The organism is Paenibacillus sp. MDV22-iso6 (assembly GCF_058408365.1).
On record NZ_JBZVDZ010000001.1, the window covers coordinates 55,773 to 113,443 of the forward strand.

General features: G+C 48.0%; 48 protein-coding genes (1 of these 48 only partly in view). 32 read left to right on the forward strand and 16 right to left on the reverse strand.

The window, feature by feature from the left end; genetic code table 11:
* Positions 1-483, forward strand: coding sequence for a tetratricopeptide repeat protein (locus AC4PM4_RS00380; RefSeq protein ID WP_063563313.1), 483 nt, complete (start codon positions 1-3; stop codon positions 481-483).
* A gap of 21 nt (positions 484-504) precedes the next feature.
* Here AC4PM4_RS00380 and AC4PM4_RS00385 read toward each other — a convergent pair whose 3' ends face one another.
* Positions 505-1,380 carry a LysR family transcriptional regulator gene (locus tag AC4PM4_RS00385; protein WP_079694924.1) on the reverse strand — a complete coding sequence of 292 codons (876 nt, stop codon included), beginning with the start codon at positions 1,378-1,380 and terminating at the stop codon, positions 505-507.
* Between the two features lie 165 nt (positions 1,381-1,545).
* Here AC4PM4_RS00385 and AC4PM4_RS00390 point away from each other — a divergent pair, with 165 nt between their 5' ends.
* The 3 genes from AC4PM4_RS00390 to AC4PM4_RS00400 all read left to right on the forward strand — a co-directional run bounded on the left by AC4PM4_RS00390 (position 1,546) and on the right by AC4PM4_RS00400 (position 6,526).
* Entirely contained in the window at positions 1,546-2,493 is a 948-nt protein-coding gene (locus tag AC4PM4_RS00390; protein WP_491612406.1) for a DMT family transporter, read from the forward strand.
* Between the two features lie 200 nt (positions 2,494-2,693).
* Positions 2,694-3,719: a LacI family DNA-binding transcriptional regulator gene (locus AC4PM4_RS00395; protein ID WP_090949305.1), complete on the forward strand. Its 1,026-nt coding sequence runs from the start codon at positions 2,694-2,696 to the stop codon at positions 3,717-3,719.
* A 257-nt stretch (positions 3,720-3,976) separates the two neighbouring features.
* Positions 3,977-6,526, forward strand: coding sequence for a beta-mannosidase (locus AC4PM4_RS00400; RefSeq protein WP_491612407.1), 2,550 nt, complete (start codon positions 3,977-3,979; stop codon positions 6,524-6,526).
* Between the two features lie 117 nt (positions 6,527-6,643).
* On the opposite strand, the gene AC4PM4_RS00405 is transcribed toward AC4PM4_RS00400, so the two are convergent.
* Entirely contained in the window at positions 6,644-8,638 is a 1,995-nt protein-coding gene (locus AC4PM4_RS00405; RefSeq protein ID WP_491612408.1) for a beta-galactosidase, read from the reverse strand.
* A 192-nt stretch (positions 8,639-8,830) separates the two neighbouring features.
* On the opposite strand from AC4PM4_RS00405, the gene AC4PM4_RS00410 reads away from it, so the two are divergent.
* Positions 8,831-9,670: a helix-turn-helix transcriptional regulator gene (locus AC4PM4_RS00410; protein WP_491612409.1), complete on the forward strand. Its 840-nt coding sequence runs from the start codon at positions 8,831-8,833 to the stop codon at positions 9,668-9,670.
* A 185-nt stretch (positions 9,671-9,855) separates the two neighbouring features.
* Here AC4PM4_RS00410 and AC4PM4_RS00415 read toward each other — a convergent pair whose 3' ends face one another.
* Together AC4PM4_RS00415 and AC4PM4_RS00420 are read right to left on the reverse strand one after the other, a co-directional pair.
* Positions 9,856-10,530: a hypothetical protein gene (locus AC4PM4_RS00415; RefSeq protein WP_491612410.1), complete on the reverse strand. Its 675-nt coding sequence runs from the start codon at positions 10,528-10,530 to the stop codon at positions 9,856-9,858.
* A gap of 43 nt (positions 10,531-10,573) precedes the next feature.
* Positions 10,574-11,095: a zinc metalloprotease gene (locus AC4PM4_RS00420; RefSeq protein WP_491612411.1), complete on the reverse strand. Its 522-nt coding sequence runs from the start codon at positions 11,093-11,095 to the stop codon at positions 10,574-10,576.
* A 231-nt stretch (positions 11,096-11,326) separates the two neighbouring features.
* On the opposite strand from AC4PM4_RS00420, the gene AC4PM4_RS00425 reads away from it, so the two are divergent.
* The 5 genes from AC4PM4_RS00425 (at position 11,327) to AC4PM4_RS00445 (ending at position 15,430) form a co-directional block, all read left to right on the forward strand.
* A complete protein-coding gene (locus tag AC4PM4_RS00425; RefSeq protein WP_063563320.1) occupies positions 11,327-12,004 on the forward strand; it encodes an SOS response-associated peptidase in 678 nt (225 codons plus the stop codon).
* Between the two features lie 250 nt (positions 12,005-12,254).
* Entirely contained in the window at positions 12,255-13,385 is a 1,131-nt protein-coding gene (locus AC4PM4_RS00430) for an NADH-dependent flavin oxidoreductase (RefSeq protein WP_090805630.1), read from the forward strand.
* A 150-nt stretch (positions 13,386-13,535) separates the two neighbouring features.
* The gene (locus AC4PM4_RS00435) at positions 13,536-14,303 is read left to right on the forward strand and encodes a DeoR/GlpR family DNA-binding transcription regulator (protein WP_090805633.1); all 768 of its coding nucleotides are present in this window, start codon (positions 13,536-13,538) and stop codon (positions 14,301-14,303) included.
* Positions 14,304-14,322: 19 nt separating this feature from the next.
* On the forward strand, positions 14,323-14,781 hold the full coding sequence (locus tag AC4PM4_RS00440; protein ID WP_079694564.1) for an OsmC family protein: 459 nt from the start codon (positions 14,323-14,325) through the stop codon (positions 14,779-14,781).
* A gap of 58 nt (positions 14,782-14,839) precedes the next feature.
* Positions 14,840-15,430, forward strand: a complete 591-nt coding sequence (locus tag AC4PM4_RS00445; RefSeq protein ID WP_063563324.1) for a DUF2062 domain-containing protein — start codon at positions 14,840-14,842, stop codon at positions 15,428-15,430.
* Here AC4PM4_RS00445 and AC4PM4_RS00450 read toward each other — a convergent pair.
* Complete coding sequence (locus AC4PM4_RS00450; RefSeq protein WP_488730925.1) at positions 15,408-16,337, reverse strand: AEC family transporter; 930 nt, start codon at positions 16,335-16,337, stop codon at positions 15,408-15,410. The two genes, AC4PM4_RS00445 and AC4PM4_RS00450, sit on opposite strands and share 23 nt — an antisense overlap.
* 215 nt (positions 16,338-16,552) lie before the next feature.
* Between AC4PM4_RS00450 and AC4PM4_RS00455 the strand changes: the two genes are divergently transcribed.
* The 13 genes from AC4PM4_RS00455 (at position 16,553) to AC4PM4_RS00515 (ending at position 32,605) form a co-directional block, all read left to right on the forward strand.
* Positions 16,553-17,635: a lactonase family protein gene (locus AC4PM4_RS00455; RefSeq protein ID WP_072732503.1), complete on the forward strand. Its 1,083-nt coding sequence runs from the start codon at positions 16,553-16,555 to the stop codon at positions 17,633-17,635.
* 406 nt (positions 17,636-18,041) lie between these two features.
* Positions 18,042-18,674 carry a 3-hexulose-6-phosphate synthase gene (hxlA, locus tag AC4PM4_RS00460; RefSeq protein WP_063563327.1) on the forward strand — a complete coding sequence of 211 codons (633 nt, stop codon included), beginning with the start codon at positions 18,042-18,044 and terminating at the stop codon, positions 18,672-18,674.
* 5 nt (positions 18,675-18,679) lie between these two features.
* Positions 18,680-19,243 (forward strand): 6-phospho-3-hexuloisomerase, encoded by a 564-nt coding sequence (gene hxlB / locus AC4PM4_RS00465; protein WP_491612415.1) that lies wholly within the window; start codon positions 18,680-18,682, stop codon positions 19,241-19,243.
* 285 nt (positions 19,244-19,528) lie between these two features.
* Positions 19,529-19,888, forward strand: coding sequence for a winged helix-turn-helix transcriptional regulator (locus tag AC4PM4_RS00470; RefSeq protein WP_063563329.1), 360 nt, complete (start codon positions 19,529-19,531; stop codon positions 19,886-19,888).
* Between the two features lie 399 nt (positions 19,889-20,287).
* On the forward strand, positions 20,288-22,090 hold the full coding sequence (pepF, locus tag AC4PM4_RS00475) for an oligoendopeptidase F (protein ID WP_491612418.1): 1,803 nt from the start codon (positions 20,288-20,290) through the stop codon (positions 22,088-22,090).
* A 117-nt stretch (positions 22,091-22,207) separates the two neighbouring features.
* The gene (locus AC4PM4_RS00480) at positions 22,208-22,714 is read left to right on the forward strand and encodes a DUF2500 domain-containing protein (RefSeq protein WP_256336127.1); all 507 of its coding nucleotides are present in this window, start codon (positions 22,208-22,210) and stop codon (positions 22,712-22,714) included.
* A gap of 241 nt (positions 22,715-22,955) precedes the next feature.
* Positions 22,956-24,449: a rhamnulokinase gene (locus AC4PM4_RS00485; protein WP_491612421.1), complete on the forward strand. Its 1,494-nt coding sequence runs from the start codon at positions 22,956-22,958 to the stop codon at positions 24,447-24,449.
* 1 nt (position 24,450) lies between these two features.
* Positions 24,451-25,212 (forward strand): DeoR/GlpR family DNA-binding transcription regulator, encoded by a 762-nt coding sequence (locus tag AC4PM4_RS00490; RefSeq protein WP_079694552.1) that lies wholly within the window; start codon positions 24,451-24,453, stop codon positions 25,210-25,212.
* Between the two features lie 67 nt (positions 25,213-25,279).
* Complete coding sequence (locus AC4PM4_RS00495; protein WP_063563333.1) at positions 25,280-26,008, forward strand: (Fe-S)-binding protein; 729 nt, start codon at positions 25,280-25,282, stop codon at positions 26,006-26,008.
* Complete coding sequence (locus AC4PM4_RS00500) at positions 26,005-27,522, forward strand: LutB/LldF family L-lactate oxidation iron-sulfur protein (protein ID WP_274566519.1); 1,518 nt, start codon at positions 26,005-26,007, stop codon at positions 27,520-27,522. The genes AC4PM4_RS00495 and AC4PM4_RS00500 overlap by 4 nt, the downstream gene beginning before the upstream one ends.
* The gene (locus AC4PM4_RS00505) at positions 27,512-28,237 is read left to right on the forward strand and encodes a LutC/YkgG family protein (RefSeq protein ID WP_072732509.1); all 726 of its coding nucleotides are present in this window, start codon (positions 27,512-27,514) and stop codon (positions 28,235-28,237) included. Before AC4PM4_RS00500 ends, AC4PM4_RS00505 begins: the two co-directional genes overlap by 11 nt.
* Positions 28,238-28,497: 260 nt before the next feature.
* Positions 28,498-29,052, forward strand: coding sequence for a glutathione peroxidase (locus AC4PM4_RS00510; RefSeq protein ID WP_491612423.1), 555 nt, complete (start codon positions 28,498-28,500; stop codon positions 29,050-29,052).
* A gap of 379 nt (positions 29,053-29,431) precedes the next feature.
* Entirely contained in the window at positions 29,432-32,605 is a 3,174-nt protein-coding gene (locus AC4PM4_RS00515; RefSeq protein WP_491612424.1) for a bifunctional cytochrome P450/NADPH--P450 reductase, read from the forward strand.
* A 237-nt stretch (positions 32,606-32,842) separates the two neighbouring features.
* Here AC4PM4_RS00515 and AC4PM4_RS00520 read toward each other — a convergent pair whose 3' ends face one another.
* Positions 32,843-33,241, reverse strand: coding sequence for a hypothetical protein (locus AC4PM4_RS00520; RefSeq protein WP_269056821.1), 399 nt, complete (start codon positions 33,239-33,241; stop codon positions 32,843-32,845).
* Between the two features lie 120 nt (positions 33,242-33,361).
* Between AC4PM4_RS00520 and AC4PM4_RS00525 the strand changes: the two genes are divergently transcribed.
* Positions 33,362-33,706 carry a hypothetical protein gene (locus AC4PM4_RS00525; RefSeq protein WP_063563339.1) on the forward strand — a complete coding sequence of 115 codons (345 nt, stop codon included), beginning with the start codon at positions 33,362-33,364 and terminating at the stop codon, positions 33,704-33,706.
* Between the two features lie 119 nt (positions 33,707-33,825).
* Here the strand turns inward: AC4PM4_RS00525 and AC4PM4_RS00530 are convergent, their stop codons facing one another.
* From AC4PM4_RS00530 to AC4PM4_RS00560, 7 genes are all read right to left on the reverse strand, one after another.
* A complete protein-coding gene (locus tag AC4PM4_RS00530; protein WP_491612427.1) occupies positions 33,826-35,472 on the reverse strand; it encodes an MGH1-like glycoside hydrolase domain-containing protein in 1,647 nt (548 codons plus the stop codon).
* A 27-nt stretch (positions 35,473-35,499) separates the two neighbouring features.
* Positions 35,500-36,816, reverse strand: coding sequence for an ABC transporter substrate-binding protein (locus tag AC4PM4_RS00535; RefSeq protein ID WP_072732513.1), 1,317 nt, complete (start codon positions 36,814-36,816; stop codon positions 35,500-35,502).
* An 88-nt stretch (positions 36,817-36,904) separates the two neighbouring features.
* On the reverse strand, positions 36,905-37,744 hold the full coding sequence (locus AC4PM4_RS00540; protein WP_072732514.1) for a carbohydrate ABC transporter permease: 840 nt from the start codon (positions 37,742-37,744) through the stop codon (positions 36,905-36,907).
* 5 nt (positions 37,745-37,749) lie between these two features.
* Entirely contained in the window at positions 37,750-38,664 is a 915-nt protein-coding gene (locus AC4PM4_RS00545) for a carbohydrate ABC transporter permease (protein ID WP_063563343.1), read from the reverse strand.
* Positions 38,665-38,787: 123 nt separating this feature from the next.
* Positions 38,788-40,350 carry a response regulator gene (locus AC4PM4_RS00550; RefSeq protein ID WP_491612429.1) on the reverse strand — a complete coding sequence of 521 codons (1,563 nt, stop codon included), beginning with the start codon at positions 40,348-40,350 and terminating at the stop codon, positions 38,788-38,790.
* Positions 40,325-42,142, reverse strand: coding sequence for a cache domain-containing sensor histidine kinase (locus AC4PM4_RS00555; protein ID WP_491612430.1), 1,818 nt, complete (start codon positions 42,140-42,142; stop codon positions 40,325-40,327). The genes AC4PM4_RS00550 and AC4PM4_RS00555 overlap by 26 nt, the downstream gene beginning before the upstream one ends.
* Positions 42,143-42,250: 108 nt before the next feature.
* The gene (locus AC4PM4_RS00560; protein ID WP_491612431.1) at positions 42,251-43,540 is read right to left on the reverse strand and encodes a Gfo/Idh/MocA family oxidoreductase; all 1,290 of its coding nucleotides are present in this window, start codon (positions 43,538-43,540) and stop codon (positions 42,251-42,253) included.
* 125 nt (positions 43,541-43,665) lie between these two features.
* Here AC4PM4_RS00560 and AC4PM4_RS00565 point away from each other — a divergent pair, with 125 nt between their 5' ends.
* A complete protein-coding gene (locus tag AC4PM4_RS00565; protein WP_491612432.1) occupies positions 43,666-44,550 on the forward strand; it encodes a helix-turn-helix domain-containing protein in 885 nt (294 codons plus the stop codon).
* Between the two features lie 168 nt (positions 44,551-44,718).
* Here the strand turns inward: AC4PM4_RS00565 and AC4PM4_RS00570 are convergent, their stop codons facing one another.
* Positions 44,719-45,663, reverse strand: coding sequence for a glycosyl hydrolase (locus AC4PM4_RS00570; RefSeq protein ID WP_491612434.1), 945 nt, complete (start codon positions 45,661-45,663; stop codon positions 44,719-44,721).
* 367 nt (positions 45,664-46,030) lie between these two features.
* On the opposite strand from AC4PM4_RS00570, the gene AC4PM4_RS00575 reads away from it, so the two are divergent.
* Both AC4PM4_RS00575 and AC4PM4_RS00580 read left to right on the forward strand, forming a co-directional pair.
* Positions 46,031-46,477 (forward strand): RidA family protein, encoded by a 447-nt coding sequence (locus tag AC4PM4_RS00575; RefSeq protein WP_063563350.1) that lies wholly within the window; start codon positions 46,031-46,033, stop codon positions 46,475-46,477.
* A gap of 5 nt (positions 46,478-46,482) precedes the next feature.
* The gene (locus tag AC4PM4_RS00580) at positions 46,483-47,073 is read left to right on the forward strand and encodes a GNAT family N-acetyltransferase (RefSeq protein WP_176854284.1); all 591 of its coding nucleotides are present in this window, start codon (positions 46,483-46,485) and stop codon (positions 47,071-47,073) included.
* 213 nt (positions 47,074-47,286) lie between these two features.
* Here AC4PM4_RS00580 and AC4PM4_RS00585 read toward each other — a convergent pair whose 3' ends face one another.
* Positions 47,287-49,131: an IucA/IucC family protein gene (locus tag AC4PM4_RS00585; RefSeq protein ID WP_491612435.1), complete on the reverse strand. Its 1,845-nt coding sequence runs from the start codon at positions 49,129-49,131 to the stop codon at positions 47,287-47,289.
* Between the two features lie 24 nt (positions 49,132-49,155).
* Positions 49,156-50,445, reverse strand: coding sequence for an MFS transporter (locus AC4PM4_RS00590; protein ID WP_491612437.1), 1,290 nt, complete (start codon positions 50,443-50,445; stop codon positions 49,156-49,158).
* A gap of 244 nt (positions 50,446-50,689) precedes the next feature.
* On the opposite strand from AC4PM4_RS00590, the gene sbnA reads away from it, so the two are divergent.
* The 5 genes in view from sbnA to AC4PM4_RS00615 are tightly spaced (at most 43 nt apart) and all read left to right on the forward strand, a layout consistent with a single transcriptional unit that may run on beyond the window.
* A complete protein-coding gene (gene sbnA / locus AC4PM4_RS00595; RefSeq protein ID WP_144424424.1) occupies positions 50,690-51,697 on the forward strand; it encodes a 2,3-diaminopropionate biosynthesis protein SbnA in 1,008 nt (335 codons plus the stop codon).
* A gap of 27 nt (positions 51,698-51,724) precedes the next feature.
* The gene (gene sbnB, locus AC4PM4_RS00600) at positions 51,725-52,744 is read left to right on the forward strand and encodes a 2,3-diaminopropionate biosynthesis protein SbnB (RefSeq protein WP_063563353.1); all 1,020 of its coding nucleotides are present in this window, start codon (positions 51,725-51,727) and stop codon (positions 52,742-52,744) included.
* A complete protein-coding gene (locus AC4PM4_RS00605) occupies positions 52,735-53,958 on the forward strand; it encodes a type III PLP-dependent enzyme (RefSeq protein ID WP_491612438.1) in 1,224 nt (407 codons plus the stop codon). Before sbnB ends, AC4PM4_RS00605 begins: the two co-directional genes overlap by 10 nt.
* 43 nt (positions 53,959-54,001) lie before the next feature.
* A complete protein-coding gene (locus AC4PM4_RS00610; protein ID WP_491612439.1) occupies positions 54,002-55,876 on the forward strand; it encodes an IucA/IucC family protein in 1,875 nt (624 codons plus the stop codon).
* A gap of 24 nt (positions 55,877-55,900) precedes the next feature.
* On the forward strand, positions 55,901-57,671 hold the 5' portion of the coding sequence (locus tag AC4PM4_RS00615) for an IucA/IucC family protein (RefSeq protein WP_491612441.1). The gene runs 302 nt beyond the window's last position; 1,771 of the gene's 2,073 nt are visible here — the first part of the coding sequence; the start codon lies at positions 55,901-55,903; the stop codon falls past the right edge of the window.

Here is a 57,671-nt window from a genome sequence, read left to right on the forward strand (position 1 = left end):
ATGAAGGATTTACAGCAGGCTATCCTCTTGAGAACGGAGGGGAAAATGCAGGAGGCGATAGAGCTGCTGCAGGAACTGGCGTTACAGGAACCAGACAATGCACAGGTTTGGTACCAGCTGGCTTGGGCTCATGATTCACTTGGACTGGAGCGGGCAGCGGTACCGCATTATGAGAAGGCTCTAAGTCTAGGGCTTTCGGTTGAGGACAGGACAGGTGCCATACTCGGACTTGGCAGCACATATCGGACTCTGGGGCAGTACGAGCAGGCGAAGGCCTGGTTTGAAAAGGGATTAAGTGAATTCCCGGAAAACCGGGAATTTGAAGTTTTTCTTGCCATGGTGCTCTACAATTTGGGCGAGCATGCGGAGGCAATGAAGCGGTTGCTGGTACAACTGGCTGATACATCAAAGGATAAGGGAATAACCGACTACAGCAGAGCCATCCGTTTCTATGCAGACCAGCTGGATCGGGTATGGGATTAGGTTGAGGCAACGGAGGACCGATTATAACGATGGAGTTAGCCATTCCTGTACCGCTTCAATAAAACGACGCGAAGCGGGGGACAAATTGGTGAGAGACGGGCAAGCGATGCCAATTGTACGATAAGGATCTCCAGTGAGTGGAACAAGAGCGAGCTCGTTCGTATGGTGTTGAAGAACCATTTCAGGCAAAAGACTGATGCCAAGACCGTTTCGAACCATCGCCATGATGGCCTGATCTTCGGCGACCTCATAGACCACATTCAGCTTGGCCGCATGCTGTCGGATCAACCGTTCGATCTCGTTATCACCACCCCATTTAGGCAAAATAAAGGGCTGTTCCAGCAATACATCAAATGAGACAGACTTCTCCGTAGCGAGTGGATGTTCCAGAGGCAGGATGCACATCATCCTGTCTTTTTGTAATGGAATTGTCTCAAAAGGCGAAGAATCGCCAAGGGACAGAAAGCCAAGATCGATGGCGCCTCCAGCCAGCCAGCCTTCAATTTCTGCGTAGTCCCCTTCCCACAGCTTAATTTCGATTCCGGGATGACCGAGGCGAAATTGCTTCAGGATGCCAGGCAGCCACTGCGTGGATACACTAGCGAATGTGCCAATACGAACGGTTCCAATCTCGGCGCCGCGAATTAATGAAATTTCCTGGTTCATCAGTTCCGTCCAACGCAGAATTTCACGAGTATAGCCCAGAATCCGTTCCCCTTCAGCAGTAAGTCGTACACCGGAGCGGCCTCGATTCAGCAGCGAAAAACCACACTCGGTCTCCAGACTGGCGATCGCATGACTGACCGCTGATTGGGTAATATTCAATGCTTCTGCCGCTTTGGTGAGGCTGCCGTATTCCACTACGGCATTCAAAATCTCGTATTTGACCAATGACATGAAAGATTCCGTTCCTCTCTTCATATAATACATGAGTTTATTTCATATTAACTATTATAAATATTCATTTTTATAATGCAAAGAGATCGTTTATACTTGCCAAGGCGAGTTAGTTCGATAGAGCCTCGGTTAGATTACAATACATAGAATGAAGGTAGAAGCAAGATGAACGGAGTACGTGCACCACAAGGTCAGGCATCAAGAAGAGCAGATTTGCAGATGCTGCTCGCAACGGTAATATGGGGATCATCCTATCTGTTTATGAAATCAGGACTGGAGTCCATGCAGGAATTGAATCTGGTCGCTTTTCGGTTTGGAATTGCCTTTATCGCGGCAGCTGTCCTTTTCCATCGACGACTGTTCAGAATGGATCGGGGAACGCTTGCAGCAGGGGCTATTATGGGAACAGCGTTATTCGCGGCCTTTGTATTTATCACTTATGGAGTACAGCGCACTACGGCTTCCCAGGCAGGATTTTTGATCAGTTTGGCAGTGATCTTTGTGCCCATCCTGACGACAATTCTGCATCGCAGAATGCCAGACTTGCGGTTAACGATAAGTATTCTCGTGGCGGTAATTGGGCTCGCATTGTTGACACTTCAACATGAGCTTAGCCTGCACATGGGGGATATCCTTTGCATTCTCGCAGCATTAATGTACGCGATCTACATTATGATTGCTGGCAAGTATACGCCGAAGCATGATCCACTAACGCTGGGAACGGTTCAACTGGGCGTTGCAGCCCTGTGGGGGCTGGCTGCTACATTTGTGCTGGAGACACCACGGTTACCTGACACACCTCAATCTTGGGCAGCCATTCTGGGTCTGGGAGTACTGTGCAGCGGCATTGGCTACATTTTGCAGACTCTTGCCCAGCGGCATGCTTCACCAACAAGAACGAGTCTGATCTTTTCGCTTGAACCACTGTTTGCAGCAGCATTTGCGTTTACTTTTCAAGGGGAGTCCCTTACTCTGCAAGGGTATGCGGGTGCAGCACTGATGCTCATTGGTGTTCTGATTACAGAGATCAGAGTCCCTTATCCCGTATTCTGGCGAAGAAAGCGGACTGCATTACAGACCGAACTGGGAGATCAGGGAACACCGGGCGTATAACTTTGAAATAAAGCAAGAGTTCTTCCATCAACTTCATTGTGAAGCAGGTGGAGGAACTTTTTTGTTATTTATTCGAGAAATTTTCAGAATCTATAGCAAATCCTCAACCTAACAAAATGAAACTTTTCATAACTTGTTTTGTTGAATCCCTTTTTTTATGCTACACTAAATGAAAAATAAAGGAAAAACGGGTGAGAAAGATGGCCAAAAGAGTAACCATGCAGCAAATTGCCGATGCTGCGGGGGTATCCAAATTCGCAGTTTCTCGTGCGTTGACCGGTAAACCCGGTGTCAGTGAACATACCCGGGAGATGATTGTCAGAACGGCAGGACAGCTCGGATATTTCAAAGCTGAACCGAAACGTTTCCTAGTGGAAACCCCTGCTGAACAGGAGATGAAGATAGACAGACAGGGGACTATTCTGATCTTGTTTCCTAACATTCGTTCGCAGAATCGATCCTCCCTGTACTGGGGTCCCATCTTTGACGGAATATCTGCACGCCTGAATGAGAAGGGCATGGATATCCTTACCTTGACGGAACCTTCCTCAGATCGCATGTTTTCGGTGCTGAATCCTGAAGCCATCAGCGGTATTATAACTGTCGGTTCCATTTCCACATCCGTATTGCTCGAGATTTATCGACTGCATATTCCACTTGTGATGGTTGATCATGAAGACCCGGCAATTCATGGAGATACGGTGTTTACAGATAACATGAAATGTATGCAGGAACTGGTGTTGATGCTCGTTGGAAAGGGCTACAGACGGCTACAGTTTGCTGGCGAATTGCCTGATGCAGCCAGTTTCAGAGAACGATGGCTCGGCTATCGTTCGGTACTGGAAGAGATGCAGCTGCAAGTTTCGCAGCAAGCAGATTTGCTGGGACCTGATCTGGATCACATTCGGGAATCGATTATCGCCATGAAGATGGAGGATATCCCCGAAGTGATGGTATGTGCCAACGACCACATGGCCGCTGTTGTGATTGGTGCACTCCAAAGCAGGGGCATTGAGGTGCCAGAGCGCTGTGCAGTAACCGGGTTTGATAATACCCGTGCAGATGAGCCTATTCTTGCTACGGTGCATATCGATAAGGAGAATCTGGGCAGACGTGCGGTGGACCAGTTATTATGGCGGTTGGAGCATCCGGACGGGCCTTTTGAAAGAAAGCTGATCTATTCGGAACTAATCATTCGTGATGAGTACAATGCTAGTTTAACGTGAAGCTAACGAACGTAAATTTAGAAATGTAATATTAACACACGCCAGGACCCTATAAACTTGGGGTGAAAAGACATGGAGAGATTGTGCTTCATGTCTTTTTTTTGTTATCGGATATGTTTTTTTGAAATAATCCACAAAACAGATTGACTGAATTGAGCATATCATGTTAATTTTGTTTTGTAAGTTATTTGTTTTTATAATAACAAAACATAACAAAGTGTTTTTTTTAAAATACTTCAATGATAACGGAGGCTGTCATGAGCAAAATACAATCGCAGACTTTTCAGAATTGGACGTTCAAGGCTTGTGAGGATCAGGAATGGATGCCGGCTCACGTACCCGGCTGTGTGCATACGGATTTGCTGAAACTGGGTAAAATACCGGACCCTTTCTATGGAACTAACGAAAAAGAAATTCAATGGGTCGATAAGAAAGACTGGGAATATCGCACGGAATTTGATGTGAATGAAGCACTGCTGTCGCAGCAGCATCTGGAGCTTGTCTTTGATGGTCTGGATACATATGCAGATGTGTATGTGAATGAACAACATCTGTTGTCGGCAGACAATATGTTCCGGGTGTGGACAGTCGACGTGAAATCTGTTGTAAAGGCAAGTGGCAACGTACTCCGAATACGTTTTCGTTCTCCGATCAATGAAGATCTGCCGAAGCTTGAGAAACTAGGATATGCCCTGCCTGCATCGAATGATCAATCTGACGTGGGGGGATTAGGCGATAAAAGAGTGAGTATTTTTGCACGGAAAGCCCCGTACCACTATGGTTGGGACTGGGGTCCACGTTTTGTAACCAGCGGAATCTGGCGTGAAGTACGCCTTGAAGGCTGGACAGACATACGAATTAATGATGTATTCATTCAGCAAAATGAAGTAACTGCTGCTTCCGCTTCGCTCACTGCCGTCGTGGAAGTGGAGTCTGAGCAATCCATAGAAGCGATCATTCGAGTAGAAACGGATGAACAGAGTTGGGAGCAGGCTGTAACCCTGAAACCGGGCGTCCAAACTGTGGAGGTTCCAATCTCTATTGTTGAGCCGAAGTTGTGGTGGAGCCGCGGATTGGGTGACGCGCATATTTATTCTTTCCATACGGAAGTGATTCAGGGCGAACAGGCTGTGGCTGAGTCTACAGTCAAAACGGGTATTCGGTCCATTCGTCTGGTTCGTGACAGTGATAAAGCGGGAGCATCCTTTTATTTTGAGTTAAACGGAGTTGCTGTGTTTGCCAAAGGTGCGAACCACATTCCCAATGACAGCTTCATAACAGAAGTGACACGTGAGCGCTATCTGCATGAGATTGTATCTGCTGCCGAGTCGAACATGAATATGCTCCGTGTATGGGGTGGTGGCTTCTATGAAGAAGACGTATTCTACGAGTTGTGTGACGAATATGGTTTGCTCGTATGGCAGGACTTTATGTTTGCATGCAGCATGTATCCTGGAGACGAGGCTTTCCTAAATAGTGTGAAGCATGAGGCGATTGATAATGTGAAACGTCTGCGTAATCATCCAAGCATTGTGCTGTGGTGTGGTAATAACGAGATTGATTCAGCGTGGGCACATTACATTGAGGATGGCGGCTGGGGTTGGAAAAAAGATTACAACGCGGAGCAAAGAGAGCGCATTTGGGCGGATTACGAAGCTATTTTCCATGATCTTTTGCCTGAAGTGGTGGAAGCCTATGCTCCTGGTGTGGATTATTGGCCTTCTTCACCACTGGTATCACTGTCGGGAGACGAGAAACAGCATGCTCACCCATCCACATCAGAAGGGGATATCCACTATTGGGGTGTGTGGCATAATGTGGAGCCCTTTGAGAACTACAACGTTCATGTTGGTCGCTTCATGAGTGAGTATGGCTTCCAATCCTTCCCTGAATACGATTCGGTTCGCAAGTATGCGGAGGAAGAGGATCTGGCATTGGAGTCTGAAGTCATGCTGGCGCATCAGAAGAACGGGGCAGGTAATCGTCTGATCAAACAATACATGGATATGTACATGCATGAACCGAAAGATTTCCCATCCTTCCTCTATATGAGCCAAGTGCTTCAGGCTGAGGCGATGAAAACAGCCATTGAGGCTCACCGTCGTCGCAAACCGTTTTGTATGGGAACGCTCTACTGGCAGATGAATGATTGCTGGCCGGTGGCTTCCTGGGCGGGTATGGATTACTTCGGACGTTGGAAAGCATTGCAATATTACGCGAAACGCAGCTTCAGTGATATCTTGGTATCGGTAGATGGTACGAAGGAAGATGTGACAGATATTTACCTCATCTCGGATCAGCTTGAACCTGTGAAAGGCAAACTCCAGATACGCCTGATTGGCTTTGATGGCACAGTATATCGTGAGGAAGAGCATGAAGTCGCTCTGGCATCCAACTCTGGTCAACAGGTGCTGTCATTGAGCCAGGCGGAATGGCTGGAAGGTCGCGATGCTGCAACAACATTGCTGCGTATTGATCTGAAGCAGGATGGGGCATCCGACATCACACAGGAACATTATTTTGCACCTTCAAAGGATATTGCATTGCAACCAGCGCAAATTAAGGTAACCGAAGTTACCGAGAATGATGGCGTGCATCTGGTCCTGGAAAGTGATGTACTTGCAAAACAAGTATGGATTTCTACTGAGGCAGAAGGGGTGTTCTCGGACAATTTCTTCGACCTCATTCCGGGTATTCCTGTGAAGGTCAAGTTCACCGCCAGAGGGGAATTGCAAGGATCTGATGGTGCTGTCTCCAAGGCGGGGGCCATCCAGGTTCGTTCCATGGCTGACTTTATCAAATTGTAATCAAGTAAGATTGGTTTATGTTGTTAACGCCCAATTCTTTAAGGCCCGGATGCACTTGATGTGCATACCCGGGCCTTTTCATGGTTCATTTTGTTTTAAGCGCAGAGATGTTACATATTATTGAATCTCCAAGATTTCGATATCATACGGCTCCAGTTCCAATCGAGGTCCTTTCATAGTTCCATTCAATGCACTTTTGTATGATGCTTGCAACGGAATGGAGACAGATTCAGGACTTAAATTCAGGATGAAACGAAACGTTCCATTCGGTCCTGAGCGGGTTGTCACCTGGACACCGTCTGGCAGGGTTTGAATCCCGGATAGGCCACATTGTTCAGCGATGTTTTGCAGTAACTGGCTCAGATAAGCTTCATCCGGCTGGGTCGCTACATAATAGACAGCACCTTTACCCCAGTTGTTTTGGGTGACAGCCGCACTTTCGGCATAAAATTGATCCGCATAAACCGCAATCGCCTGTGCCGTGTCCAGTTCCAACACATCAGCCCATTGTGAAGCAGCATATGTATTGCCCTTCTCATCCCGAATCTGAATTTGGTCACCACCGACGGGATCATATTCGGTAACACGCACGCCCGAGCAAGAAGATAACATACCTGGAAGTGGCTCCATGACACAGACGTTGTTATCGTTTTTGACACCGGTGCGATGCGTTAAGACCAATATGCCACCATCCGCTGCAAAAGCTTGCAGACGTTCCGCGGTGTTCTCATCCAGCAAATACAAGTGCGGAGCGATGATGATTTTGTAGCAATCCAGCGCTTCCGAGGAATGGATGACATCTGTACTGATTCCCCATTTGGTCAGGGCACGATGCCATACTTTTATATTTTCGTAGTACTCCAGTCCATCCGCCTGTGGCTGAATTCGTAGAGCGTTTAACTGATCATGCGAATGCAGGATGGCGACTTCGTTCTGCAATGTAGAGCCTTGCAGGCGTTCACCCAGACTGTTCACTTCGGTACACAGTTGCTGAAACTCCTTGAACCGTCGCCCTGGAACATTGCTGTGATCAATCAGTCCGTGCCAGAACTGTTCTGCTCCTATAGTGGCACTGCGCCAGCGGAAATGCACGACCGCATCCGCTCCACGGGCAATAGTCTGCCATGAGTAAGCACGCAAGAAGCCGGGCTGAGGTGTACGCCACATCGGAAACCAGCATCCTGGAGGTCCGCTAAGCTGCTCCATAATCCAGAAATTGCGGCGTTTGATGCCACGTGTCAGATCTAGCGACAAAGCGCCACTGTAAGGTGCGGTGTCCGTTTTGTTAGGTGAAGGGTTGGGATAGTAATCAAAAGAAGCGAAATCCAGATCCTGACCGATTTTATATTGATCTGCCTTTTGCGGATAGCTATGAAAATTATGAGTGACAAAATGATCGGGACAGTTATGCCGAATGATCTCGATTTGGATGCTTTGAAAAGCCACAATGGAATCCGACTGAAAACGGGAGTAGTCCAGCAGGAACGAAGGATTCTGAAACGGAGAGCCGCCATATGGTGGCGTCACCTGTTCCCAATCGCTGTATTCTCCACTCCAGACAACAGTACCCCAAGCCTGGTTGAGCTGCCCTAGTGAAATGTAACGGGCTCGAACCCACTCGCGAAAAGCCTCTGAACAAGCAGTACACTGACAATCCGTGAAACTGAATTCATTATCAGTCTGCCAGCCAATCAAAGCCGGATGTGCTGCATATCGCTCGCTCAGCTTCTGGACAATTCGTGCACTGTACGTCCGCATACTCGGACTGTTATAACAGCGGTGGCCGCGCACTCCTTCATGGTACAACTGTCCACTTGGCAGCACCGGCAGAATATCGGGACACTTTTCGGTGAGCCAGCGTGGTGGTGTCATCGTTGGTGTACCGATCACCACCTGAAGCCCATTGCGATGAAGGGTATCGAGCGCCTCATCAAGCCATGTCCAATCGAATTGTCCATCGGCAGGCTCCATTCGGCTCCAGGCAAATTCACCCACACGTACAATACGTACACCACTATCGGCCATTAATCGGGCATCCTGCTCCCACAGATTGGGGTCCCAATGTTCAGGATAATAATCAACACCGATTTGAATAGGTCGGTTTTGGTTCATGTATGTTACTCTCCTTTGGTCTGGAACATAATGATTTTCATGCACGCTCAAGCCAGTGCTTAATGACTCCACTATCATCATCTTGTGGAAGAGTGTCGAGTCTATTTCATTTTATAATGGATAATGAGAGGGGAATATAATAACATGTTGCGATAGGGTATCATGATCTTGCTATTTTTGGGGGAAGAACATATGCGAAACCATTGGTTTATGCCGGAGCCCGGGCATGCAGGGTATGCATGTTATCCAGTAGCCTACGGAAGATATCTCGATCCAGAGCACAAGGAACATCGTCCGCACGGAATACGAGAGTATAATTTGCATCTGGTTTTCAACGGACAGGGTGAAGTGAGAACCGAGCAGGGTAGCGTTCGATTAACGGCTGGACAAGGTTTTCTATATGCGCCGGGACAGGCGCAACAGTATTATGCCGATCCATCTGATCCCTGGGATATCAGATGGATTCATCTGCAAGCCCACGATCTGGAGCGGCTGCTAGGCTTGCGGAATCCGGATAAAGTGTGGCTCTTTTCATTCTCTGGCGAGGAACGTTTCGAGGAGTTGCATGAACAATTATGCCAGCTCGGTGAAGGTTATGAGAGTGTGCATGAACCGAAGTTGTCGGCGGTACTGTATGAGTTGCTAGTTGAATTGGCACGAAATTCGGAGTCAATCGAAGGGACGTCATTACTGAACCATCAGGATACAATCCGCTCAACAGCCGATTATATTCGTCGTCACTGCACACAACCGCTAAGTCTTGCTGAAATGGCGGATATAGCGGGATACAGCGTGTATTATTTTAATCGCATGTTCAAGAGTATCATGGGTGTTCCGCCCGGCAGGTATCTGCTGGACTGCCGCATTCTGGCCGCGAAGAAAATGCTCGTAGACTCGGAACTATCCGTGAAACAAATTGCTTCTCAGTGTGGATTTACATACAGCAGTTATTTTATTCGCATGTTTCGGACCTATATCGGGATGACCCCGCAGCAATTCAGATCATTGTACAGTTCGGGAAGCGGGGGATAAGAGGGATAAGTGGGGCATAAATAAATATGATCTCAATAAATATGTGAATAAGTTATCACGAACCAAACAGGCATAGTCTAAATTAATAATCAAAAAAAACGTACTGCCCAGTTGCTACTGAGCGGCACGTTTTTGCTATATGACTGAACAGTAGGAGGGGGTGGATAGATGCATGTCCAACGAGGTTATTTGTTCTGATCTTCGCTTTGGATTTCCTGCAGCTCATCAATGCTTAACTTGAGATCATTCTCGGGGTTCGCGTTCACAATAACGTCGGACTTCGATTGCTGCTCACCTGGTTGAGTGGATTTAGCTGCGGGTTTGATCACATACAAGCTTTGCACGGAATTCAGCAGGCTGGCGGGGGTGTCCTCATAGGTTTCCAGGAAGAGTACATAATCTTTGGTGGGAATGAATTTGATATTGTCATCGTTAATAATCTCGGTATTGCCCAGCTGTCCGCCAAGCTGTTTCACTTCAATGGTGTCCCCGGCAGCATGAATTCCCTTGAAGGATTCAGTAACCTTAATGGTATAAATCGTATAGATTTTATCAAAAGGAACAATATCCTCACCGCCCGGGTTCGTTTGCTCATCCAGAGCACTTTCATTTACAGCAGGGGCTTGTACCATATCATTCAATGCTTCAACGCGTGTTTGGATTACACTGCCTCTAACGATGGTGTTTGCTCGCTCGGAGAGATCACCGATACTTGAGTAACTCGGGAAGTCCTCGGAAGCAATCATCGTGATTGGTTCATTATTGGTGGCAGCCGTATTTGTCGTTGCTGAAGAGCAGCCTAGGGCAGATAAAATGAAAATGGAAGAGGCAAGCATCGTCAATACTCGAATTTTTTTCATGGGCAGGAATCCTCCTTGGATTTAGGGATTTGAGAATAGTGGATTAGTACTTGGATCTGACGTTGTTGATATCGAAGGTTTGAGGTTGTGTCATTGTGTTCCGGTTACGGGAGTAGAGCATGATGGAAGGGCTGGTGGTGGATGGGTTGTCCCCGAGCCAAACGGAGTGTCCGAGCTCATGAACGAATACGCTTTGAATAAAGTTGGACAAGTTGGTTGCATCAGCCGTAATGGTGGTTGCATTCAATTCAATGCGGAAGCTCACGACCTGACTGCCAGATACCGAGGCGTAGTTGACACCATAGGCCGTGTTATTGAAGTTTCCGGCCGTAATGGTGTTGGGGGAACTGCTCGTTTTGGTGAACTGTACTTTGGCACCGGCATTGTTCCAGTTGCTGAGGGAGGCATCCATTGGGGTTTGCCACGCGGAGGCGTAGTTGTAAGTTCGAATCGGGATGGTGGAGCTCGGGTAGCCGTAGGTTAGAAAAGTTGCCGCATAGATGGTACCGCCGAACATCGCGATGGCTGAAAACAACATGATGCTCATTAAAAACTTCCTTTCCATACTTAAAACCTCCAATAATTGTATTTTTTCTCTATTATAGTAACAAGGAATAGAGCGATTGAAATGAGTCTTAAGTCTTTTTTTCGTGTTAAAAACAAAGGATTTTGCTGGATAAGACCTTCTTTTCGTCTGAAAAAGTCGATTGCTGTCCATACAAGCATGCATAATTTCCCTGCTATTACAAACAATACAATCAAATTCAATTCAAGCAGGGAAAGGAAGTGCCTGAGCATGTGTAACCGTTTTTCATTGGCAGCCGATTTGGATGAGGTCAGGGATCATTTTAAGATTCAACGGGTGATGTATTATTACAAAAACCGTTACAATATCAGCCCAACCCAGCATACACCGATTATTTTGCATCAGGATGGTGAGCGGGTATTGGACGAGTTCCGATGGGGATTCATTCCGTTCTGGGGACGCGATGCAGTCAACGCCAATCTCATGACAGTGCATGAGAATCCAGCCTACTACAAGCTGGTAGAGACGAAGCGTTGTGTTATCCCATGCAATGGTTTGTATTACTGGCGTCAAGAAGGCAAGAAAAGCTATGCGGTGCGAGTGGTTATGCCGGATCGCGGATTGTTTGGTATTGCGGGATTATACGAGGTATGGAAAGATACGCGCAAACAGCCACTGCGTACCTGCACGATGCTGATGGCGGGAGCGAACATGGTTACACGGGAGTTTGGAAGCAAAATGCCGGCGATTCTGTCTGAAGAAGAAATCAATACCTGGCTGGATCCGGCGAACACACGCGTGACACAGCTGCTGCCGTTGTTGAAATCCTACAACAGTACAGAGATGAATCTGTATCCGGTTACTCCGATGGTAGCCAATGATGAGCATGACTGCTATGAATGTGTGGAAGAAATGGACCAGAAGCTGGCATACGTACGCAGTTTCTAAGCTAACCAAGCAGTTTTATGAGGCGGAGAGTTGTAAGACACTCCGTCTTTTTGGGTTGAGAAAGAAGAAAAAAGTGTAATGGACAAAAGGCGGAGAGTGAATGGAGCAGTGAGCTTTAAGCATCGAATGGATAAGGGGTGAAAATGAAAAGTTGCAATGTGAGTGAAACGTAACTATAATCATTACAGTAAGCGAACGCATATATTCATATATCTATTAAAAGAGATATTAAATCAGGAGGGAACCACGAATGAATCCAAAGTATAGCCCAATGTTTGAACAAGTTTCACTGCCAAGCGGCATTACGCTGAAAAACCGGATCGTGCTCGCTCCAATGACTCATATGTCCTCAAATCAAGATGGTACTGTATCAGACGCTGAACTTGCTTATTATGCACGTCGTACTGGCGGTGCTGGTATGTCTGTTACAGCGGTAACCCATGTAACTGCGAATGGAATTGGTTTTCCGGCTCAATTTGGAAGTTATGACGATAGCTTTATTCCCGGTCTGAAACGTCTGGCCGATACGATTAAGCAGCAAGGTTCCAAAGCCGTACTGCAAATTTTCCATGCAGGTCGTCTCACGCCAGAACAAGCGGTGCCAGCGGGTCAAGTCGCTGCTCCAAGCGCTGTTGCCAGTGAGCGTCCGGGATCTCCTGTACCAAGAGAGTTGTCTGATGACGAAATTACGTCCATCATCAAGGACTTTGGAGAAGCAACCCGCCGCGCCATTGAAGCTGGCTTCGACGGTGTTGAGATTCATGGTGCGAACGGTTATCTGATTCAGCAGTTCTTCTCTCCGCATTCCAACCGACGTGAAGATCGTTGGGGTGGAAGCATCGAGAAACGTCTCACATTCCCACTGGCTGTGGTGGATGAGGTCCAGAAGGCTGTAGCTACACATACGAAACTGCCGTTTATCGTTGGATACCGTTTCTCCCCAGAAGAGCCGGAAACACCGGGACTGACCATGGAAGAGACGTATGCATTGGTTGATGCGCTGAAAGATAAAAATCTGGATTACCTGCATGTATCCGTCAACGAGTTCTGGTCCAAGCCAAGACGTGGTGAAGCAGATACTCGCTCCAGAATTGAATTTATCCTTGATCGCGTGGATGGTAAACTGCCTGTCATTGGCGTAGGTGCCATCCATACGGCAGATGAGGCAGCCGAAGCTCTTCAGAGTGGTGTGCCATTGCTTGCGATCGGTCGTGAGCTGATTATCGAGCCTGACTGGGTTGAGAAAATCGAAAGCGGACGTGAAGAAGATATTGAGACGATTCTCACCAAATCGGATCAGGAACGTCTGGTTATCCCTGACGGTCTTTGGAATGCAATTATTCACACACCGGGCTGGTTCCCTATGGCTGACGATAAATAAGACACAATTTCATTCGAAATGGAGGGAGCGTAAGCTCCCTCTTTTTTGCACCCTCTGCGCCCTTGATGAAATTCTACTTCCGGGGGCACTGTGGTATGATGGGATGAACAGGATTCATCTTGGATAATCAACGGTTTGGAGTGAATGAAGATGCTCGTGGCTGAACGTTATGAGAAAATTGTGGAATGGGTAGATTCCCAGGGAAGTATGCGCGTAACCGAGCTGAGTGAGCGCTGCGGTGTGACGGAAGAGACGATCCGTCGTGATCTGGACAAGCTGGAGCAGGCGGGAAGGCTCAGACGTTCCCACGGCGGGGCTGTCAGCGTAAAATATAAAGAAGAGGGGCAGTCGGAGATCCCTTATCCGGAGCGGGCTGTAACTCATGCAGAAGAGAAACGCAGAATTGCGGACGAAGCGTTGAAAATGGTAGAGCACGGTGACCGGATAGCGCTCGATGCCAGTACAACTGCGTGGTATATGGCGGCTGGACTGCCGAACATACCACTCACCGTGTTGACCAACTCCATTAAGGTCGCAGCGGAGCTGAGTAACAAGGAACAGATCCGTGTAATCGCGACAGGCGGGCAGCTTGCTTCGAAGTCCCTATCGTTTGTAGGGCCGCTAGCTGAACGGTCGCTTGATGCGTATCATGTGGATAAAGTTTTCTTATCCTGCAAAGGTGTACATTTGACCAAGGGCATCAGTGAGTCGAATGAATTGCAGGCGCTGGTGAAGCAGAAGATGATCAGCATAGCTGATGAAGTTATTTTGCTGGCGGATTCGAGCAAGTTTGGCGTGCAGGCTTTTACAAGAGTGGCTGAACTCAGCAGTGTGGCAAAAGTAATAACGGATCTGGGCTTAGAGGAAGAGCAGGTTAGCGCACTGAACGAACAATCCATAGCATGTGTCCGTGTCTAATTAGAAAGGAATGAATATAATGAAACATCCTTTTCACCTGAAAGCTACTTGGAATGGTGGACGTAACAGTGAAGGGCATATTGATGCAGGCGGGTTAAAAACAGTCATTTCGATTCCACAGGAGATGGGTGGTCCGGGTACCGGTACCAATCCGGATGAAATGCTGCTGGGTGCAGCGTCCACCTGTTATTTGATTACGCTGGCAGCAATGCTGGAGCGATCGGAGATTACACCGGATGAGCTGACACTGGAGTCCGAAGCGACAGTGGATGTTACCAATAACGTATTTACGTACGAACGGATCACACACAGACCTCGCATTGTGCTCAAAGCGGATGCATCTGATGCTGATGTAACGAAGGCGGAGCGCTTGGCACATAAAGCAGAAGAGTCCTGCATGATCTCCAGAGCGGTAGCAGGTAACGTCGCCATTGAGACACAGCCAGTGATTATAACAGCAGGCGTTAACGCGGTGTGATATACTGAAGAGTAGGCGGCTTCAGCCGTCATTTGTGTAAGATAAGGGGAAGTTCGGTATGAACCTACAGAAAAGCAAAAACTCACGTTTTGCGCGTTTAACACGTGCTTTGAAGCTTAATTTTCTCAAATTGTTACGTGCTCCCGGCGGGGCACATAAAGTATCTACCGGATTTGCTTTGGGTTTTGGTCTGGAATTGATCGTCATTTCCACAGCATCACTGGTATATCTCGTGTTCTATCCGATTGTACGTTTGTCCGGTGGTTCACTGCCAGCGGCTATTGTGGGCAATGTGGTCGGCAAGCTAACTTTCCTGCCCATCATATTGATGCCGCTTGCCAAGCAAATTGGTTCCTGGATATTGCCGGCGCACAGCATGGGGCAGGGGCTTGTTCATGAGAGTGCCTTTATGGAGCTGTTTCGCGGCAACTGGTCCGCGCTAAGTGAACTATTGCGGGGTGGCCTGGATATTCTGGCAGGCATGTCCGTCTTTGGGGTCATCCTGGGTGTGATTTCTTACTTTGTCGTCAAGTTCTTCTATGTCAGAGCACTGAAACGTCGCTTTGAACGTCGGTTGGAGAAACGCAAGCAAGCAGCGATGTCTCCAACTTCAGCTTCCGTGCTGATCAGGAAGACATCACAATCATGATCGGCAGAATGACCATGGACGCAGCAGTTGTCCACAGAATACAGCGGGACACAAACTGCGGAGACGCATTGAATTGCTCGGCCAAAATTACGGCGTTCACTGCGGTCGGCATGGACGCTAGGATCAGCAGCACACTGAATAACGTTCCTTCAATCTGAAGTGCAGTCAGGATTAGATATGAGAGTACTGGCGCTGCAGCAAGCCGTACTATAAGTCCAGTCCAGAACGCTTTGCGCACGTTAGGTTTCCAAGGTTCGACGGAACCACGCGCTCTGAGCATCTGTGCACCGAGAATGGCCAGTACGACAGGGGAGTAACCGGCTGCGAGCATGGAGATGCCTCCATCCAGTGCCACTGGCAAGCTCAGATTGGATGCACGCAGGATGATGGCTATCGCAGCAGCATAGATGGAAGGCATACGGAAGACGGACAGAATCGCATTTTTGACCGTGAATTCCGATCTGGCGGCAAAAAAGATACCTACTGTGTTTACAATGATCATCTGTCCGATGACATATACCGAAGCCTTATCCAATCCAAGCTGTCCAAAGGCAAGCAACACAAGCGGGAGCCCATAATTCACGCAGTTCGTAAACGTGGAGACGAGGGTGAGTCCCGCTTTTTCGCTTGCCCCAAGATGGAATACTCGGCTCAGCAGTTCAGCCAGTGCCCACAAGGCGATCAGATTAATCATGGAGAACCAGAATGTGCCGGTTACGTCTGTCCATGTAATATCAGCATGCAGCAGTGTATCAAAGATAAGCGCAGGGCTCAAAATATAGAGGGAAAAGGTCGACAGCGGCCGAGTATCCCAATTTTTGAACCGTTTTAACAATATTCCTCCGATCACGGGAAGCGATATGGGCAGAAATACATGATATAACGTGAGCAGAAATGAATTAAACAATCGAAATTCAGTCCTTTCTGGATGAAAAACCTATTTTATCATAGCAGAAGTTGACCTTTGTCGGAATGGATATTGGTATTGTCTTACGTCATGAGCGATGTGAATGCCACTTCTTTGATGGGATGCGCAGGGGCGGTGGATTGCTATTTTGATATGGCAGATTTATTATAGAAGAGGTGCAACCAGATTACATACACATAGAGGAGGAAACTGTAATGAGTGAATCAAAACGCTTGCTCGTATTGGTCGGCTCTTATGCCGAAGCGGAAAATGAGGGCATTTACGCATATGAATTGAATGAGGATACAGGTAACCTCTCCAAGCTTGACGGCATCGCGGGCGTGAAAAATCCAACGTTTGTAAACGTGGATGCTGAAGGTAATAAACTGTATGCGATCGGTGAGACGGCGTCTGCCGAAGGCAATAAAATGTCTGAAGCTGTAGCTCTGAGCATTGATCCTTCAACAGGAAAATTGTCATTGCTGAATCGTCATGACTCCATTTCGGCTCCACCATGTCATATCCAACGTGATCCTTCCGGACGTTACTTGATCCTTTCCAGCTACCACGGTGGTCTGGTGGGTCTGCAAGCCCTGACGGATAACGGTGAAGTTGGCGTGCTTCTGGATGAAAAGAAACATGAAGGCAAAGGTGCGCATCCTGAACGTCAGGACAAGCCGCATGTGCATTCTGCATTCTTCAGCCCGGATGGAAAATACATGATGGTACAGGATCTGGGTGCGGACAAAATCGCAATCTACTCCATTGATGCAGGCAAGAATGAACTCGTACTGCACAGTGAAACCAAAACACATCCGGGTGCAGGACCTCGTCACTTGGCATTTCATCCGAACGGTCAATTCGCCTATGTTATTAACGAAGTGGATTCTTCCATTACGACTTTCCGTTATGATGCAGCAGCAGGCACGTTGACAGAGGTTTCCACCGTGTCCACATTGCCTGACGGCTATGACGGCAGTGAAAACACAACAGCTGAAATCGCCGTATCAAACGATGGTCGTTTCGTATACGGTTCGAACCGCGGGCATGACAGCATCGTGGTATTTGCAGTAGACGCTGAAACAGGACATTTGAAACTGGTTGAGCATGTATCTGCTGAGGGTGAACACCCACGTCACTTTGCTTTGACTCCGAATGGCAAACTGCTGATCGCAGCTAACCGCGATACCAACAATATCGTTTCCTTTACAGTGGATCAGGAGAGCGGGCGTCTGAAATACACAGGCCACAGCACAGGTGTATCCAAGCCGGTATGCGTGAAACCTGTTTATCTGTAAATCCAAGATTTGAATGATTAACCGAGAGGTTTAAATACGTTTTCAGGATCAATTTGTATAATCTTGTTGACTTGATACTTTGGAAAGACCCTGTCCTTGTGGCGGGGTCTTTTTTGATGAGAAGAGGAGCACATGAATTCGCAGATAACCACATATGTGGATTGTGAACGATAACTTATTTTCGAATTTAAGTTCATATAACAATGTAATTCAATCAATAGTATCGTGCAAGTAACTACCTGACTTCAAAGTGCGTACTTCCTTAACGGATAGTCGGGTTCTACAATGAATGAGTAGCCATGACAAACATTGCATGCATCTGAACTGGCTGAACGGTGCAGGCTAAATATTTTAACATCCTTTACAGGATATACTCATACTCGAACAACAAAAGGAGAAATGAATCGTGAAATTGCAATTGGCATTGGACTTGGTAAACATCCCTGAAGGTATTGCACTTGTTAAAGAAGTTGAACAATATATCGATATCGTTGAGATTGGTACGCCAATCGTTATTAATGAAGGTTTGCACGCGGTAAAAGCGATGAAAGAAGCATTCCCTAATCTGCAAGTTCTTGCAGACCTTAAAATTATGGACGCTGGTGGTTATGAAATCATGAAAGCAGCTGAAGCTGGTGCGGATCTGATCACTGTGCTTGGGGCAACCAATGATAGTACGATCAAAGGTGCAGTAGCAGAAGCGAAGAAACAAAACAAACAAGTTCTTGTGGACATGATCAACGTGCCTAATCTTGAACAGCGTGCTCGCGAAGTTGATTCGCTTGGCGTAGATTACATCTGTGTACACACAGGTTATGACCTGCAAGCTGAAGGACAAAGCCCGTTCGAAGATCTGCAAACGATCAAACAAGCCGTGAAAAATGCAAAAACAGCTGTAGCTGGTGGCATCAAGCTGGAAACATTGCCTGAAGTGATCAAAGCACAACCGGATCTGGTGATTGTGGGTGGCGGTATCACTGGACAAGCAGACAAAGCTAAAGTAGCAGCTGAGATGCAACGTTTGGTTCAACAAGGGTAAGACAGATGAGCAGCCGACAATACGCAGTGGACATCTTGAAGGAGCTGGAACGTACGCTAAGCCAGATCGACGACTCGGAGATGCAGGCCATGGCGGAACATATTCTGGCTGCCGAACAGATTTTTGTGGCAGGCGCAGGCCGATCCGGTCTGATGGGAAAGGCTTTTGCGATGAGATTGATGCAGATGGGTCTGCGGGTATATGTAGTTGGGGAGACCGTTACGCCAGGGATCTCTCCGAAAGACTTCCTCTTGTTATGCTCAGGCTCAGGGGAGACAGGCAGTCTGGCAGCGATGGCTCAGAAGGCCAGTAAAGCAGGTGCTCCTGTGGGTCTGATCACAATTAAACCAGAGTCCACCATTGGACAGCTGTCCGATACCGTGGTTCGTCTTCATGCATCCGCCAAAGAAGATACAGCAAACGCCGGAGCGGCAGTGACCATACAGCCGATGGGCTCTCTGTTTGAACAGGGGCTGCTGCTGAGCATGGATGCACTGGTGCTCACCATGATGGAAATGAAGAGTATGACTGGAGCAGACATGTTTGGGCGTCATGCTAACCTGGAATAGACCATATGTCATAAACTTGATGAAGTAGAATAGATGGAAGACCGGAATACCCTTAAACAAGAGGGAGTTCCGGTCTTTTCTGCTATCGTTGTTTGTGGTCTGATTCGGGGTTTGCTTAACATCAGAGTCTTGCTGTAGTAGAATGTATACAAGCTGTATCGAACCAATGAACCCGTTATATGATACAAGGGAGCGGCAAGTTCTCCTGTTGCGGAGTGTTCTTGTGATATGCGAAATGCATTTTAGCGATATAATATTGAGTGGAAGAAAAGGGGGCTCGGAGCCATGGCAACCGAAGTCAAGGAACGCATCAACTTGAAAGAGATCAACTGTGAGAAAGAATTGACCCTTGCTGTTATTGGCGGCAAATGGAAACTGATTATTTTATGGCATCTGGGTCTTGAAGGCACCAAACGTTTCAGTGAATTGAAGCGATTGATTCCTCATATTACCCAAAAGATGCTGACCAACCAGTTGCGTGAGCTGGAGGAAGACAAGCTAATTGAGCGCAAGGTGTATGCAGAAGTACCTCCTCGTGTGGAATATACGATGACGGATCACGGACAGAGCCTGATGCCCGTGCTGCATGCGATGTATAACTGGGGTAAAAACTATGGTGAAAATGTAATTTGGAAATCAGAATAAGTTATAGTCAGACGAACCGCCGGGTAAATGGACACTTCCATTACCTGGCGGTTTTTCTTTCCCTCTAATTCACTGACAGTTTTAAAAAAGTTTTCTTGAAACGTAGAAGGCAGAAATAGCCTGAAGAAGCGAAGCGTTAGCCTAAAAGCTTCTGAAAGAAAGCTGCATCGGAAGCATATGCTTATCCCCGGATTTCCCCTTTAGAAAAGGGATCAAAAAATCTGGGGATAACAGCGATCGGAAGGTTATTCTTCCGTCGGAGTGGTAAGTGTGAATATTTTTTAGTCCAATCTATAATCCCTTGAACCAAAAGGCTCATTTTAGGATATGTAAGGCATAAATGCTCCGAATATGATACGATGAGAGATATTGGAAATGCAAGGAGGAGGACATTTAACGATGGAAAAAATACGTACACGCGATGAAGTAAACCAAGAGACTACCTGGGACTTGCGAGACTTGTTTGGGACAGACGCAGAGTGGGAGCAGGAGCTTAGATCACTGCCTGAAGCTGCTGCCCATATCGAAACATTTAAAGGACATCTGGGCGAAGGCGCTGAGCAGCTGCTGGCCTGTCTGGATGCCCGCGAAGCTTTGCAGGAACGCATTAGCAAAACAGCTTCATATGCCCGGCTGAAACAGTCGGAGGACAGTACCAATCCCGTGAATATTGAGAATTCAGCCAAGGCGGGAGACATCTTATCGAATTTGTCGTCGTCCTTGTCTTTTGTGAATTCCGAGATCGTGGATCTTCCGGATGGAACGGTTAAACGTTATATTGAAGAACTTCCGGGTTTGCAGCCGTATGCCCGCAGTTTGGATCGTCTAATTCAGGAAAAGGCACATCGTCTTTCGCCCGAAACGGAGAAGGTACTCGCTTCCCTCGGGGAAGTGCTGGACTCGCCATACCGGATCTATCTGCGTGGTAAATTAGCAGACATGACGTTTGACGATGCACTTGATGGCGATGACAATAACCGCCCGCTGTCCTGGTCATTCTATGAGAATAATTATGAAATGTCATCGGATACAAAGCTGCGCCGCTCTGCGTATGCTGCATTCAGCTCCAAGCTGAATGATTACAAAAATACGTTTGCTGAAGGTTACGCAACCGAAGTGAAGAAACAGGTCGTCATGTCCAGGCTGCGTGGATATGATGATGTTACAGATATGCTGCTCAGCCCGCAGCAGGTAAGCAAAGAGATGTATAACAATGTACTGGACATCATCCAGCAGGAACTCGCACCTCACATGCGCAGACTGGCAGCTCTCAAGAAACGTGAGTTAGGTCTGGACAAGCTGATGTTCTGTGATCTGAAAGCACCACTGGACCCTGAATTCAGCCCTGCCATTACATATGAGGAAGCCTGCACGCTTATTCGTGAAGCTCTTGCCGTGATGGGACCGGAATATGGCGACATTGTGGAGCGTGCATTTAGTGAGCGCTGGGTAGATTACGCAGATAATGCGGGCAAATCGACAGGAGCTTTTTGTTCGTCCATATATGGTTCTCATTCCTATATCCTGATCTCATGGGCAAACAATATGCGCGGAGCATTTACACTTGCCCATGAAGTGGGACATGCTGGACATTTCATGCTTGCCGGGCATTACCAACGTCTTACGAATACACGACCGTCCCTCTATTTCATAGAGGCGCCTTCGACAATGAATGAAATGCTGCTGGCAGATCATTTGTTGAAACGTTCTGATAATCCGAGAATGCGTCGTTGGGTCATTTTGCAATCGCTCAATACGTATTACCATAACTTTGTTACGCATCTGCTTGAAGGTGAATTGCAGCGTCAGGTGTACGCACTCGCAACTAAGGATGAACCTATCACAGCGAAGACGTTAAGTCAGCTGAAAGGCAACATTCTCTCCGAGTTCTGGGGGCCTGATCTGGTGATTGATGAAGGGGCGAAATTGACCTGGATGAGACAGCCTCATTATTATATGGGATTGTATCCATATACCTATGCAGCAGGTCTGACGGCATCTACCGCTGCTGCACAGCTGATTCGGGAAGAGGGGCAGCCTGCCGTGGATCGCTGGCTTGATGCATTGAAAGCGGGAGGAAGCCTTGATCCGCAAGAGCTGATGAAGCTTGCGGGTGTGGACATGTCTGGACCTGGGCCGATTCGTGCTGCTGTTGCCTATGTTGGCAGTCTGGTCGATGAACTTGAACGTCTGTATTCGTAATCAGGTTCATATAGTATACGGACAAGGCTTGTAGGGTTGTCTGCGTGCACCGTCTCCTTGGCAGGGGGCGGTGCATCTTAATTTGCAGGGAGAAGGGAACGATGATGAATGACGTCATTGAGCATATCTTCATCACTGGGCTGGTTAAGCATGGATGGCTTCGGTATTTTTGATGACATGAATGATGTTCCGGGATTTGAGGGCAATCAGAGTGGTTTTTTTGCTGGATTCAATGAGTTTGGAGCAATGAGTGCGTTTGGATCCATTTTTATCGGTGGCGTTTTTCTCATCATTGCTGGTGTCATTGTTTATGCCATTATTTCAGGGGTACGCACATGGTCATCGAATAATGCATCAGCGCTGTTAACCTTGCATTCAACGATTGTGGCAAAGCGAACTAGAGTTAGCGGGGGAACAGGGGACAGCAGGGCTTCCACTTACTATTACATTACATTTGAGCTCGACAACGGTGAACGGGTAGAACTGAACGTAGGTGGGAGTGACTACGGTATGCTTGTGGAACATGACCGAGGCATGCTGACATATCAGGGGACCAGGTTTAAGCATTTTGAAAGAGATGTGCAGCCCCAGTCCGGTGTTAGTAAAAACAGCTTTTATACGTAAAATAACAGGAAGGCGGCTCCTCCCGAGTGGAGAGAGTCGTTTTTGGTATGGGTAAAAGAAACCAATCACAGGGTATTCAAACGCTTACAATGATGATATACTCGTAAAATAAAGCAAAACAGTATAAAACAAAAATAAACAAACAACAAAATAAAGAATAAAGTGCAGAGCAGCTATGATTGAAATCAAGAAATATTCAAGAGCGAAAATATAGTATGGGATGAAGGGCTGGTGAAGAGCGGTGAGTGTGCTGGCGTATGATTTGGGTGCTGGAAGCGGGAGAGCACTGCTGGGTCATCTGAATGATCGGGGAATGGAAACGATGGAGATCCATCGGTTCAAGAATGAACCGGTAAAAGCGGGGGAGCGGCTGCACTGGGATATATTGAGGCTGCACCATGAATTGCTGGAAGGGCTGAACCATGTTAAACAAAAGGGAGAGCAGCCTGAAAGTCTGGGGATTGATTCCTGGGCGGTTGATTTTGGACTACTTGGGAGTCATGGTGAATTGTTGGGCAATCCATATCATTACCGTGATGCACAATTTAACGGCATGATGGATCAGGTGCGTAAGGAATTGACCTCTCAGCGAATTTTCGAACGCACAGGCATCCAGTTTCTTAGCTTTAACACACTGTACCAGTTGGCTACGCTTAAGCGGAAAGGCTCCCCACTGCTTAACGAAGCGGAGCGTTTCCTCATGATCCCCGATCTGCTTCGTTACTTTCTGACCGGTGAAGCGGTGAATGAGTTTACCAACGCCACCACAACACAGCTATACAATCCAACCATAGGGCATTGGGACAGTGAACTGCTTGCACATATCGGTATTTCGGAGACACTGTTCGGAGAAGCAGTCATGCCAGGTACTCGAGTGGGGCAGCTGCGCAGCAGCATTTGCAGTGATCTTGGCTTATCTGCCATTCCGGTTATTGCGGTTGCAGAGCATGACACAGGTTCGGCGGTTGTGGCTGTTCCGGCAACAGAGCGTTCATTTGCTTACCTAAGCTGCGGAACCTGGTCACTTATGGGCACGGAGATTGATCACCCCGCCATCAGTTCCGAGAGTTTGGCGCTCAACTTTACGAATGAGGGCGGGGCAGGCGGTACGTTCCGTTTGCTTAAGAACATCATGGGCCTGTGGATTTTGCAAGAATGCATGCGTGAATGGGAACGGAAAGGACAGGGAATCAGCTATGCGGAGTTACTGAGCAGGGCGGAACTTGCTCCTCCATTTGCGAGTCTGTTTGATCCCGATGATGAGCGGTTTATGCCAGCAGGGGATATGACCTCTCGTATACAACAATATTGCCGTGATACAGGGCAGACTGAGCCGCAAGATCAGGGGGCTATTGCCCGTTCTATTCTGGAGAGCCTTGCACTGAAGTATCGGAGGGTGCTGGAATGGACAGAACAACTGTCCAGACAGTCTTTTAATGGATTGCATATGGTCGGTGGTGGCATTCAGAATCGCTTGTTATGTCAGTGGACAGCCAATTCCATTGGCAAATCGGTATGGGCGGGGCCAGCAGAAGGTAGTGCGATCGGGAACATGGCTGTACAGTGGATGGCAAGCGGAGCCTTTAAGGATATATGGGAAGCCCGCAAGGTCATTCGTGATTCATTCCCAGTTACTGATTATGAACCAAAGGACAGACCCATCTGGGAAGAGGCCTACGGCAGATTCCTAAGGTTGACGGCTTCGCCCAAATCACAAGCCGGGAGCGAGGTGTAACATGCTGGCAGCAGAGCGCTATGACCGGATTGTGGAGATGGTTAATGTTAAGGGCAGCATGCGTGTATCCGAGCTTAGTGAGCACTGCCGGGTAACAGAAGAGACCATTCGGCGTGATCTGGATCGGCTGGAGCAAGCAGGGCGGCTGCGCCGTTCCCATGGCGGCGCTGTCAGCGTGAAGGAAGAGCAGCCGGAGATTCCTTACCGGGTAAGGGAAACAACACATGCAGAGGAAAAGAAAAGAATTGCCCAGTCGGCTCTATCCATGATTCGTCCGGGTGATCGAATTCTACTGGATGCCAGCACGACAGCAGGGTATATGGCGGCCAATATGCCGGATATGCCATTGACTGTATTAACCAATTCCATACAGGTAGCCACTGAACTGAGCAGCAGGGAAAAGATTGAAGTCATCTCGACTGGAGGCCAGCTGGCCCAACGATCTCTGTCTTTTGTTGGACCGCTCGCGGAACGTTCTCTTGAGACATATCATGTCGATAAATTGTTTCTGTCTTGTAAAGGTGTGCATCTGGAAGGCGGAGGAATCAGTGAATCCAATGAGCTTCAGGCACGGTTGAAGCAGAAAATGGTCGGCATATCCGACCAGGTCATTTTGCTTGCAGATACGAGCAAGTTTGGGGTTCGTGCATTTGCCCGGGTAACCGGGTTAAATGCGGTTCATGCGGTGATCACAGATCAGTCGCTTGATGATGATTTGATAGAACGACTGAACAGCTATGATATCTCAATCACAAGGGTATAAAACAATACGGTATTTGATACTTTTATGCGTTATAACAACAATTCATCAGTTATAGGAGCGTGTAATCATGAAGGTCTCCTTATTCATTACCTGCCTCAGCGATGCCATATATCCCCGCGTGGGGGAGGCGATGGTGAGATTGCTCGCCGCTCATGGCGTTCGGTTGGATTTCCCGCCCGTGCAGACCTGCTGCGGTCAGCCTTCCTACAACAGCGGGTATTGGGATGAGACACGGGTAGCCGCCAAAACGATTCTGGAAGCCTTTGATGATAGTGATTTTGTCGTCTGTCCCTCGGGCTCCTGTACGTACATGATTCATCATTATCCCGAGCTGTTTGTCGATGAACCTGTGTGGCTGGAGAAGGCTAAACGTTTGGAAGCCAAAGCCTACGAGTTCACACAGTTCCTCGTTCAGGTGCTTGGCATCACGGATTTGGGTGCACATTTTCCGCATAAGGTTACATACCATCCCTCCTGTCATGGCAGCCGTTTGTTAGGCGTAAAGGATGAGCCTATGGCATTACTTTCGGCAGTAAAAGGTTTGGAATTTGTTCCCCTTCCTTACGGAGAGGATTGCTGCGGCTTTGGGGGTACCTTTGCCATCAAAATGCCGGATATATCTGGTGCCATGGTCACAGAAAAGGTAGATCACATCAAAGAAACGGAAGCTGAAGTATTGGTAGGACTAGATATGGCCTGTCTAATGAATATCGCAGGTAATCTGCGGTATCGGAATGAACCAGTGCGTGTGATGCATTTGGCCGAACTGCTCTATGAGGGGGTGCAAACAGGATGAGTCAACCCGGTGTAATGGATGTTACCGTCAAAGAACGTGCAGAACTGGCTTTGAATGATGACTTCCTGCGGAAAGCCGTCAAGTTTACGACAGAGCGATTGCGTAATGGCAAGAAGTCCGCATCCGAAGAACATGGCAACTGGGAAGAATGGCGCGAACGTGGACGTCAGATTCGTCTGCATACGATCGCACATCTGGATTATTACCTGAATGAATTCGTCAATAATGCACGTGCCAATGGAGTTCATATTCATTTTGCGGATACTTCGGTAGAGGCAGCCGCAATAGCACTTGATATTGCGGCTCACAAGCAGGCTTCTACCGTGGTAAAATCCAAGTCCATGGTGTCCGAGGAAGTGCATCTCAACCATGTATTGGAATCCGCAGGTATTGAAGCAATAGAGACCGATCTGGGCGAATATATCATTCAATTGGCGGGTGAAGCCCCATCCCATATCGTCATTCCGGCTATTCACAAAAATCGATACCAGATTGCGGACCTGTTGTCCAAGGAAGCGGGAGAAATTCTGGAACCGGACACCACCGTACTTGCCGGATTTGTACGCAAAAAGCTGCGTGAGAAGTTTCTTGAAGCAGATATAGGCATGACCGGCTGCAATTTTGCGATTGCGGAAACGGGTTCCATGGTCCTATTCGAAAATGAAGGCAATGCCCGTATGGTATCCACCGTGCCAAAAACACAGATTACCTTAATGGGCATGGAGCGTATCATTCCATCCTGGACGGATCTCGAGGTGATGGCAACCTTACTGCCACGCTCCGCGACAGGTCAAAAATTGACGATGTATATGTCAGGTATAACCGGCCCTCGCCGAACAGAAGACGGGGACGGGCCAGATGAAATGCACATTATTATCGTGGATAATGGACGTTCACTTCAGTTGGGTGATCCCGAGTTTCAGGAGCTGTTGAACTGTATTCGCTGTGGTGCATGTTTGAACGCTTGTCCGGTATATCGTCATATCGGCGGGCATGCCTATGGTGGAACCTACAGTGGACCGATTGGAGCGGTACTTACACCTGCACTCAATGGCAACATCGATGAATGGAACGACATCGCGGGTGCTTCCAGTCTGTGCGGAGCCTGTTATGAAGCCTGTCCTGTCAAAATTCCGCTGCATGATATGCTCGTATATTTACGTAGACGCAAGGTGGAAAAGGGCCATGGCAATAAGCTTGAGAGCGCTGGTATGAAAGGTTTTGCAGCGGTTGTATCCAATTCTAAACGATTCGGAGCGGCTATACGTCTCGGACAGATTGGTCAGAAAGTCATTGTTCGGAATAACGGAATTTCACTTAAACTTGGGCCCCTCAAAGGCTGGAACAGCTATCGGGTTGCGCCAAGCCTCGCGAAGCGTTCCTTCCGGCAGCAATGGAACAAGTTGGATCAGGAGCTGAATCAGGAGAAGAAAGAAATGGATTCTTCCGTTCGGGATCGAATGGAACAGATTCTGCGTGAGCGCGAGGGGGGTGGTGGTCAACATGAACACTGAACATCAGGAATGGCTGGAGCAATTGGAGAAAAAATCTCGTGCGAAGCAGGAACACTTTATGAATGACATTGCGTCCAAATTGAGAAGACCACGGCAGACACATGCTCCGACCCAACCTTTTCGCGGTGCACCCGCATTCTGGACGGATCTGGACTGGGACATAGATAAACGCATACAGGCATTTACCGATAATTTTGTGAGTGTAGGTGCTCATATTGCACGGGTAAGAGACATTGGCGAAGCTTCGGACTTTATCGCTAATAAATCTCATGAATTGAGTGCGAAATATATCATACGTCAGAATGAACAGGCGCTGACGGATCTTGGATTGGAAGAGCAACTTCCCGATGTGCAGATTTCTGTATGGAACAGCAAAGCAGAGGAGAACTGGAAGGCACGGGCAGCCGAGGCAGATATCGGTGTAGTAATGGCGGATTATGCCACAGCATATACGGGTTCTGTCACGGTGCTTTCTTCGCCAGAAAAGGGACGCTCAGTGAGTCTATTGCCAACCGTACTCATCATTATTATTCCAGTTGAACGGCTCTACACCAGACTTGGTGAAACGCTTGATCGATTCGATGAAGCGGGAAGAGAGAATCTTCCGGCAGGCATACATTTTATTTCCGGTCCTAGTCGTTCTTCTGATATTGAAAATGATTTGACGATTGGTGTTCATGGGCCGGGGATTGTATATGGTCTTATTATGGGTTAGCTACATTTCGAAATGCACAACCTTAACGAATGACTGTCCAAAAGCAGCTTTTTGTCTGCGAAGGGCAGTTTTTTCTATGTCTAGTATGTCCATTATGAAAGGGATCATGAGCCATTCAATCATATGGCAGTAGATAAAAATATTCTATAGATAAAAACTATTAATATTATAATTATTATATATTTAACCTATCAAGAGAAGCGGCGTATAATCCATTCCAAGATAGGTTCATGTGAGAACCGACCAAGGAGGCGTTATGAATGAGTATATTTTCTTATCAGGTTCCATTCATGGATGGACACGTGGGCGATTTATCTGTTTTTGAGGGGAAAGTGCTACTTATCGTGAATACAGCCAGCAAGTGCAGTTACTCTCGACAATTTACGGAGCTTCAACACCTGTATGAGCAGTATCGTGATCAAGGGCTGGAGATCCTGGCGTTTCCCTGTGATCAGTTTAATCAGAAGGAGCCGGGCAACAATGATGAGATAGCTCAGTATTGTAGGAATCATTTTCATATATCCTTTCCGATTTTTGAGAAGATCGAGGTTACCGGACAGTCCATACATCCTTTGTTTCGCTATCTGGTCGATACAGCCCCATTTGAGGGTTATGACGTGGAATCGGAAGAAGGTCGGTGGATGGATCAATTCCTAGAGGAGAAACATCCCGAATTATACCGGGGAGACGGGATCAAATGGAATTTCACCAAATTTTTGATTAATCGAACCGGGGAAGTGAGTGGTCGCTATGAGACTACGGTTGCACCGATAGAGATGGAGTCAGCGATTCGGAACCTGCTGATACAGGCTTAGTTTGAGTTGGAGCGAACTGTGTATCATCGGAATTCTGGTATTCGTTCAGAGCAAAATAATCTCTATATGGAGGGACCAAAGGGGAAATTTACTCATGCCAATTCGGATGGATACCCATTGGTCCTACGACTTTGAGACTGTTGAAGATTAGGACTGGAAATGTTAGGGTAAAAGAAAGATAACGAAGGAACCCATTTTTTTTAATCTAAACTGACCAATATACCATTTTGGTCAGTTGGTTCCGGTATGAATTTCAGGTTATCTGGATGAAATATGAAAATTTGCAGAAAATGTAGTCATGTCTGTTGATCTGAAGTCGTAATTGAACAAAAGTATTATTTTTTAGTCGAACGTAACACTTGGAAGAGGAGTGAGTATTATGGCGCAAATTTCAGTTCCCCAACCCAAAACTTTTGGGCCTTTAGGAAACTTACCACAGTTAAATACCGATGAGCCTGTACAATCCCTGGTGAAACTCGCTGAAGAGTATGGCCCCATTTTTCGAATGGATTATCCTGGCCGAAGTGAATTGTATATTTCAGGTCACGAACTGGTAGCCGAGGTAACCGACGAATCCAAATTCGATAAACGGGTATGGGCACCGCTGGAGAAGGTACGTGCATTTGCCGGAGATGGCCTGTTTACAAGTTGGACTCAAGAACCGAATTGGAAAAAAGCTCACAATGTGTTGCTGCCCAGCTTCAGCCAGCGTGCAATGCAGGGATATCACAACAAAATGATTGATCTCGCTGTACAACTCGTGCAGAAGTGGTCCAGATTGAATCCGGATGAGACGGTTAACGTACCTGATGATATGACTCGTCTCACCCTGGATACGATTGGATTGTGTGGATTCAACTACCGATTTAACAGCTTTTACCGGGAAGAACCGCATCCCTTCATTACCAGTATGGTTCGAGCACTAGACGAATCGATGAGTTCGTTGCAGCGTTTGCGTCTGCAAGACAAGCTGATGATCACCAAAAAGAAACAGTTTGAGCAGGATATCCGTTCGATGTACTCTCTGGTGGATCATATTATTGCGGAGCGCAAGGAGCAGCCCCAGGAAGGGGCGGACGATCTGTTGTCCCATATGCTTAGTGGCAAGGACCCGGAAACCGGGGAAACGCTGGACGATGAAAATATCCGTTACCAGATCATCACCTTCCTGATTGCTGGACATGAGACGACGAGTGGCCTGTTGTCCTTTGCCATCTATTATTTAATGAAAAACCCGGATACCCTTGCCAAGGCTCAAGCTGAAGCAGATCAGATTCTGAAAGATCCGGTTCCGACATACAATCAGGTCCGCAATCTGAAATATGTTCGTATGGTTTTGAACGAAGCATTGCGGTTGTGGCCTACGGCTCCGGCATTCTCCTTATACGCGAAGAAAGATCTTGTTCTGGACGGGAAATATCCTTTGCAAAAAGGGGATAGTGTCAGTGTACTCATTCCCAAGCTGCACCGGGACCGCGACGCTTGGGGAGACGATGTGGAGGAATTCCGTCCGGAACGGTTCGAAGATCCGAGCAAGGTGCCACATGACGCCTATAAACCATTTGGTAATGGTCAGCGGGCCTGCATTGGTCAGCAATTCGCCCTTCAGGAAGCAACACTTGTGCTAGGAATGGTCCTGAAGCATTTTGAATTCATCGATCATGCGGACTATCAGTTGAAAGTGAAAGAAACGTTGACGCTCAAACCCGATAACTTCACGATTCGTGTTCGTGCACGCGGGGGGCAACCGGTCATGGCTGTTCCGGGTGTTGCCGTGGAGGAACCGACTCCGGTTGCCAAAAGACAAGAGCCGGATACAGCAAATGCCCATCACACCCCGATGCTTGTCCTATATGGATCTAATCTTGGGACTGCGGAAGGCATTGCGCGTGAAATCGCAGATACCGCAAGATATCAGGGCTTCCGCAGCGAGGTGGCTACCCTGGATGATCGTGTAGGCAAACTTCCGAAGGAAGGCGTCGTCATCATTGTGAGCGCATCCTACAATGGTCAGCCACCAAGCAATGCCAAGGATTTCGTCGAGTGGATTGAACATGCGGAGGCAGGGGAATTCCAAGGCGTTCGATTCTCCGTTCTCGGATGTGGGGATCACAACTGGGCCAGCACGTACCAGCGTATCCCGCGTTTGATTGATGAGCAGTTATCTTCCAAAGGAGCAGAACGGTTATCACCGATCGGAGAAAGTGATGCCAGCGGGGACTTTGAGAAACAGGTTGGAGACTGGACCGAGCAACTATGGCCGGATTTGGCACGAACTCTGGGCCTCAAGTTGAACACAAGCTCAGGTAGTGAGCGCAGTTCCTTGTCAGTACAGTTTGTCAGCGGACTGGCGGTAACGCCGCTCGCGGATACGTATGATGCACATGTTGCTGAAGTGCTTGAGAATCGGGAACTTCATGATGCGGGCAGTGAACGAAGCACACGTCATCTGGAGATTAAACTGCCTGAAGGCGCAACGTATAAAGAAGGCGATCACCTGGGCATTTTGCCGCAAAACCCGTCTGAGCTCGTAGAACGAGTACTGAAACGATATGGATTCACAGGTACGGAACATCTGGTTCTGGATGCCTCTGGTCGCAGCGCAGCTCATCTGCCATTGCACCAACCGGTTAGTCTGGTCGATCTGCTCAGTCACAGTGTGGAGCTTCAGGAAGCGGCAACTCGGGCCCAACTGAGGGAGCTGGCGGCGTACACGGTGTGCCCACCGCATAAGAAGGAGCTCGAAGCGCTTCTTGATGAGTCTGTTTACATGGAAGAAGTGCGTAAGAAACGCATATCCATGCTGGATTATTTGGTGAAATACGAAGCATGTGAGCTGCCTTTCGAACGGTTTTTGGAACTGCTGCCTTCCCTGAAAGCCCGATATTATTCAATCTCCAGTTCACCGCGAGTGCAGCCTGAGCAGGCCAGCATAACCGTCAGCGTAGTGCGTGCTCCGGCGTGGAGTGGTCAGGGAGAATATAAAGGTATAGCGTCCAACTATCTGGCGAACTTGAAGCCGGGTGAAGAGGTTGTCATGTTCATACGCACGCCTGAGTCCGGGTTCGAACTGCCAGAAACTGCAGAGGCTCCGATCATTATGGTTGGTCCGGGGACGGGCGTAGCTCCATTCCGTGGTTTCCTGCAGGCAAGACGTGTACTGAAGGAACAGGGTGAGAAGGTTGGCGAGGCGCATCTGTATTTTGGATGTCGCAACCCTGAACATGATTATTTATATAAAAATGAACTCGAAACTGCGGAGCAAGAGGGCCTTGTCCAGCTTCATACCGCCTTCTCCCGCGTGGACGGGGAAGAGAAATGTTACGTGCAGCATCTAATGAGAGATGATGCCCACAAACTGATTCCTCTGCTCGAACAGGGTGGACATCTGTATGTTTGCGGCGATGGCAGCAAGATGGCACCTGATGTTGAAGCAACACTCAAGAAAGCGTACGCTGATGTCAGCGGCAACTCCACAGAGGAAGCCGATGCGTGGTTAGAACGTTTGCAGCAGGAAGGTCGTTATGCCAAGGATGTGTGGACAGGCATCTGAGTGATACGTTCCTGATTCCAATGATTATTGATAGGCATCTGCGCGGTGAGACACAGAAGGGTTCTGTGCTCACCGCTTTTTGCTATGGCACAATATCCGAGCAGACCAATGCAGGTATGAGTTATACTAGGGAATAGAAATATGCATATCATGACATGGGGTTGACCCAGGGCATGGATCGTTTCTCTCATTAGGCGATTGCTGGCACAGATATGAATTCAGCGATGTCTGGTCTCATTATTTCTTCTTTTTATTCGTTGGACGATAGATCGATTCGACCTGAGTTAGCGGAAAGAGAATACGTGAGGAGAATTTACCTTTTCCCTGCAGCTCAATGTAATCCAGTCCAACACCAACAAGTCGGATATTGTTAAATGCGTTTCCGGATGGGAATACCGTGCGGATGCCTACCCGTATGCCTCGCCGTGCTCGTGGTACATCAAATACACGAATGGAAAACAAACTGAGTGGAATAAATAACTGCCGATTGACTTTGATAAAATTGCGCGGATATACTTTTCTAATTATTCCAGGTTCCAGACCAGACAATGGAGCATTCAGTTCTGCCAGATGTCCCTGGAACTCGACCAGACGCTGCTGAAGTGTTTTTCCTGTATGAAGTTGGTGCCAATTCATAAGCAATCCTCCGTTCGCCATTTATACCTACTATATGAATGGACGAGGGCAAGAGGTGAGCAAAATGGCGCCCATGTTACTCATGATAAGGTACAACTTAAGATATAGGGAGTGATTCAGATGGACGTGGAAATGTATAAAGACCTCATTCGGGATGAACGTGGCAACTATTATATCGCGGTACAGATAGAGGGTAATGAGCTTACGCTTGTCAACGCATTTGTTGAAGCATCGTTTACACCGGAACTGATCTATAATGAAGAATTTCGTAATAAACATAAAGAGATGGAAGGCGGCTTTGTAGGCAAAATTGCAATGGACCTTCTCCGGCATGATGTGGTCATGGGTTTGAAACAAATGGACAGAAAGCTGTTGGAGCTGTCGGAAGTTGAACAGAAGTACACGGTGAACTATATAGATACGATTGAGTTCTATCGCCACCCTGCGTGGGAGCGGAAAGCATAAGCGAAGGCTCATTTTCGTGGACAGTCCATTAGGATAGTAAAATCGTAAAAGCGCAAGTACAGGGGAGCTACCCTTGCCACTTGCGCTTTTGGCGTTGCAACTATTCATCGGGAAACGCACTATCGATAGGAAGGATAGATGATGCCGATATCTCGTTCTGTTTTCAAGCTTCCCTCTATATACCGCTGGAGTTCATTTCCTTTGATTCGAATCGGAATGGAATTCCCTCGATAGATCAGTTCACCCTCAATCGTGCGCACGCTCATTCCGATGACGCCTTCCAAATGTCCACCCTGATCCGTAATTAACCGAATTCCTGCTGGCCCCTCCATAAGAATCTTACCATCCTGATATACCGTTACCCGTTCTGGCGTGTTCACCAATTCAAAATGCAGCCCATTCACCGTACGGCTGTACGCCGTATGACCAGCGACTTCTTCGCCATGATCCATGTCGATGGGGAGAAGACCGGTAAACCACAGTTGGTCCGATCCAACCGGCATGATGCCGCATAACCGTTCCACATAATCAAGCAGGCAAAGAATGGAGGGGGAATAGGTTTCCGTAAAACCCTCCTCCCCGGTCCATGGGCTTAAAGCCTGCGCAAAGCGCGTTGCTTTGGAAAGGGACGACAAGATGGGTTGCAGTACCCAGGTCAATTCCACATAGCGATGGTGATATTCAAAAGCATGTGGTGCACGGATCAGACTCAGGAAGTTGGATGCTCCACCCCAGCTGTTATAAGAGGAGAACGGATCGAACCGTGGATCATCCATCGACATGGAGGTGAACGGGTATTTGGCAAAAAACTTACTTGTGTTCAGCAAATACCGGCGCAGTATGTTATCAAACAATCCACGGTCGCCCACCTCGCAGGCCATCACGCGCAGCAGCACATCGGACTGTACCCTGACGAATTCGTCATTGCGATCCCGGTCGTAGAAGAACATATCCTCTTCGTCATAACAGTAGCGAAAGAGACTTTCGAGACTGGCTTCAGCTTTTGCTTTCCAATCACCACCAGACTCCCCAAGTTCCTCAGCCATTTGGGATAAATACATGCGCTGGCAATATATATTGGCGGTTAAGTCTGGTGCCAAAAAAGGCAGGACCGGAGAGTCCGGATGGTAGGACGCAGCATCATTCATATATGGTGTATCCGGGACGTGCCAGAACCGTGGGGACAGATCATGCCCGGTATCAAAGGTACTAAATGCCTCCACACAGCCGGTCCCTCGGGTATTGCGATACGTTGCAATCCATTCGTCGTATTGAACCATGGCCTTGTACATAGTCTTCAGGAAGGAACGGTTCTTTCCATGAAGCAGGTAGTGGTTCCATACGCTTCGTGCCAATGGTGTAACGAGCTGAATCTGGCGAAAGGATGGACCGTTCTCCGTTAGCTTATAAGGTAGCAATCCATCTTCTCTTTGGTGTCGGGCAAAAGCAAGATAGGTCGTTTCCGATACGGAAGGAATCAGACGTGACAGCAGTTCCGCATTAATGGTGCCCGTACTCTCCAGCCAGCAACCCAGATAGATGCCACCTTCCTGAAGAATGGGCTCAATGCCGTTCAGGGGCACAATGCAAGTCAGTAACTTCTCCAATGCGGAATAATAAGTTGCTTCCAGTCTTCCACCAGTTGCCGCGAATTGAACACCCGACGCCTGCCATTCCTGTATTAACTTTTGATCTTCCGGTTTACCTGGCTGCACATGATCGTGGATCGAGATCTGACGCAGCTTGTTCAGCAGGGCTTCTGTCATGTCGACCTCCTTATAGCTAGCGGTTATTTATTGATTGGATTCAAAGATTCGTACGGTGCCATTATAGAAGTCAGTCACGGCTTGCTCCACACTTTTTCGGCCAAAGCCGATTTCCTGGTTGGTTGTCTGGGCCAGCTTGGAGAATTCAGCGAATCCCGGAGGATTATAGCTCACGTCAAAAGGCTCCGTTTTTGTAGCTTCAGATACAAAGCTGGTGTAATTATATACAATCTCTTCAACAGGTCCCGCTTCTTGTTGAAGCAGATTGCGGTTGGCTTCCGTAACGGGCACGCCGCGGTCGTTGCCGAGAATTTTGGCTGCGTCCGGATCATTAATCCAGAAATCCATCAGGATCGCGACTTCTTTTGCATGTTTGGTATTCGCATAACCGGACAACCCCTGACTGGATTCAAATACAACCCCAGTTCCTTTTGGACCCCGTGGTACAGGCAAAAGAATTAACTTATCTTCTGTGAGACTCTGGAAAGCAGCCAGTTGATTCGAAGGAAGCAGGCTCATAGCCGCCTTGCCCGTAATAAGCAAGGATTTACTCGTATCATCCGGTGGGTTGGAAACCTGCAATTCAGGCGTGACCACACCTCCGGATTTGGAAGCCTGCTCCCAGTAAGTGAACCATTCCAAAATGTCTTCTTTTGCAAATCCGAGCGTGCCATTCTTCATATCATATAGCTGTTTGCCGCGTTGTTTCAAAAAGATGTCCATACCGTCAACTGTGAAATTATAGGTTCCATAAAAGCCCTTACCGAGCTTGTCGGATAGCTCTTTGCTGATTGCAGCATAATCTTCCCAAGTCCAATCCGAAGCTGGCAAAGGGATTCCCGCTTGATCGAATAGCGCTTGATTAACGACAATACCCCGTGCATTCGCACCTGCGGAAATATGCTGCAGCTTCCCATCAAGACGCCCATATTCAACCATGGTGGCATCCATGCCATCCAGATTCAGTTCACTACCGACATAAGGGTCCAGGTTCAAAAGCACATCCTTTTTGGCGTAGTCAACCACATTACCCCCAAGGAAGAAAATATCCGGTGCTGTGCCTGACGCCAGCTGTGTATTCAACTTGTCGAAATATCCGGAGGAAGGGGCAAATTCACCTACAATTTTAATATTCGGATGTTTCTCCTGAAAAACCTTCAGGGCTTCGTTCGTAATATCTGCCCGTTTTTGATCGCCCCACCACATCATGCGTAGTTCGACTTGCCCGTCTTCAGCGGTCTTTGTTCCTTTCTGCTCATCAGCGCCGGTATGATCCGTTCCAGAGCAGGCAGTCACCAATAACAGGAGTGAAGCTATAACAGTGATCATTAATCGTTTGAACATGAGAAATCCCCCTGACAATGGATAATGAAAAAAATAATATCTGTTGTACACGTATTGCGTCTGGACAGGTATTTTCGTAATTTCGTAATCACTTCAGCCCAGTCGTTGCAATTCCCTCTAGAAAATAACGCTGAAATACCAGAAAGATGATGGTCACAGGCAGCAGAGACAGCGTGGACATGGCGAGCAGTGCGCCCCAATCCGATTGTCCCGATGGATCAAACAATGACCGAATCCCCAGCTGTACGGTAAACAGATCAATTTTGCTCAGGTAGATCATCTGGCTAAAGAAGTCATCCCAGCTCCAGATGAAGGTGAAGATCGCTGTTGTGATCAGTGCAGGAACGAGAAGAGGCACCACGATTCTGAAAAAAATCTGAGATTGCCCGCAACCGTCAATGGTTGCACTCTCGTCCAGCTCCCGTGGAATACCACGGATGAATTGAACCATGAGCAGAATGAAGAAGGAATCCTGTGCCAGCCACTTGGGCAGAATGAGCGGGAAATACGTATTAATCCAATGCAGCTCGTTATACAGAATGTACTGAGGTACCAGGGTTACATGGTAAGGAAGCATGATGGTGACCAGCATAATGCTGAACCACAGGCCTTTGAACTTGAACTTTAATCTGGAAAAGGCGTAGGCTGCAAGGGAACAAGAAATCACATTTCCCAGCACACTCATGACTGAGATCAGTGCCGAGTTGCCGAAGAAGCGGCCAAACGACACCCCTTGCAATCCTTTCCAGCCATTCACAAAATGATCGAGGGTGAAGCTGGTTGGAATCAGGCTGCTATTGGTGAAGATGAGATGATTCGGTTTAAATGAACTGAGAATTAACCATAACACCGGATACAACATCAACAGACCGAAGAGGATAATGGCGACATGCCTCCCGGCTTGAACCAAACGTCGCTTTAGTGGCATGTGTACTATCTCCCTTCCTGATTGTCGCCGTAGAACACCCAGAATTTCGAGGTGAGGAAGACGATTGCGGTGAATACCCCGATAATGACCAGCATGATCCACGCCAGGGCAGAAGCATAACCCATATCAAAGAACGAGAAGCCTTTCAGATACAGATACAAGGTATAGAACATTGTGGCGTCGAGCGGGCCTCCACGTCCATCCCCGATCACATAAGCGGGTGTAAAGGCTTGAAACGAATTGATCATGCTCATGATCAGGTTGAAAAAAATAACAGGCGAGAGCATCGGAAGTGTGATGCCGAAGAATTGGCGTACCTTTCCTGCCCCGTCGACGTCCGAAGCTTCATATAAATCGGCTGGAATTTGCTTTAGGCCAGCCAGGAAGATAACCATGGCCGAACCAAACTGCCATACAGAGAGTGTGACGATCGTATAGACCACATAATCGGGATGGGCAATCCAGGCGGGTCCGGTAATTCCGAACCAGCTCAGAAACTGATTGACCAAACCACTTCCCTCAAAAATCTGACGCCAGACGATCGCAATAGCGACGCTGCCTCCCAATAGGGAAGGGATGTAATACACGGTCCGGTATAAGCCGAGTCCCCGAATCCCTTTGTTCAGCGCCATCGCTACAAGTAGGGCGAAGGCAAGCCTTAGCGGAACGGATAGAAATACATAATAAAACGTTAGCCCCAAAGATCTGCGAAAGGTATCGTCTTCGGTAAAAATCTGGACATAGTTGCTGAGCCCCGTCCACGTTGGTGATGTTAACAAATTAAATTTCGTCAAGGACAGGTAGAGCGACGCAACCATCGGTCCGAGTGTCAGACAGAAAAGTCCGATGAGCCAGGGCAGCAGAAACAAATAGGCAGTCATATTCTGCTGGCCGTATAACGGCTTGGACAGCTTTCTCATCATAGGCCTCCCTTCAGGGTTGGATGTGAATTCGTGATCACCGCAGAATTGAATCCGCTTACAATATTTACGGTGATTCTCTTGGTAAATTCATCATACCGGGGAGAGGGAGAAGCCGGAATCTCATTTCTTCGGATCATGGTTATCAATTTTTTCGGAATGCAGCAAACGATAATCCGAAGGACTTATGTTGAACATTTTTTTGAATTTTGAACTGAAATAGCTTGGGGAACGGAAGCCTGTCAGCTCTGTAACATCCCAAACGGTTAGTTGGGTTTCCTTCAGTAAACGTATGGCATGTTTCATTCGCACCTCGGTTACATATTGAATAAAAGAGATGCCGGCAGCTTCTTTGAATATCTCTGAAAAATAGGTAGAGTTGTAGTTATATTGCTCAGCTAACGAAGTTAATGTCAGTTCCAGCATGTAATTTTCCTCGATATATCGTTTGGCCGATTCAATGACCGTATCTTCTCCAACCTCGGATGGCTGCTGTTGATTCACAAAATCTTCCGCCCAATGCATCAGCAGCAGTTCTGCCTGGTCTGGAGTCTTTAGCCAAAGCACCCATTCCGGGGAAATCCACGAGGATTCCTGTTCGAACAATAATGAAATTTGAAAAAGGCTTCGGATCATATGGGAAGTGGATATCCGAAATGAGTCAGCAAGCTCCTTTCGAATCACGCTGCGGAAGGTATCCAGCTCTCCACGAATGAGGCAACGATGCAGCATGCGACTGGTTTCCTCAGGCAGTAATGGACTATGATCTACTTCGGGTACACGGTCCTGTGCACCTTTGCGTCCAGCAGAGTTCCATGCCAATAGGGAATGAATATAGCCTTCTTTCCAGCGCTCAAACCCAGACACGGACAATCCCAATCCAACTTGTACATCCATCGTTAAAACAGAGCGGGTCTGTGCTGTGATCTGCTGAGCAAATTCGTGCTGAATACCTTCCAATGTTATGAAATGCATAATTCCAGGGTGGGCTCCGTCATGGAACACTTGCACATTATCTGGATAGGACTGGGCCATTTCGTGACAAAGCAGCTCAAAGGGAAGGTAGAGCTTTTCAGGAACACGTTCCACTGAGGCAGTCTGTACATCGGAGTTTCGCATGCCAGCGGTGATGAAACAGACGCTGTGATCCTGCCAGGATTCCAGATGAAACAGTCGTATCCGTTCTGGCAGTGAAGAAGGTGGGAGGCGGTGTCCCCTAACAAGATCAAGCAGCAAACGTTGCTTCATTTCTTTGTAATACTGGGAGAGACGCCATTGCATCATTTCGGAATCGCCGTGCAGCTGTTTCTTTTTATCCAACTCATCTTTGATTTTATTTAAAGTGGTTTTCAGTTCATCCCGGGTTACAGGCTTCAGCAAATAGTCCATGGCCTGGCTGCGCACACCTGCTCTGGCATAGTGGAAATCTTCATATCCTGTGATGATCATAATTTGAATGGAAGGATTAAGGCTTCGGCAAACGTCCAGCAATTGGACGCCATCCATGACAGGCATGTTCATGTCTGTAATTAACAAGTCAAAATGTTCAGCTTTCAGAAGCTCTTCCGCTTCGATGCCGTTTGCTGCTTCACCTGAAATGATAAAGCCCATGTCTTGCCAGTTCACTTTCAATTTTAGTCCTTCGCGAACCTCGATCTCGTCATCTGCGATCAATACGTTGTACATCATATTCCTCCTGTGCGGGTAGAATCAGTTCAATAGACGTGCCGTTATGCTCTCCGTTCTCGATCTGAATGGCAAACAGACTTCCGTAATGCAAGCGGCAGCGTGCAACCACATTACCGAGCCCAATGTGCCAGCTTTGGCTTCGCAATAGGGGTTCGAGCTGAGATGCTTCAACAGGATCATGAATTTTCTGGATGATTTCGGCTGGAATCCCGGGCCCATTGTCTGAAATGTTGAAATGCAGGCGGTTATTCCGTCTGGAGATCCGGATGTGTACTTCTGCCGTCGTCTGATGCTGGAAGCTGTATTTGACGGCATTCTCAATAAGCGGCTGAAGAATAAATTTGATGATGACCAGGGAATCCAGCCTGCCTTCCTGTGTCAGAGTAATGTCCTGCTTATGACCGAAACGGGTTTGCAGAATGGAGATATAGTGCCGGATATAAGCCAGTTCCTCTGCAAGCTGTACCCTGTCGTCACTTGTATTCATGGAGAATCGCATCATTTTGCCCAGATCCTCAATGACCTGAACTGTATCATTTGTTCGGCGCTGCATGGCGAGACTGCTCACCAGTTCCAGCGTGTTAAACATAAAATGGGGATTAATCTGCATGAGCAGCGCTTTATACTCAGCTTGCTGGCGGAGCAGCTTCAACTCGAATTCATTCTGGATGTGCTGTCGCAATCGGCTGATCATGTAGCGGAAAGTGGAGATGACATAACTGACTTCGCTTTTTACATTTTTGTCCGGAGGTAGAAGGGACTCTGCTTGATCGAATGCGCCGCGTTGTACCTGTCTCATGGCCAATACCAGTCGTGTTAAAGGTTTGGTGACGCCATAAGAGAGCCAGGCAGCGGCAAACAAAGAGACGAGAATGAGAACAATGGTGACCACCAGAATGGTACTCTGAAGTTTGTGAAGAGAAGAATATAGCTCTTTTTCCGGTGCCAGACCCGCCAGCATCCAGCCCGTACGCCCTAGCTTTTTGTATACCAGAATGTCACGCTGTCCTTCATCATTGTTCAGGTACACCACACCCGATTTGAGCGAGTTGTTCCGAATCTGATCGATTTCTGCTAAAGCTTCGGCACCAAGCTGATTGGCCTGTTGGGAAAGAATAGGGCTTCCTTGTTCGCCCAGCAGAAAAATAGTGCTGCTTTCGGCCAGATGGATTCGGTTAAGCGGTTCCAGAAAGTAAGATTCGCTGACATTAATTTTCATCACATTTTGGGCTGTAGCATGGTGAAAGGTCCCAATGGGCATCAGCAGGCTAACTACCGGGTTGCCGTGATCCCTTATATTTTCATGTTGATCGGTATGTGCAGGCAGCCAGTGATTCCCTGAGATAAAGAAATTTTTGTACCATAATTCTTGCAAGAAGAGAGGGTCGGTCGTTACTTGATTTTCACTGCCAATCCTCAGCCCGTTTCGTCGATAGATGGATACATCGGAGATACTGGTGTAGCTGTTCGTAGCCTGGGTCAGAAAACGGCTCATCGCCAGATTGACAAGCATCTTTTCCCCTTCAGGAAGGTTGGGGTCACTCATCGCGTTATCCCAGTTCTTGGCGGTATCGCTGTTGAAAACAAGAGAAGCTACATCATAGATCTGCATTTGAACCATATCGACATAGGAGCCGTATTCCTCCATCTTCTCAAGAGCAGAGGATTCAATGTAAGAGCGGATCACGGTACGTGATTCCTTAAAGAGTAGGAAGGAGAGTGTGCCAAAACAAAGAACGAAGAGCACAACGATAAAGGCGATCAGGCGGCTTTTTAATGAGAAAAACATGGGTTCCTCCTTAAGCGAATAGACTTCAAGACCGTCGTCAAAATGGGAAAAAGACTGCGTATTATACGCAGTCTTTGAATTAAATGTGGTTGGAGCTGCCTTGCGTTCCTAGAAACGAACCAGATTGTTGATGCGAACAGGTAAACCAGTTGCGATAGCGCGATTGGCTGCAATTCCGGTGAGGATGGATCTTGCTCCGTCGAATTGGTTGGCAGCGCGGTGGTAGGGATCTTCCGCTGGCTCTCCAAACAGATCATTCAGAAGTACAGGATCACCTCCGCCATGGCCGCCTTCTTTTTCCTCGACCTGAACCTCGTATGGGGCATCGAACATGGGAAGGACACGCAGTGTTTTGCCAATCAATGCACCTTCAAGATTTTTGTCACCCAGCGAGTTAACATAGGATTGTTCCACAATGTTCATTTCGATCCGGCCTTTGGTGCCGTTAATGGCGATGCGATAACCTTCCCACGGCTGGTATGCAACCAGTGAATAGGTCAATATGGCTTTATTCTGATACTGGACAAGAACGCCCATCGTATCCTCGATGTTGATGCCATCTCCGAATACGCTTTGATCCCGCTGGTAGCCGTCTTCCGGCTCAGCATCCAGATACATGGCTTTGAGATGTGCATCCGAATCCAGGTGCAGGGCAAAAGGATCTTCTTGCGCAAGCGGGTTGCCTGTTGCACGAGTGTAAAACTGGGTCACGCCTCGTTCCTCTGCGTTCTCTCTACCATAATACATGAGATCGCCGAATGCGAAGACGGTCTCAGGCTGCGAACCGATCCAAAAATTGACCAAGTCGAAGTGATGCGTGGATTTGTGTACGAGCAGTCCGCCACTATTACGCTTGTCCCGGTGCCAGCGGCGGAAGTAATCTGCGCCATGGCGCGTATTCAACAGCCATTCGAAGTGGACCGAAGTCACTTTTCCGATCGTGTCATTCTGAATCAATTCCCGTATTTTGGTATGGTGCGGCGCATAGCGGTAGTTAAAGGTGACGCGTATGTTTTGTCCAGTCCGTTTGACGGCATCAAGAATATCCTGACATTTATGCTCATCGATGGTCATGGGCTTCTCAGTCACAACATCACAGCCAAGCTCCATTGCTCGAATGATGTATTTGTGGTGGGTGCGGTCGATACTGGTTACAATGACGAAGTCCGGCTTCTCGTTCTCAATCATCTGATCGAACTGATCTGCAGTATAGGTTGGCACCTCATTGTATTTATATTTTTCCCTCAGCAACTGATTGGCGTAATTCATGCGTATCTGGTTAATATCGCAAAAAGCTGCAAGTTCGGATGTTTCCCTGAAATTTTGGGCTAATGCTCCATAGAAAAATTCAGCACGGCCGCCTGTTCCGACCAATACATAGCGTTTTTTGTTACTCATGTCTATCGCCTCCTTGAATATAGCTCTAGACTATAACAAGGAAGCACTTCTTTCGCCGCTTTTTGTGCGTAATCGCTTTCAAATACCGCTTATTTTGCTATAATTCAACTAAAGGGGGCAGCTGCATGATACAGACATTTCGAGCGGATTACAATGATCCCACCGGATATTTGAATATCGAATATGATCGTCGCATTGGATATTTTTCCATGACGGATGACCATCTGCATGACCATTATGAGCTGTACTACCTGCTATCGGGTGAGCGCATATACTTCATCAAGGATCGAACTTACCGGGTCCAAGCCGGAGATTTCGTATTCATTAACCGGAATACCGTTCATAAAACGATGGAGAGTGGAAGGCCAGATCATGATCGAATTGTTCTGTATATCAAGCCAGAACTGTTCACCGAATTGGCCATTTTACCTGAGCTGGCAGAGGGCCTTAAGGAGCCATTCGGCTGGAATATTCCCATTCTGAGGCTTCCTTCACAGGTAAGTGAAACAGCGGAACGAATGGTCAGTGAAATGATTGATGAGATGGTCCATACCAGAGCTGGAAGCAGCCTGCTGCTGCGTCACCGATCCGTTGAACTCCTGTTGTTTGCTTACCGCAATAAACATTTGGGCACCGTGCACTCGGCCGATAGTGAGCCGGTTCTGCATCCCAAGGCACAGGCAGTGGTGCGTTATCTCAACGATAACTATCATCAGGATTTAGCGCTGCCGGAGGTTGCTGAATTATTTCGAATTAGTCCCCATTACCTCAGCCGTCTGTTCAAACAGACCACAGGTTTCACGTTCAGCGATTACCTCAATCTGCTTCGGGTGAAGGAGGCACAGCGGTTGCTGCGTGAAAGCGAGGATTCCATAACGGAGATCGCTCTGCGATCGGGATTCAGCAATTTTTCACATTTCGGGAAGATGTTCAAGCGCACGGTTCAGGTGTCTCCGAGGACATATCGACAGGAGTTTAGAGAAGTAGGTTCGACGAGAGTGCTGAAATAGGGTGAACTGCGATATAGAAATACGTGTAGATATGAAAAGATAGATTTAATGAATAGAAGAAGGACCTGACAGGCCCTGTGGAAACAGGGATATGCTCAAGTCCTTTAGGAGAATTCAATGATTGGCTATTACACTTTGGTTATTTGCTATACATCATGGACAACGCACTCAAACCGAAATATTACTTGCATCGTTCCCAGGTCGCAACTTCATCTGTAACGCTTCATCTCGTGGACAGACCATCACACCATCAATGACATCAAGACGTGCGGCCTGAATGGAGGAACGGCGTGCGGGTTCGCTGGCATGATCGATACCTTCGATCCGATCCGGGTGGGTAAAATAAAAGATATAGGCTTCATCATCCTGTACGACGACATCTGCATGCAAACCGATTACACCATCATCCTCACGGGTCCCTGGCTGATCGAGAATCAGACTGTTCCATTCCCAATGCTCCAGGTCATCCGATTTGTAAACGGCCTGTCCTCTCCATTCGTCAACAATCATCCAATACGAATCACGGAAACGAAATACGTTCGGCCCTTCATGCGCACGTCCTGCAATAACCGGTCCAATCACATCCCATTGATAGAGATCCGGGCTATCTGCTGCATACGTATGGGACGAATTAGCTTCATCCTTGTACCACATCCGGAATTTTCCGTTCGGCAGCGGGTAAATACACGCATCAATCACACGATCCGAGCTAAGCTCCAGTTTGCCGTGAAAAGTCCAACATATCAGATCCGTACTGGTGTAATGCAAAATGTGCCGATCATGGCCCGCCCAGTCATGGGGAACCCCTTGAATGTAACTGACATACATGTGATACGTGCCTTCATGCCAGAAAATTTCTGGAGCCCAGAACGTATTATGTCCCCATTCATGCTCCAACCCGGTTAACGTACCGCGATAAGTCCAAGACTGTCCACCGTCAGCTGAAGAAGCTACGCCCAAATCCGTGCCATGCACCCAGGCGAACTTTGGCCCTCCGGCTGTGGCTCTGCGATTGGTATAGATCATCCACCAGGTTTGCTCGGAATGATTCCACACAACGACCGGATCAGCAGCTCCATCAAAGATGGGATCACGAAACAATGGTGCACTCATGATGATTCCTCCTTATATTCAATCCCATTGATTTTGAGAGTTATTGCTTCTATCGTAAAAGAAATGATTTGAAATTACAATATAACGTTTTCAATATTTAAGGAATTATATATTTGTTAATTCATTTAAATCTTTCAATTAAAAATCTAGCATAGTAAACTGTACCCTGTGTTCTAGTTTGGAGCTTTTATGCTGATCGACAATTGAAATGTAATTAATTACTTATATAGAAGGGAAATATTCCTTCAACCCATTTTGCATCTTGCGGTTCAAGAGCAACCGGCGTATATTGAGATTTAACTAAATTAGGAATAATTTGAAAGATTGATAGCTTGTAAAGACATTTTTGTACATAAAGGAGAAGCCGATGATACAGACCAGATTGGACAAATTGGGCATTGTATTGCCCCAAGCAAGTACGCCGGCAGCAAAGTATACCAATGCGGTGATTGTAAATGGAATCATGTATGTGTCCGGTAAAGGGCCGGATACGCGAGAGCGTGGTAAACTCGGGGAGCAGTTTACGACGGAGCAGGGATATGAATTTGCCCGAAATGCTGCCATCGAGGTGTTGGCTGTCGTTCAGGAAGTGCTTGGTTCGCTGGATCGGGTGAAACGGGTGGTCAAAGTGCAAGGGTTCATCAATGCCACCGCCTCTTACGAGGAGCACCATAAAGTGTTAAACGGGTTCTCGGATCTGATGCTGGATGTGTTCGGAGAACAGGGTGTACACGCCCGTTCCGTTTTTGGTGCTGTATCCGTAAGGGATAACTTGCCGCTGATCATTGACTCGATATTCCAGGTGGAGGAGTAGAATTCATGACCAATCCAGCTTCGATTAATCCGTTAATGCTGTCTTTTCCCGAAAGTTTTGAAACACCGCGTTTGACTATTCGTGCCCCGAGGTGGGGAGATGGAGCGGCAGTGAATGAGGCAATTCGTGAAAGTGCGGAGCAATTACGTTTGTGGCTGCCTTTTGCCGAGAACATACCTTCATTGGAGGAATCGGAAGCGAATGCTCGCAAAGCCAGACTGCAATTTCTGGAGCGTACCGACATGATGCTTCATTTACGTGACCGATTTACGGATGAATTCGTGGGCAGCAGTGGACTGCATCGAATCGACTGGAATGCCCGTTGTTTCGAGATCGGTTACTGGATTAGAACTTCGCGTGCAGGTGAGGGTCTCATGACGGAAGCAGTCAGGGGTATAGAACAGTTCGCAATATCTTATCTGGAGGCGAATCGGCTGGAAATCCGCTGTGATGCCCGCAATGTGCGAAGTGCCAAAGTGGCTGAGCGCGCAGGTTATACGCTTGAAGGTGTACTGCGCAAGATGCGGCGTGACAGTACAGGTACGTTAGTAGATATGATGGTGTATGCCAAAGTAAGAGGCGATGAGTTCGAATAGAATGTTTGAATTGAGATAAGAAATGAATCGGAAAATGATTTGAAAGAAAGAAAGAAAGAAAGAAAGAAAGAAAGAAAGAAAGAAAGAAAGAAACGGCTCCTAGAAGAACACGTTGTGTTGTTCTCCAGGGCCGTTTTTTGGTGTGCAAATATTGGAGGCTGGGAGGTACTTAATAGACTGCTGAATGAATTGGAGCAGATAAAAGGAACCTCCTTACCTCATTGGATTGGGAATGTTGACGTATAGCGGCGTCTCACCACGCTGATGGAACCGGCTGAGCAGATTGGCTTTGGCCGGTAAGGTCTCGGTGGTCAACAGATCACGAATGACGTCGTTGATGTGCGAGGACTCGGCTGTCTTTTTCCGAAGCTCCTCTAACGTATTTCTCACCACCCTCCAGTATGGCTGCTCCTGTTGACCAGTATAGTATGCCAGACGCTGCACCACATGACTGAGGTGATTGACAAAGAAATAATATTTCAATCGATGCCGTGATTCTTCCTCCGTATACAGGACAGGACTGTTGGCGTTGACTACCTGATCGATCCAACCGTGCTGTTCCGCTAAGGCTCGATTGACACTGATGCCCTCCAGATCCCTAACCATAAATGTGGCAGGCATGCCGTCTTCAAGACGCAGCATGGAATTCTGTACATGAGCTTCCAGACTAATGCCTGTCTCGGCATACAGTTCCACAAGTGGAACCATGGACAACTCCAGATATTGACGAAGCCATTCATACCAGTCTGTCTGCACCCTCGTATCATTTACACGATCCGGCGACGAAGATGATTGGAGACTTTCCCGGACAGCCCGGAACAACAGCGGTTCAGTTTCTCCGGGAAGCACCTCCATGAGAGAGGCCACAACATAAGGCGCCCCTGAAGCAGAGCGGCAAGACTCTGGTGCTTCACGCAGGATCATGGAGAATCCCGAGATCAGCGCATCCTGAGTAGACGAAGGTATCTCTGGAACCTTCAAGCTACGGTAGCCTTTTTCCAGCAAAATTTGAAATTTCTCTGACGTCCAGCGATCCTGAATCTGCTGTACTATTCTGGATGCATCCAGTGTGCGCAGCAACTGCTCTTCATTGTTCTCGCGAATAAAGTTTGTAATTCGAATATGAAGAGACAGCTTGTAGAAACAACCTTCCTTCGGATTCCAGACCGTGCGCACCGATGAGGTAGGATACACGGAAGGCCCGGTAGTGCCCAGATCAATCAAGGTACCTTGTTGTAATAAGGATTTTACAGGTTCAAGTGTCCGCAAATAGGCAGCCTGCCAAGGATGACAAGGGAGCAGGACATACTGTTTGCTTTCCAGAGAGAGGTGCTTCCAAGCGGCCTCGGCCATTTCCGCAGGAACCCATGGTGCTTCACTGCCATAGTCCACGGTATCCAGCCAATCCTCCAACACGAGTTCAGGTGTGACCGCAAAACAGCTGAGAGGAAAGCTAACGCCAAATTCTGGCGAATAGGCATGCGAATCCGAAGAACTGAAGCCCTCCAGACTTTTCGGAGTTGGATGAAATGGATGACCACATAGCAGTGCCTGTTCCAGATAGCGAAAATCCAATGTTACAGGAGAGGTTGTGTTCAGCGCGTGCTCCAAATAGGAGGTCATATGCTCCAAACTGTTGTAAACCATCTGCTCCAGCTCTACTCTTTTCAACATTCGGGCTTCTAGATTGGGTTCTACAGATGATATTTCATCGAGCAACAGCGTCGTTATTTGTTCAAAAGAAACTTCTCTCCAACCATCGGGCTGTGCCCCGCCTGATTTTGCAATGTGAAACTTGTCGCCATAGACATGATGTCCAGCGGCGGAACGATGAAGCAGATTTCCATATATCCTCTGACCAGTACGCGGAAGCTCAATAACAAGCGAAAGGTCTGGCCGCGTGGCAATTCGAACATAAGGATCATGCTGTTCGGTTTCTCGAAGATAGGCGTTCAATATACGGCTTAGCATCTCCTGACGGGCAATTCCGCTCGGCGATACTAAAGAGGGATGAACAGTCTGCTGGAATGGATCGATGGTGACGTTATCCTTGGTCATGATTGATTATCATCCTTTCACAAATTATTGGAGTGGCAGTTGTACGGGAGCTTTTGGCTCATGAACCGCTGGGCGGCGTACAGCAAGCGAAGCGGCGAGCATGACTGTCCCCATGACAAGAAATACAGCTGGAATTCCCCAGATACCTCCGATTAGAACCCCAATGGACGGACCGGCAATCTGACCAGCCATTAACATGCTGTTGGTAGCTCCGATGCGCACGCCCCGATCCTGATCGGTGGAGGATTTGAGCACGTTGAGCATGACCGTCTGCAATAGGGCACTGTAGAAGAATCCTTGCAGAAAACGTACAACCAGCAGCCAGGCCACCCCGAGTGGAAGTGTATGTGCAAGCAGGCACAAGCCGCATAACAAACCAGCCAGCCGGAGATTGCGTTCGGGTAAGTAACGATCATTTCGCTTACCCCACCACGATGCGCCAACCAATTCACCAACCGAAGACATCGCGAGCAGAACCCCGACGGTAAGCGCAGCTGCACCTGAGGAAGGGACGATTTCACGAATAAACGGAGTAAACATCGTAAATGTTGCAAAATCTGCGAGCTTGAAAATGATGCCTGCGATAACGAGTCTTCGGGCAATTGGATGTGTAATCAGCGAAACGAAGGCATGGATAATTCCACTCTTGTTTGTATTTTTGCTATGGTTGTTCAACATAGCGACCGAAGGCTGGTGCTGTTCCACAGGAGATACTTGAGTATTGTTCTTGGCTGGACGAGTCCGATGCGTCGTCGCCCCCGTTAATACGATTGCGGCAAGCACAGCAAAGCTCAATGTCAACGAGGCCGTAATGAACAATAGCGGACGACTTCCCCATGTGTTTACACATATGCTTCCTAGCAGTGGTCCCACGAGCAGACCTGCTGCCGATGCCCGCTCCAACTGTCCGAGCGCAGAACCCTGCTTTTGGTCAGGGGCATGGGTTCCCACAAACGCACTGCTCGCATCAGATATGCCACCGAAAGCCCCCTGGCAGAGACGGAACAAAAAGAATTGAAAGGGCGTCTGGGCAATGCCCATCAGAAACATGCTAAGGGCCAGTCCGATCAGCGCTCTGACAACCATCCATTTTCGACTCCAACGATCTCCGATCTTACCCCAAAAAGGGGTTAGCAGTGCGTAGGATAGAGCAGGTGCAGATACGGACAGACCTGTCCACATCAGCACTTCTTCCGGCGTTCCCGCGTTCAGATGCTCCATGTAGTACGGTATAAAAGGGCTGATTCCAGTCAGCCCGGCACTGGAAAGAAAGCGCCCACCCCACAAAATACGGACGCTCTGTTTCCATGCCATTTGCGACATCATGTGTCCACTTCACCACCTTGATTTTGGCAATTTGAAACCAATTGCTGATCAGATTATCAAGAATGATTCTCAATGTCAATCTTATTTTTTTCAAAAACTTTCCAAAAATTTTAGTGTTGACAGGAAAAAAAAGGATATGCATAATAGGCCCTGTGTCCAATTTTGAAAATGATAATCATTATCAATAAAACGATTTTGGACAACAATATGCCCAGAAAGCTGGTGTAAACACATGGAACAAAGTACCCTGCAAATCAAGGATCGCTCGCTTAAAGTTGCGGATTCCATTATCGATTGTATTGGTCAAACACCACTGGTTCGCTTGAATTCCCTGTTCGGATCTTCAGGAGCATCGGTGTATGCCAAGCTGGAAATGATGAACCCCGGCGGCAGCATGAAAGACCGACCTGCACGATACATTATCGAGCAGGGTCTGCGAGACGGAACGATCAAACCGGATACGCATCTCATCGAGAGCACTTCAGGAAACTTGGGAATCGGTCTCGCATTAACCGCCAAACGTTATGGCCTGAAATTCACCTGTGTGGTTGATCCAAAAATCACATCGACCAATCTGAGAATGATAACCTACCTCGGGGCACAGGTTGACATGGTGACTGAACCGGACGAACACGGAAGTTATTTGCAATCCCGCATTCGCAGGGTCAAGGAGTTAGCCAGTCAGGACCCGGCAGGTTACTGGATCAACCAGTATGCCAACCCTTTGAACTGGCAAGCTCACTATCATGGTGCAGGTCAGGAGATTGTGGAGCAAATGGATGGACAGATAGACGTACTAGTGTGTGCAGTGAGTACGACTGGAAGCATTCTGGGCATATCCCGCCGTGTGAAAGAGGCAAATCCGCATGCGCGGATCGTAGCCGTTGATGCAGTTGGCTCGATCATTTTTGGCACACCATCACGTCAGCGTGAATTGCCGGGTATCGGCGCCAACCGTGTCCCTGAGTTATTCAGCCCGAACGAGATTGACCAAGTTATTCATGTGGACGATCGGGAATCTGTGCTGGGCTGCCAGAAGCTGCTGGAACGGGAAGGCATTTTTGCAGGAGGTTCGTCCGGATCACTGGTTGCTGCACTGGAAAAACTGGTTCCAACCTTGCGGCCTTCAGCCAAGGTGGTTACTGTTTTCGCAGATCGTGGAGAACGTTATCTGGACAGTGTGTATGACGAGCAATGGGTTAATCAATTACCGCCAAGCCAAACGATCAAGAGTATATAAAAAATTATCTCGGAGGAGAGATCAGATATGAGTACCGTTCAGGATCATAGCCTTTTGTATATGAGTAAACAGGATATTATAGATCTGGGAGGGCTGTATTCAGAGCCATATGTCAAAGCAGTAACCCGTGCACTGGAGCTTCATGCCAAGCGGGATATCGTGCAACCGTTGAAGCCTTATCTGCGGGTTAACGAGGAGAGCGGTCATATTGCCGATCGCATTATTGCGATGCCTGCGTATGTGGGTGGCGATGTAGCGATCAGTGGTCTCAAGTGGATTGGGAGCAAACATGATAATCCGGCCAAGCGTCATAAGGAACGTGCAAGCGCTCTTATTATCCTCAATGATCCGGAAAGCAACTATCCGGTGGCGGTGATGGAAGGCAGCGTGATCAGCGGGATGCGTACGGCGGCAGTTACAGCCATCGGGGCAAGGTATTTAGCCAGAGAAGGTTTCCGCACAGTGAGCGTGATTGGCTGCGGAGTGATCGCCAGAATGCAGATCACCTCGCTGCTTGAACAATTTGACTCCATTCGGACCATCCATCTGTATGACCTGAATGCCGATACGGCCCGCCAGCTTGCCGATGAAATTGGTTCGCGTTTTGATCAGGTTGAAGTACGGGTGGAAGATTCGTCAGAACAAGCGGTACGACAAGCGGAAGTACTCGTAACAGCTACGGTAGCCTCATCGCCGCATATTCCGTATGAATGGATTGCCAAAGGTACATTTGTCAGCAACATCTCGATTATGGATTTGCACAAGGATGTATTTACCCAGGCAGACAAAGTGGTCGTGGACGACTGGGATCAGTCCAACCGGGAGAAAAAGATTATTAATCAGCTGGTGCTGGAGGGCAAGTTCTCCCGTGAGCAGCTTCACGCTGAACTCGGCGAGATCCTGATTGGGGAAAAGCCAGGACGCGAACATGAGGATGAGATTATTGTGCTGAACCCGATGGGGATGGCGATTGAGGATATTTCCAGTGCGGCAGAGATGTATGCAAGAGCCGTTGAACAAGGAAAGGGTACACGTTTATGGCTATAGAGCTGAATACAGGGTGTATGCCTCAGGTTGCAAGAGTCCGCGAGCATTTATTGGCACTGAAAGAACAACAGACCGAACCGGTATGTGCCTACATCCGGGATGTAACAGCACTCGTCGCTCATGTGCATCAGCGTGTACAATCCATGCCGGAATCTAGTCAGCTGTTCTATGCCATCAAAGCCAACTCGGAAGAAGAGGTGCTTCGAGCGCTGGCCCCTGTAGTTCATGGCTTTGAAGTGGCATCTTTGGGCGAGATCGTGAAGGTGAGACAAGTCTCAGCGGATATTCCGATTCTGTTTGGTGGACCAGGCAAGACAGAAGCAGAGCTTCGGGGAGCGATAGAGCATAAAGTGCAGCTTATTCATGTGGAAAGTATGCATGAGATAAACAAGCTGAACGAGATTGCGAGTCAAAATGACGTTCGGGTATCCGTATTGCTGCGGATTAACCTGAAAGGTCCACTGCCTCAAGCGACACTGGCGATGGGCGGTCGTCCGACCCAGTTCGGAATCGACGAGGTCATGCTGCCACAAGTCATGAACCACCTCCGGCACTTGCCACATATTCAGGTGGAAGGGTTTCATTTTCACTCCCTTTCGAACAATCTAGATGCGGAGCAGCATGTGAAATTGATTGAGTATTACTGCAACATCGCGCGGGATTGGGCGAGGCGATATGGTTTCACGCTTCGGTATTTGAATGCCGGGGGTGGAATTGGTGTGAACTATGCGCATCTGGAGCAACAGTTCGACTGGAACACATTTGTGAATGGTATTGCACTGGTATTGCAAAAGGAACTGCCTTCGGAAACGACTTTGTTGTTCGAATGTGGGCGTTACCTTACGGCATCGAGTGGGTATTATGCAACCGAGGTGCTGGACGTTAAAGTCAACCACGGCAAAACATATGTCATCGTACGTGGCGGTACACATCATTTTCGCCTACCCGTTTCTTGGCAGCACAGTCATCCGTTCGAGGTGATTGCGGTGGAGAACTGGACGCATCCGTATGACAGACCCGAGGTGAAGGCAACCGCTTTTACAGTGGCAGGCCAGCTATGTACTCCGAAAGATATTTTGGCAAGTGATATTACGTCAGGCAGGGTTCGGGCAGGAGACATTTTGCTGTTCCAATATGCGGGTGCTTATGGATGGGCGATCTCGCATCATGACTTTTTGAGTCATCCACATCCGCAGCACATTTATTTGCAGTAACACATGAAACGGTTTGAGGTAGTGCAATCATGGGAGGTGTCATATGAACGGTCTAACAGCAGCATTGGTCAGGTCCGAAGAGTGGATAATGGTGCGGCGACGTATCTTCAGGCAATTGGTGGAGTCGTTTCTGTATGAGCAAATCTTGAATGAACCGGTGATCGGGCCTTATGCGGAGGCAGAGTATACAATGCGAGGGGAGACGGAGACAGGAGAGAAGGTGGAATACACCTTTTGGGCTGTACGAAAAGAGAGCTTTGACCGCATTCGGTTGTCAGATAAACCAATTATACGGGTAACATCGAAAGATCGAGCGGAAGCAGATTCCATTCCTCGTTTTTTACTGGAGATGGCTGCGCATATTCCCACATCCGAAGCTCAGCTGGGGCAATTCATGGATGAGCTTCAGCAGACCCATCTGAAGGACACGCTGTCTGTGCGATGGCGTGCTGGTCAGCCCGAACCTCGGGTATCAGAATATGACGAGTGGGAATCTGCCCTGATTGAAGGGCATCCGTATCATCCTTGTTACAAATCCAGAGTTGGATTCACGCTCTCTGACAATGAAGCCTATGGACCGGAGTTCGGACCGGAATTCAAGCTGGTCTGGATTGCGGTTAAACAGAATGCAGCCCAAATTTCCATTTCGTCTTCACTGGACATGTATGCTGAGTTTATCCATAACGAGCTGGGGCAGGAGCTACAGACATTCAAGTTGATTTTGCAGGAAGTTATATCATCTGCGAACTTGAAATTGAACTCGGTTGCTGATGCCGAGGTGAAGTTGAATACGGATGGGGATGCAAGTGTGGACGAATATGTATTTGTTCCTGTGCATCCCTGGCAGTGGGAGCGAATCATATCGGTGGCGTGTGCGGAGCAACTTCGAACAGGGGAGATTGTGTATCTGGGTCAAGCAGGTGACACCTACCGTCCTCAACAATCCATTCGCACATTGACGAATGTGAGTCATCGCGATAAACCGTATGTCAAACTGCCACTGAATATGGTGAATACATCATCCGGACGAATTCTCGCACAGCACACAATCATGAATGCGGCCCGTATCTCTGATTGGCTTGGTCGTGTGGTGGCAGAAGATTCGTTTTTACAGGATGAGCTTGGTCTGATTGTGCTGAAGGAGATTGCGGGGGTATCGTACCATCACCAGAAACTGCCCAATATGCTGGAGCAAAAAATATACGGATCACTCGGGGCTATCTGGCGGGAAAGTCTGCATCCGCGCTTAATGGCAGGAGAAGAGGCTTTGCCATTCAATGCTCTGTGTCATCTCGATCAGCAGGGCACTCCGGTCATTAAACCGTGGATAAACGAATATGGCCTGGATCGCTGGACCCGGCAATTGCTAAATATTGCGGTGGTACCGCTGATACATCTGCTGTACGCACATGGGGCGGCGCTGGAATCACATGCGCAAAATATGATCATCGTGCTGAAAGAAGGATGGCCCAGCCGGATTGCGCTTAAGGATTTCCATGACGGTATCCGTTACTGCCCATCCATTCCTCACCCGTTTGGATACCCGGAAATTGAATATCCACCTGCCAACCATCAGCGGGTGAATCGCAATTCGTTTGTGGAGAAAGAAGACCCTTCCGAGGTGAAAGACTTTATGTTGGACGCGTTACTTTTTATCAATCTGACCGAAGTGGCATTTTTTCTGGAGAAGTACTTTGATCTGAGCGAAAAGCAATGGTGGTGCATGGCTGCCGAAGTAATTTTGAATTACCAGGAGCGGTTCCCGGAGTTACAGGCGCGATTTGAACAGTTTGACGTTTTTGCATCCGAGATCGAAGTGGAACAGCTGACCAGACGGCGAATTCATGAAGGGCCGGGGGATTGTGTGCATCGGGTAAGTAATCCACTGCAAGTCTACAGGCCAGTTCGGCAGAATTAATCAGGAGGGGAGGAGAGCATGCGCATGGAAAGTACGAGAATATCTGAATATCAGAGCCATGATGAGGATCAGGAGAGGCAACCGTTTTGCATAGAGGAATCCTCTAGCCACTCAGGAAATGATGTTGCAAACTCTAGAGTTGGAGTGGAGAAGGAGCATTGGCAAGATCAGCAAAGAAAACTGTACACCGTAGCTCTTTCTTCACACCACTACACTTATGCACGTAGACGCATATTCCGACAGTTGGTTGAATCCTTGATGTACGAAGGTGTTATTGCATATAGCTCACGGGAGGAGCAGGGGTTTAACGTTTGGGAAATGGAGGGTACAGGGCTGAATGGTGAACGGGTCATCTATACATGCAAGGGAACAAGGCATTTTACCTTTGGTCGTTTGCGGCTGAACCATGAACCAATTACAAGACTTGTCTGTGTGGATGAGACTCTGGCTTGGGTTTCGGAAAGTAGCAGCATTCAAAAGGGAGAACGTATTCAGTCTGGAACTACAGCCGGCCAAGAAGCGGAGTCGATTTCTCTATTTTTGCTGGAAGTTGGACCAACGATAGGCGCCGATGAAGGGAAGCTGCTGCATTTTGTTAAAGAATTGGAGCAGACGTTGATCAATGACACACTGGCGCGATATGTACGGGCTGAGCGGCAGAATGATTTACATGCTCTTCCCGATGAAGACTGGGAAAGTGGAATCATCGAGGGTCATCCATATCATCCAAGTTATAAATCCCGTATCGGCTTCCGAATTGAAGATCAGCTTGAATATGGACCCGAGTTCGGCGGATGTATTAAACCGATATGGGTCGGAATTCATAAGCAAAACGCACGGATAAGTCATGGCACGAATGAACATGGACCGGCTACAAGGGAATGGCTTCAGGATCAACTTGGCGAACAAGTGTTGGAACGCTTCCTCATGGCACTACAGGAAATGGGTGCTGATCCGGCAGAGTATGTGATGATGCCAGTCCATCCGTGGCAATGGCGAACAACGATCAGTTCTGTTCTTGCAGAAGACATTCGTAACGGGAGCATCGTACCGCTTGGCAGCAGCGAAGACCGATATACTGCTCAACAGTCGATCCGCACGCTAGCTAACCGATCACGTCCCAATTCACCGTACTTGAAGCTGTCGCTGAGTATGATCAACACATCAACTGGCAGGGTGATCGCCCCACATACGGTTGAGAATGGACCTCGCATTACCGACTGGCTGCAGGGAATTAGCAAGCAAGATCCCTACTTGAGGGATGAACTGCGTGTCATTCTTTTGGGAGAGATTGCTGGCGTTGCATACGACAATCATCAGATACCGGATGTTTTGAAGCCACTCTCGTATGGTGTACTGTCCTGCATTTGGAGGGAAAGTGTATATTCCCGGCTGGAACCAGGTGAATCAGCGATTCCGTTTAATGCATTGTCTACACTGGACTATGCAGGGCGCCCGGTGATTGATCCTTGGGTGAAAAAGCTGGGTGCTGATGAATGGTTGTCCGAGCTGTTACTGACTTCGGTACGACCGCTCATTCACTGGTTATTCGCTCATGGGATTGCGCTGGAGTCTCATGCACAGAATATGCTGCTAATTCACCGGGAAGGCAGACCCTCACGCGTTGCGCTGAAGGATTTTCACGATGGAATTCGATTTACAAGAGAGGCACTTGCCGATCCAAAGCTCTGTCCAGCGCTTGTCGAGGTGCCGGAATATCATCGTCGTGTGAACCGTAATTCATTCCTGGAGACGGAAGAACCGACAGAAGTGCGGGATTTCATACATGATGCCT

Excerpts from the sequence above, each read along its gene's own strand:
- AC4PM4_RS00380 (WP_063563313.1), top strand. The coding sequence starts at position 1 with ATGAAGGATTTACAGCAGGCTATCCTCTTGAGAACGGAGGGGAAAATG.
- AC4PM4_RS00385 (WP_079694924.1), bottom strand. The coding sequence starts at position 1,380 with ATGTCATTGGTCAAATACGAGATTTTGAATGCCGTAGTGGAATACGGC.
- AC4PM4_RS00390 (WP_491612406.1), top strand. The coding sequence starts at position 1,546 with ATGAACGGAGTACGTGCACCACAAGGTCAGGCATCAAGAAGAGCAGAT.
- AC4PM4_RS00395 (WP_090949305.1), top strand. The coding sequence starts at position 2,694 with ATGGCCAAAAGAGTAACCATGCAGCAAATTGCCGATGCTGCGGGGGTA.
- AC4PM4_RS00400 (WP_491612407.1), top strand. The coding sequence starts at position 3,977 with ATGAGCAAAATACAATCGCAGACTTTTCAGAATTGGACGTTCAAGGCT.
- AC4PM4_RS00405 (WP_491612408.1), bottom strand. The coding sequence starts at position 8,638 with ATGAACCAAAACCGACCTATTCAAATCGGTGTTGATTATTATCCTGAA.
- AC4PM4_RS00410 (WP_491612409.1), top strand. The coding sequence starts at position 8,831 with ATGCGAAACCATTGGTTTATGCCGGAGCCCGGGCATGCAGGGTATGCA.
- AC4PM4_RS00415 (WP_491612410.1), bottom strand. The coding sequence starts at position 10,530 with ATGAAAAAAATTCGAGTATTGACGATGCTTGCCTCTTCCATTTTCATT.
- AC4PM4_RS00420 (WP_491612411.1), bottom strand. The coding sequence starts at position 11,095 with ATGGAAAGGAAGTTTTTAATGAGCATCATGTTGTTTTCAGCCATCGCG.
- AC4PM4_RS00425 (WP_063563320.1), top strand. The coding sequence starts at position 11,327 with ATGTGTAACCGTTTTTCATTGGCAGCCGATTTGGATGAGGTCAGGGAT.
- AC4PM4_RS00430 (WP_090805630.1), top strand. The coding sequence starts at position 12,255 with ATGAATCCAAAGTATAGCCCAATGTTTGAACAAGTTTCACTGCCAAGC.
- AC4PM4_RS00435 (WP_090805633.1), top strand. The coding sequence starts at position 13,536 with ATGCTCGTGGCTGAACGTTATGAGAAAATTGTGGAATGGGTAGATTCC.
- AC4PM4_RS00440 (WP_079694564.1), top strand. The coding sequence starts at position 14,323 with ATGAAACATCCTTTTCACCTGAAAGCTACTTGGAATGGTGGACGTAAC.
- AC4PM4_RS00445 (WP_063563324.1), top strand. The coding sequence starts at position 14,840 with ATGAACCTACAGAAAAGCAAAAACTCACGTTTTGCGCGTTTAACACGT.
- AC4PM4_RS00455 (WP_072732503.1), top strand. The coding sequence starts at position 16,553 with ATGAGTGAATCAAAACGCTTGCTCGTATTGGTCGGCTCTTATGCCGAA.
- hxlB (WP_491612415.1), top strand. The coding sequence starts at position 18,680 with ATGAGCAGCCGACAATACGCAGTGGACATCTTGAAGGAGCTGGAACGT.
- AC4PM4_RS00470 (WP_063563329.1), top strand. The coding sequence starts at position 19,529 with ATGGCAACCGAAGTCAAGGAACGCATCAACTTGAAAGAGATCAACTGT.
- pepF (WP_491612418.1), top strand. The coding sequence starts at position 20,288 with ATGGAAAAAATACGTACACGCGATGAAGTAAACCAAGAGACTACCTGG.
- AC4PM4_RS00490 (WP_079694552.1), top strand. The coding sequence starts at position 24,451 with ATGCTGGCAGCAGAGCGCTATGACCGGATTGTGGAGATGGTTAATGTT.
- AC4PM4_RS00495 (WP_063563333.1), top strand. The coding sequence starts at position 25,280 with ATGAAGGTCTCCTTATTCATTACCTGCCTCAGCGATGCCATATATCCC.
- AC4PM4_RS00500 (WP_274566519.1), top strand. The coding sequence starts at position 26,005 with ATGAGTCAACCCGGTGTAATGGATGTTACCGTCAAAGAACGTGCAGAA.
- AC4PM4_RS00505 (WP_072732509.1), top strand. The coding sequence starts at position 27,512 with ATGAACACTGAACATCAGGAATGGCTGGAGCAATTGGAGAAAAAATCT.
- AC4PM4_RS00510 (WP_491612423.1), top strand. The coding sequence starts at position 28,498 with ATGAGTATATTTTCTTATCAGGTTCCATTCATGGATGGACACGTGGGC.
- AC4PM4_RS00515 (WP_491612424.1), top strand. The coding sequence starts at position 29,432 with ATGGCGCAAATTTCAGTTCCCCAACCCAAAACTTTTGGGCCTTTAGGA.
- AC4PM4_RS00520 (WP_269056821.1), bottom strand. The coding sequence starts at position 33,241 with ATGAATTGGCACCAACTTCATACAGGAAAAACACTTCAGCAGCGTCTG.
- AC4PM4_RS00525 (WP_063563339.1), top strand. The coding sequence starts at position 33,362 with ATGGACGTGGAAATGTATAAAGACCTCATTCGGGATGAACGTGGCAAC.
- AC4PM4_RS00530 (WP_491612427.1), bottom strand. The coding sequence starts at position 35,472 with ATGACAGAAGCCCTGCTGAACAAGCTGCGTCAGATCTCGATCCACGAT.
- AC4PM4_RS00535 (WP_072732513.1), bottom strand. The coding sequence starts at position 36,816 with ATGTTCAAACGATTAATGATCACTGTTATAGCTTCACTCCTGTTATTG.
- AC4PM4_RS00540 (WP_072732514.1), bottom strand. The coding sequence starts at position 37,744 with ATGCCACTAAAGCGACGTTTGGTTCAAGCCGGGAGGCATGTCGCCATT.
- AC4PM4_RS00545 (WP_063563343.1), bottom strand. The coding sequence starts at position 38,664 with ATGAGAAAGCTGTCCAAGCCGTTATACGGCCAGCAGAATATGACTGCC.
- AC4PM4_RS00550 (WP_491612429.1), bottom strand. The coding sequence starts at position 40,350 with ATGTACAACGTATTGATCGCAGATGACGAGATCGAGGTTCGCGAAGGA.
- AC4PM4_RS00555 (WP_491612430.1), bottom strand. The coding sequence starts at position 42,142 with ATGTTTTTCTCATTAAAAAGCCGCCTGATCGCCTTTATCGTTGTGCTC.
- AC4PM4_RS00560 (WP_491612431.1), bottom strand. The coding sequence starts at position 43,540 with ATGAGTAACAAAAAACGCTATGTATTGGTCGGAACAGGCGGCCGTGCT.
- AC4PM4_RS00565 (WP_491612432.1), top strand. The coding sequence starts at position 43,666 with ATGATACAGACATTTCGAGCGGATTACAATGATCCCACCGGATATTTG.
- AC4PM4_RS00570 (WP_491612434.1), bottom strand. The coding sequence starts at position 45,663 with ATGAGTGCACCATTGTTTCGTGATCCCATCTTTGATGGAGCTGCTGAT.
- AC4PM4_RS00575 (WP_063563350.1), top strand. The coding sequence starts at position 46,031 with ATGATACAGACCAGATTGGACAAATTGGGCATTGTATTGCCCCAAGCA.
- AC4PM4_RS00580 (WP_176854284.1), top strand. The coding sequence starts at position 46,483 with ATGACCAATCCAGCTTCGATTAATCCGTTAATGCTGTCTTTTCCCGAA.
- AC4PM4_RS00585 (WP_491612435.1), bottom strand. The coding sequence starts at position 49,131 with ATGACCAAGGATAACGTCACCATCGATCCATTCCAGCAGACTGTTCAT.
- AC4PM4_RS00590 (WP_491612437.1), bottom strand. The coding sequence starts at position 50,445 with ATGGCATGGAAACAGAGCGTCCGTATTTTGTGGGGTGGGCGCTTTCTT.
- sbnA (WP_144424424.1), top strand. The coding sequence starts at position 50,690 with ATGGAACAAAGTACCCTGCAAATCAAGGATCGCTCGCTTAAAGTTGCG.
- sbnB (WP_063563353.1), top strand. The coding sequence starts at position 51,725 with ATGAGTACCGTTCAGGATCATAGCCTTTTGTATATGAGTAAACAGGAT.
- AC4PM4_RS00605 (WP_491612438.1), top strand. The coding sequence starts at position 52,735 with ATGGCTATAGAGCTGAATACAGGGTGTATGCCTCAGGTTGCAAGAGTC.
- AC4PM4_RS00610 (WP_491612439.1), top strand. The coding sequence starts at position 54,002 with ATGAACGGTCTAACAGCAGCATTGGTCAGGTCCGAAGAGTGGATAATG.